Source organism: Hydrogenophaga sp. (assembly GCF_965657535.1).
In the GTDB taxonomy this organism is placed as follows: domain Bacteria; phylum Pseudomonadota; class Gammaproteobacteria; order Burkholderiales; family Burkholderiaceae_C; genus Hydrogenophaga.
This window is the reverse complement of record NZ_CBFHOP010000004.1, coordinates 1-57,541: the sequence shown is the minus strand read 5'-3', so window position 1 is coordinate 57,541 and position 57,541 is coordinate 1. Positions and strand designations below refer to the sequence as shown.

Sequence of the window (57,541 nt, the reverse complement as noted above, 5' to 3'; positions counted from 1 at the left end):
ACTTCTGCGCACCCGCCTCAATGTGGCTTTCAATCATCACACCGAACACGCTGCGCGAGCCGGCCGTGATCTGGCCCGCAATCTCGCGCGCCACATCCAGCTGCTTTTCATGCTGCTTACTGCTGTTGGCGTGGCTGCAGTCCACCATCAGGCGCGCTGGCAACTTGGCCGATTCGAGCTCTTTCACCGCAGCAGCCACGCTGGCTGCGTCGTAATTGGGCGCCTTGCCGCCGCGCAGAATCACATGGCAGTCCGGGTTGCCGTTGGTCTGCACGATGGCGACCTGGCCGTTTTTGTGCACCGACAGAAAGTGGTGACCGCGCGCCGCAGCCTGAATGGCATCGGTGGCAATCTTGATGTTGCCGTCGGTGCCGTTTTTGAATCCGATGGGTGCGGACAGGCCAGAGGCCAGCTCTCGGTGCACCTGGCTTTCGGTGGTGCGCGCACCAATGGCGCCCCAACTGATCAGGTCACCGATGTATTGCGGCGAGATCACATCCAGGAACTCGCTGCCGGCGGGCAAGCCCAGGCGGTTGATTTCAATGAGCAACTGGCGCGCGATGCGCAGACCTTCATCGATGCGGAAGCTTTCGTCCAGATAGGGGTCGTTGATCAGCCCTTTCCAACCCACGGTGGTGCGCGGTTTTTCAAAGTACACGCGCATGACAATCTCCAGCGTGTCGGCGTACTTGTCCCGCAGCGGCTTCAGGCGGCGGGCGTAGTCGATCGCGGCAGCCGGATCGTGGATGGAACAGGGGCCAATCACCACCAGCAAGCGCTGGTCTTTGCCATGCAGAATGTTGTGAATGCGCTGGCGGGTCTGGCTGATCAGGGCCTCCACCGGCGTGCCGCCGATGGGAAAAAAGCGGATCAAATGCTCTGGGGGAGGCAACACCGTGATGTCCTTGATGCGTTCGTCGTCGGTCTGGCTGGTTTTATCGACAGGGCGGGCATGCCAGGCATCGGCGCTGACGGGATTGGCTTGGGCATTCATCAAGGGACTCCTCGGGTTGATACAAACGAAAGGTGAAAAAAAACCGCCGGGCTGGTTGCTCCGGCGGTTTGATCGAGATTCGGTGGTGCGCTTACAGCCTCGCCTCTCGTCCGCCAAGGACTGAGAACCAAAAGTAAAAGGCAAAAGCCAAACGCGTTTTCATAGGCGTTCACTGTAGCACAGACGGCATGACACCCGTCTTACAGCGCCCCTTAGGCGGTACCGCCCACGGTGAGACCCTCAATACGCAAGGTGGGCTGGCCCACGCCCACAGGCACGCTCTGGCCTTCTTTACCGCAGGTGCCCACACCGCTGTCGAGCTTCATGTCGTTGCCGATCATGCTCACGCGGGTGAGGGAATCGGGGCCATTGCCCACCAAGGTGGCGCCTTTGACCGGGTATTGAATCTGGCCGTTTTCCACCCAGTAAGCCTGGCTGGCCGAAAACACAAACTTGCCGCTGGTGATGTCCACCTGACCGCCACCGAAATTGACGGCGTACAGGCCTTTTTTGATGCTGGCCACGATTTCTTCGGGGCTTTTGTCGCCACCGAGCATGTAGGTATTGGTCATGCGCGGCATCGGCACGTGGGCGTAGCTCTCGCGGCGGCCGTTGCCGGTGGGTTTCACCCCCATCAGTCGGGCGTTCATCGAGTCCTGGATGTAACCGCGCAAGATGCCGTCTTCGATCAACACGTTTTTTTGCGAGGGATGGCCTTCGTCGTCCACATTGAGCGAACCCCGGCGGTCCGGTATGGTGCCGTCGTCCAGCACCGTCACGCCCTTGGCCGCCACGCGCTGGCCAATACGCCCCGCGAAGGCGCTGGAGCCCTTGCGGTTGAAGTCGCCTTCCAGTCCATGACCCACGGCTTCGTGCAACAAAATGCCCGGCCAGCCTGAGCCCAGCACCACCACCATTTCGCCCGCCGGTGCCGGGCGTGCGTCCAGGTTGGTCAGCGCCGACATCACCGCCTCGTCCACATACTGCTGCACCATGGCCTCGTCAAAATAGGCCAAGCCAAAGCGCCCCCCCCCGCCCGACGAACCCACTTCACGGCGCCCTTTCTGTTCTGCAATCACCGTCACCGACAAGCGGATCAGCGGGCGCACGTCGGCGGCCATGGTGCCGTCGGCACGGGCCACCAGCACCACATCGTATTCACTGGCCAGCCCGGCCATGACCTGCACCACGCGAGGATCTTTGGCCTTGGCCATGCGCTCCACGGTTTCCAGCAGGGCCACTTTGGCGGTGCTGTCCAGCGTGCTGATCGGGTCCAGCCCCGGGTACAGCGAGCGCGACTTGGCCACTTTGGTGGAAGGCCTGCGCACCTTGCGCCCCTGGCCCTGGGCAGAGATGGAACGCACCGTGTGCGCAGCATCCAGCAACGCGTCCCAGGACAGATCGTCCGAATACGCAAAAGCGGTCTTCTCGCCGCTGACGGCCCGCACACCCACGCCCTGGTCGATGCTGAAGCTGCCGGTCTTGACGATGCCCTCTTCCAGGCTCCAGCCTTCGCTGCGGGTGTACTGGAAATACAGGTCGGCGTCGTCCACGCCGTGCGACATGATTTCACCCAGCGCACGCTGCAGGTGCGCGGTGTTCAGGCCATAGGGATCGAGCAAGAGGCTCTGGGCGCTGGCCAGACGGGCCAAGGTGGGTTCACGTGCAATCATGGCGCCATTGTATGAAGGACCGGCCGGGCGCGCCGGGGGCATGGTCTTGCGCGAAGGCGCCAGAGGGAGGCGACTGCTCAAGACTGCATAAGCCGCTTGGACTTGGCGATCGCCATCAACATGCCCAGCCCAACGCCAAGCGTGATCATGGCTGTACCGCCGTAGCTCACGAAAGGCAGCGGCACACCCACCACAGGCAAGATACCGCTGACCATGCCCATGTTGACGAAGGCGTACACAAAGATGTTGAGCGTGAGCGCACCGGCCAGCAGGCGGGAAAACAACGTGGGCGCCTCCAGCGCAATGATGAGGCCGCGCACCACGAGGAAAATGAACGCCACCATGAGACCCAGGGTACCCATCAGCCCAAATTCCTCTGAAAACGCGGCGTAAATGAAGTCGGTGGTGCGCTCGGGGATGAACTCCAGGTGGGTCTGGGTGCCCTGCATGAAGCCCTTGCCCCACAGCCCACCAGAACCGATGGCAATCATGCCCTGGATGATGTGAAAGCCCTTGCCCAGTGGGTCTTTGGACGGGTCCAGCAGCGTGCAAACCCGCTGGCGCTGGTATTCACGCAAAACCTTCCAGTCCACATCCGGGGCGCACCACTGCGGCTCCATGGCAATCAAAATAATGATGCCTACTGCACCAATGAGCAAGGGCGGCACGATGAGCTTCCAGCTCAAGCCGGCGAAAAAGATCACGAACAGGCCCGATGCCACCACCAGCAGGGTGGTGCCCAGATCGGGCTGTTTCAAAATGAGCGCTGCCGGCGCCGCCAGCAACAAGCCGGCCACCACGAAGTCGAGCGGCTTGAGCTGGCCTTCACGCCGCTGGAACCACCAAGCCAGCATCAGAGGCATGGCAATTTTGAGCAGCTCACTGGGCTGAATGACGATGCCCACATTGAGCCAGCGCTGCGCGCCTTTTTTCTCAATACCAAACAAAAACACCGCCAGCAACAGCGCCACACCCAGCACATACATGGGCACGGCCATCGCCATCAAGCGCTGGGGCGGCACCTGGGCCACCAAAAACATCACACCCAGCGCCAGCAGCATGTTGCGGCTGTGGTTGGCAAAACGGGTGCCGTGGTCAAAGCCCACCGAATACATCGTCATGAGGCCCAGCCCGGCCAGCAGCAACACGGCCAACGCCAACGGAAGATCAAAACCCTGAAAAATGGGTGCAATGCGTTGAAGCAGGTTGGGTTTGTCAAAAGCGGCGGCCATATGGCAATTATCCAGCCCAATGGGGGAAGGCACTTTTCAGCCCACGGGAATCAGGATCTCCACCACGGTCCGGCCCGGTGCGCTGGACACAGCGAGCGTGGCGCCAATGGCACTGGCGCGCTCCCGCATGGAAACCAGCCCCTTGCGGGGAAGCGCGGCGACGTCAAAACCTTGGCCGTTGTCCTCGATCCGAATACGGATGAAGGACGGCACCATGACAGCCTCGATTCGAAGCCAGGAAGCCTGCGCATGCTGCAGCACGTTGGACAGCGCCTCGAACACCATGAATTGGAGCTGGCGCATGGCCAGCCCATCCAGACGCTCCACCGGCTCCAGCCAATCGACGGCCCACTGCAACTCCACGTCAGATGCTGCAAAACGTGGTTCCAGGCGGTAGCGCAGGTTGGCCAGCAGCGCGGTGATGTCACCAGGCGGCAGGTTCATGGCATCGATCGTCAGCTTGAGCTGATCCATCGAGTCTCGAAGGGTTTGGAGCACGTCCTCGTCGCGCGCACGCCCCGATTGCAGCTGCCGAATGGCCGCACTGATGTGGGACCCCACGCCGTCGTGCATGTCGCGCAGGATACGGGTGCGCTCAGCAGCGCGCTCTTGCTCGCGCGCCAGAAATTCCAGCCGCTGGTAGCTGCCGTTGAGCTCCCGTTCCCGCTCGGCCATGCGGCTTGTCAGTGTGCCCATAAGCTCCCGAGCTTCGGCGCTGACGGCACGAAAACGCGCGATAACCACGTAACCCAGCGTCAGGCCGAACAGCACCGACGCGTAGTACAACAGCGAGTTGCTGGGGTAAGCAGGCTCGATGCGAAACACATACAAATCGCGCAAACCTACCAGCACATTGGTCACCACGGCGAGAGAGACCAGACGCTGCTGCAGCCCAGACAAACGGGCCGCGTGCACCACAAACCAGACACCAAAACCCAGAAAACTCGCACCCAGGGTGCCGTACCACAGCGTCAAAACCAAGGAATGACCCCAGCCCAAACCCCAGACGGCCACCACAGGTCCCAGCACCAACAGCAGCAGCAACCAGCGCCGAAAGCCGATCACCAAGGCACTTCGGCGCCATCCGGTGAGTTCCATGCAAAAGAACACCATGAAAACACCCCAAGCCCCCAGCGCCGCCACAGGCGGCACACCCCACCAGGGCCACGGCAGGGGCGGCGACTCGATGTGACCGTTGACCACGCGCAGCGACCAAGCCAGCTCGGCCAATGCGGCGTAGAGGTACAGCGGATCGCGCCGGACCTGCCCGTTCGGCCCCAGCTGCACCTGGGTAGCCCACAGGGCCAGCGCCACCAGCCCCACGACCAGGCTGAAGCCGGTCACCAGCAACGTGCCTGTGCTCTGCCAGAGATGCGCTTTTTTGAACAGCGGATAGACCTCATCCACCGGCCCAGCCACCAGCTTGGACAACCCCCCGTGCCGCCCGACATCGGCCCGAATACGAACCGACAGCACGTTGTGCCTGGACAAAGTCGCTTCCGGGATGTTCAGCAGGCGCGGCATGTGGCCCGCGTCACCCTGGTTGAAACGGCTCAGGTCGCCACCTTGATCCAACAGTTGTCCGTTGAGCCGAATTTCATAGGCATTGCCCATGCGCTGCACGTACAAGCCCCAAGGTTCAACGGGCACCTGCGGCAGGTCAAAGGTCAGCTTGAATGCCGCCTCGCCTTGGGCGCCCTTGTGGTTGCTGTCCCACACATACGGCAGCACCACCAACTTTTCGGTCGATTCGCCCCGCACCGTCACGGTGGCCTGCGCCTGGGTCAGCGTCAGCGTCAGCGGATCGGCCTGCGCCCAGGCAACCCACAGTGCAAGACACAAAAGCGATAAAACCCGCACGCCTGAAACGGCGCCATGGAGGCACAGTCCAGTCCACCGCGTTTGGCGCATCAGTCAGGGGGCAGCAAGCCCATGCGCGTGGCTTCGTAGACGGCCTCGCTTTTCGAATGCACAGCGAGCTTGCTGTACAAACTTTTGATGTGCGTCTGCACCGTGTGCACGCTCACCGACTGCAGGCGGGCGATCTCGTTGTAAGAGAAGCCGCGCGCAATCAGCCCCAAAACCGCCTGTTCACGCGCCGAGAGCACGCGCTTAGCGTCCATCGCCAGTGGTTGCAAGGCGGGCACAGACTCCTTGGTCAAACCATCACGACCGGATTGAAGCGCCAGAAACCTTGAAAGCACCCTTCGCGCGATCATGGGAGAAATGGGTGAGGCTCCGGCCTTCATGTCCAGAATGGTCTGTGCAATGTCATCGGGTGTAGCGTCCTTGTGGATGTAGCCCAAGGCGCCCGCTTCAATGCTAGCCAGCACATTGTCTTCATCCCCGAACATCGAAATCACCAGCGCCTCACACTGTGGATGGCGCAGCCGGGCATGGCGGATCACATCCAGGCCACTGCCATCGGGCAGCCCCAGGTCGGTCAGCAACACGTCCACCGGGTGGGACAAAACATCCAGGAAACCACAGGCAGACTCGACTGAGCCGCAGCACGCGGCCAGCGCCAGCCGATCGGAGCGCAGCACGCTGCTAGCAAAAAACGCCTGCATTTGAGGGTCGTCCTCAACAATCAATACATGCCACACCAGATGGGTCTCCAGACACCAAGCGAGACACGCAACGCGCCCCTCGGCTTCTAAGCATATAGACATTGGAATACACCAAACAGAACGCACCCCCAAAAAACGATAACTCAAGACCTAAATCCCATATTTATGGGATACACCTTCCCGCAGATCGCTCGTTCAATAGTTCCGTTGGTTCGACATTTTGAATGCGAATTGATGTTTACGAAACCAGGAGATTTCTGATGAAAAGAGAATTTGCAAAGTTGTCATTGGCCTTGGCCAGCGCAGCCCTGATGACCGTCGCCGGCTGCGGCGGTGGCAGCGACAAGCTCCCGGCCGATCCCGTCGTCACGCTGTCGGGTATCGCGGCAACCGGTGCTGCCTTCACAGACGCGGTCATCACCGTCATCGACAGCCGAGGCATCACGGTCGGCCAAAGCCAGCCCGTCGGCGCCGACGGCACGTACAGCATCACGCTGGCAGCGGCGGCCGTGGCACCCTTCGTGCTGGTGGCCAGCCGCACCGACGCCAACGGCGACACCCAATCGCTGGTCAGCGTGATTGCATCGGCCAACGTGACGACCGCCAATATCACGCCCATCACCACTTTGATCGCTTCGCGACTGTCCCCCTCAGGCGACCCGGCCAAACTGGCCAGCGAACTGGCCGCCGGAGACGCAGTCATCTCAACGCAGGCGGTGGCCGACACCGTGGCCGAGGTCCAGGCCATCCTGGCCCCCTTGCTCGCGGCCACCAGCACAGCCAGCTTCGATCCACTGACCGGAACGTTCAGCACCAACGGTACCGGCTACGACCGCTTGCTGGATTCGGTCAAGATCACCTTCCTGCCGGCTAGCGCGTCCTCGACCAACATCGAGATCACAGTCAAACAAGTCCTGGCCGACGGCGACCAGCCCACCAGCCTGAGTTTCAGCAGTGACACGGCCAACGTGGCGCCCTTGCCTGCGATCAATTCGACCACCCTCGTCGCAGATGGCACGTCGGCCAAGATCGCTACGTTCCTGAGAGAGCTCTCTGACTGCTATGCACTGCCGGTTGACCAGCGCGTCACAGGCGCGGTGGACTCCGACGAGCCGAACAACCGCACCGGCGATGCCACCGCAGTCACCGGCGCCGCTTGCCTGGCCGTGTTCTCAGGCAACGACCCCACCAGCTTCTTAAGCAGCGGAGGACGCGTGGGCCGCACCGGCGACAACCGCGGCGCCTTTGCCAGCCTGTTCCGTGGCGGCGCCACCAGCGTGGTGTTCAGTCAGGGCACGTACGAATTCACCCGCAGCAACGGTGACATCGTGGCAGGTTACAAGAGCCGTGACGCTGGGGGAAACGAAACCTATGACACCTTTGTATTGAAAGACGATGGGGACGGCAAGCTTCGCCTGATCGGCAACCAATACCGCTTCGGTGGCGGAGTGAAAGCCTACCAGCAGCGTCGAAACTTCATCACGCTGGGCCAACAAGCCTACGACTATTTCAGCACCGGCTACGTGACGGATGTGCCCAACACCCAGCGCAATAGCGGCGGCAACCTGTTCGATCGCGTGGTCGTGACCACACCCACTGGTGCCACACTGCTTCTCAAACCCAGCGGCGCGTCAAGCTTCCTGGGTCTGGTCAAAACAAACGGGCCCACAGAAACCGTCACGGGCACCAGCTTCGTTCGCCTGCGCAGCGAGTATGTGGACGGCGAAGCCAGCCGTCCTCACCCGCGCACGGTGGACCCCTCGCTGTTCTTTGTGGCCGCCGACCGCACCGAGGCGGAACTGGCGGCAACGGCATCGCAGGGCACTTGGAAGATGGAGTACTACACGACGGTGGACATCCCGGGGCTGGACGGTTTGTCCAACGGCGTGGACGAGCGGGTCACCCCTGTCGTGCAGTATTTCAAAAACCGTGCCCGAGCATTGACCGTTGGAGAACTGCGTACCCAGGGGCTGGCCCAGTTGACCCCTGACCTGATCGCCGAAATCCAATCCGGTGCCCGCACAGCGCTGGAATCTGCCCCGGGGCAGATCGTCTTCGACTCAGTAGACGGTGAAACGGCTGACATCTCATCGGGAGCCGGTAACGACGGCTGGTCTGTGGGTACTGGGCAGCTCCCTCCCACATCAATCACGCTGTTCGGTCGCTCGCCGACCAGCCTCAACTTTTCCGATTCGGTGGACGTGCGCTCAACCGTGCGCAAGGTGATGGTGCCTTGCTCGGTTCAAGGGATTGGCGACGACCATTGTTTCGATGGGGGGCCGGGCTTCGCGCTGAATACCCGACTCACAGGGCTGCATCTTTTCGCCCGCGACGCTGCCGGCAGAGATTACGCCAATTTCTACGCCCTCTACCAACTCGACATCGCACCCTGAAGCGCCACCACTGCTTCGGCAAGCCCTGCGGCTGCGGGGCTTTTTTTCGTCCCTATCATGGATGCATGACCCACACCACACACCTCCTGTACCTGCATGGCTTTCGTTCTTCGCCCCAGTCTATGAAGGCCCAAAAGGTGGCCGCCCGGGTGGCTTCGGAGCACCCCGGCGTGGTCTGGTGGTGTCCGCAGCTGCCGCCCTCACCCCTGCAAGCCATGGCGCTGGTGATGCAAGGGATTGCCAACTGGCCGCAGGCCTCGATGGCGGTGGTGGGGTCTTCACTGGGTGGTTTCTATGCCCGCTGGCTCGCACTGCAAACTGGCTGCACGGCCGTGCTGTTGAACCCGGCGGTGCAGCCAGCGCGCGATTTGCGCCGTTACATTGGCGAGCAAACCGCATGGCACGACCCAAACGCGCATTTTTTCTTCCACGCCCATTTTGTGGATGAGCTGATCGCACTGGAAGGCGACATAGCCAGACTGGCACCGCTGCACCCAGCCACGCCAGAGCGCCAATGGGCCATCGTCGCTCAGGGCGACGAGGTGCTGGACTGGCGCGAGATGCTGGCGTTTTGCGCCGGCGGCGCGGTGCGCCTGCTGCCGGGCAGCGACCACGCCATCAGCGACTTTGACGAGCACATCGACGCGATGTTCGGGTTTTTGAACCTCACAAACTGATTCCGCCGGGCCAAAACCGCCCGCATGGGACAATCTCGCGCATGCACATTTTGTTTGATGAAGCCGGCAAACTGCTGACCGGCCGCCTCCTGTCAGAGGCCGAAAGCTCGCTCCAGGTTGAGCTCGATTCCGGTAAGCGCGTGAAGGTGAAGGCAGCCAACGCCTTGCTGCGCTTTGAAAAGCCCGCACCTAGCCAGCTCATGCCGGCCGCCACCGCGCTGGCCGACAGCATGGAGCTGGAACTGGCCTACGAATTTGCTCCGGAAGAAGAGTTCGGCTTTGCCGACCTGGCGCGCGAATATTTCAGCACCAGTGCGGGCACCGAGCAGCAGGTGGCAGCGCTGCTGTGCCTGCACGGCGCGCCCCACTATTTCCGGCGCGCTGGCAAAGGCCGCTACAAAAAAGCCCCGGCCGAGATCCTGGCGCAAGCGCTGGCCGCGATCGAGAAGAAAAAACAGGTCCAGGCGCAAATTGAAGCCTGGGCCACCGAGCTGGCCAGCGGGCAATGCCCCGAGCCGGTGCGCCAGCAGCTCTACAAGATTTTGTTCAAACCGGACAAAAACGCGCCCGAGTACAAGGCGGTGGTGGAAGCTGCCCGCAACAGCCACACCGCGCCGCTGGCGCTGCTGCAAAACGCAGGCGCCATCTCCAGCGCCTACCAGTTTCACTGGCAGCGCTTTTTGTTTGACCAGTTCCCCAAAGGCACGGGCTTTCCGGCACTGCAGGCTCCGGTCATTGCCGACGATCTGCCTCTGGCGCCGGTGCAGGCGTTTTCGATTGACGACTCGCACACCACCGAGATCGACGACGCGCTCTCTATTCAAGGTTTGGGCAGTGGCACCGTCACGCTGGGCATTCACATTGCGGCGCCTGGGCTGGCGGTGCTGCCCGACGGCCCGATCGACCAGGTGGCACGCAATCGCCTGTCCACGGTGTATATGCCGGGCTACAAAATCACCATGCTGCCCGACGACGTGGTGCAGGCCTACACGCTCGAAGCCGGGCGCGATTGCCCGGCGCTGTCGCTGTACGTCACCTTGGACGAAGCCACGCTGGCCATCCAAGACCGCCGCACCGTGCTGGAACGGGTGTCGATTGCCCACAACCTGCGCCACGACAAGCTGGACACCGTGATCACCGAAGACTGGCTGACGGGTAAAGCGCCCGCCAGCGAAGCCATTGCGGAGGCACACATCGAAGCGCTGCAGCCGCAACTGGCCTTCATCTTCAGACTGGCACAACACCTGAAGGCGCAGCGCGAGGTGGTGCGCGGCAAGCCCGAAAACTTCTCTCGGCCCGATTACACCTTCCGCCTGGAAGGCGTGGCAGGCCATGAGCCAGCGGGCGACGAGAGGGTGGTCATCGGCACCCGCTCGCGCGGCGCACCTTTGGACCTGATGGTGGCCGAGGCCATGATTCTGGCCAACAGCAGTTGGGGCCAATGGCTGGCCGAATGCGGCGTGCCAGGCATCTACCGCAGCCAGGCCAGCCTGCAGCCGGGCGTGAAGGTGCGCATGGGCACCAAAGCGCAGCCGCATGCCGGCATTGGCGTGCCCAGCTACGCCTGGAGCACGTCGCCCCTGCGCCGCTACGTGGACATGGTCAACCAGTGGCAGATCATTGCCTGCGTGCGCCATGGCAAAACCGCTGCGCTGGCCGCGCCGTTTAAACCCAAAGACGCCAACCTGTTTTCGGTGATCAGTGCATTTGACGCTGCTTACTCGGCCTACAACGGTTTCCAGAACGGCATGGAGCGCTATTGGACGCTGCAATACTTGAAGCAAAACCAACTCAGCGAAGTCACCGCCACGCTGTTCAAAGACAACCTGGTGCGCGCCGACAACCTGCCGCTGGTGTTGCCCGTGATGGGTGCCGATGGCCTGCCCCGTGGCACCCATGTGCGCGTGCGGCTGGGCGAGGTGGACGACATCACGCTGGATATTCACGGCACGGTGATCGAGCGCCTAGATCTTGTGCTGGCGGACTTGCCTGAAGACAACGGCGACACCGGAGAAGACGACGAGGCGCTGGCAGCCCCGCTGGCGCTGGCGATTGACGTGGACGACGCCAGCGCACCGGGCGAAGCGGCGCCGACCGACAACGCCAGCTAGGCGCGTCCGGCAGCACCCCGGCCAGCAAGGATAATTTCGGCGTGAAAACGGTCCTGATGTTCTTCAAATACCTGAGCACGCTGCAACTCGCGCTGGCTGTGTCGGTGGCGGTGCATGCGGGCTTGCTGACGGTGCGTTTTGTCGACCCGGAAGGCTTCAACCGGGTGTTTCAAGACACGCCGCTGGAGGTCATTCTGGTCAACGCCAAGAGCGACGAGCGCCCTGAAAAGGCCCGAGCCATTGCCCAGGCCTCGCTGGCTGGCGGTGGCGACGCAGCCAAAGGCCGTGCCACGTCACCGCTGCCCCCCAACACGCAGGCCCGCCTGGGCGACACCACCGAAGAAGACGAGCAACAGATTGAAGCGCTCAAGGAACGGCAAAACCAGATCCTGGCACAGGTGCGCAAACAGCTGGCCAACATGCCTGCGCCCGACCTGGAAGCGGTGAGCCCCAACCCGGCCGCGGTCGAACGCGAGCAGAAACGCCAGGCACTGGTGAAGATCCTGGCCGAAATTGAAAAGCGCATCAACGAAGAAAACGAGCGCCCAAAGAAGCGCTACATCAGCCCGGCCACACGGGAAGAGGTGTATGCCATCTATTACGACGAATTGCGCCGCAAGATCGAAGACCGGGGCACCAGCAACTTCCCTGAAGCTGGCGGTCGCAAACTCTATGGCGAGCTCACCATGATCATCACCATCAACCACAGCGGCAACGTGCTGCACACCGAAGTGGTGCAACCGTCGGGCAACGCGACGCTGGACCGCCGGGCCCAGGCCATCGTGCGCGGACTCGACTTTGGCCGCTTCAGCGACAGCATGCGCCGCCGGGCCGACCAGATCGTGGTCGTTTCGCGCTTTCGGTTCACCCGCGACGAGACGCTGAAAACCCAGCTCTCCAGCCCATAAGACCACGCTGCCATGAAATCACTTGGACGTTGGGTGTTGTGGGTGTTGCTGGCCGGCGTGGCACTACAGATCTTCTTTGTGCTGCGCGTGGCGCTCATGGTGGTGGTGGACCCACACAGCACGGCGTTCATGCGCTCAGAGGCCTGGCGCATGGCAGGCGCCAGTGTTGGCAGCAACACAGCGTGGCGTTGGTCGCACGAGTGGGTCGACTACGACCAGATCAGCCCGCACCTCAAGCGCGCGGTCATGGCGTCAGAGGACGCCGGCTTTGCGAACCATGGCGGGGTGGACTGGACCGCGATCGAATCGGCTTGGAAGAAAAACGAACGTCGCCAGGAGCAGGCGGCCCAACGCGCCGAACAGATTGAACGCCGACTGGCCAAAAAACCCGCAGCTGCCGAGGCGGCGGTGAAGGCTATCAAACCCGCCAAAATCATTGGCGGCTCCACCATCACCCAGCAACTGGCCAAAAACCTGCTGCTCTCGGGCGAACGCAACCTGCTGCGCAAAGGCCAGGAGTTGTTGCTCACGCTCACCCTGGAAGCCCTGCTGAGCAAGCAACGCATTTTGGAAATCTACCTCAACAGCGTGGAGTGGGGCGAAGGTGTCTTTGGCGCTGAAGCGGCTGCCCAGCGGTATTTCAAGAAGCCCGCTGCCAAGCTCAGCCCGCAAGAAGCCGCACGCCTGGCCGTGATGCTGCCCAGCCCCAAGTTTTTTGAAACCCGCCAAAACTCGGCCTACCTGGCCCGGCGCACCAGCACCATCGTGGCCCGCATGGGCGACGTTCGCGCACCATGAACACGCCCCACAGCGCTTTACGCCCTGCCATCGGCGGCAGGCGAAGCCTGCGGCCGATCGGGGGCCGTTCTGCGGTTGTGACGGGCAGGGCACGTTCACCGTGCGCTTTTGGCCTTGTTGCAGGGTTTTCATGAACTGGCGTGCCCGCGCCATGGGTCTGTTTCTGCTGGGTCTCGTGCGTCTGCTCACGGGTGCGCAAGCGCGTTGGCACGGCTGCCCACCCAAGGCAGAGCAGCGCATTTACTTTGCCAACCACCAGAGCCATGCCGATCTGGTGCTGATCTGGGCTGCGCTGCCCCAGTCGCTGCGCAGCATCACCCGTCCCATTGCAGCCAAAGACTATTGGACGGCGTCCCTCTTCAAGCGCTGGATCACCACCGAGGTGTTCAACGCGGTGTACGTGGAGCGCGAGCGCAAAGGCGACGAAGACCCGCTGCAACCGCTGATCAACGCACTGGACAGCGGCGATTCCCTGATTTTGTTTCCCGAGGGCACACGGGGCTTTGAAGAAGACCCGCAGCCCTTCAAAAGCGGCATCTACAACCTGGCCCTGCGGTTTCCCGACGTGGTGCTTGTGCCCACCTGGATTCACAACGTGCAGCGCGTCATGCCCAAGGGCGAGGTGGTGCCTGTGCCGGTGCTGTGCTCGGTCACGTTTGGCGAGCCGGTAAAAATGGGGGTTGACGAGCCACGCGCCGATTTTTTGAGCCGCGCCCGAGCCGCCGTGATGGCCCTGAGGGACGTCTGAATGGGCTCCTTCCTGCGCAGCCTCAGCCCCGAGCAACAGGTCAGCCTGTTGTTTGTGCTGGTGTTTGGCTTGCTCTTGCTGGCCAGCGGCGCGGGGGTGTTGCTTTCGCTGCGTGAACGCAAAGCCATTGAGGCGGTGCTGAGCGAAAGCACCCAGCGACTGCAGGACTACCATGCCTTGCTGCGCAGCTCGTGGCTGATGGCGCTGGTGTTCTGGGTCGGCTGGGCGCTGGGTCACGGTGCTGCGATTGTGCTGTTTGGCCTGATTTCGTTTTTTGTGCTGCGCGAATTCATCAGCCTCTCGCCCACCCGCCGCAGCGATCACCGCAGCCTGGTGCTGGCCTTTTTCACTGTGCTGCCGGTGCAATACGCGCTGGTCTGGACCCAGCACTTCAACCTGTTCACCGTGTTCATTCCGGTCTATGTGTTTCTGGCCATTCCGGTGGTGAGTGCGCTGGGCAACGACCCGCAGCGCTTCCTGGAACGCAACGCCAAGCTGCAGTGGGGCATCATGGTGTGCGTATACGGCCTGAGCCATGTGCCCGCGTTGTTGCTGCTCGACTTTCCCCTTTTCGCCGGCCGAGAGGCTTTTCTGGTGTTCTTTCTGGTGCTGGTGGTGCAAACCTGCATGCTGGTGCAGCACCTGATGGCGCGCGGTCTCCACCGTCCGGCGGCGCCAGCCATCAGCGCCAGCTTTCACTGGCGCAGTTGGGCCTGGGGGCTGCTGGCCGGTGGCCTGCTGGGCGCCCTGCTCTCGGGCTTCACACCGTTCAAGCCGCTGCAGGCGCTGGGCATGGCGCTGGTCGCTTGCGTGGCAGGCACACTGGGGCACCTGGTCATGAAGGCCATCAAGCGCGATCGCGGCGTGACCCACTGGGGCTCCGCCGGGCGCTCGGTCACCGGTGCGAGCGGTTTGCTGGACCGCGTGGACGCGCTCTGTTTTGCGGCACCAGTATTTTTCCACTCGGTTCGCTGGACCTTCCTATGAGAATCCTCGGCATTGACCCCGGCTTGCAATGTACCGGCTTCGGCGTGATCGACACCGAAGGCCAGGCATTGCACTACGTCGCCAGCGGCACCATACAAACCAGCCCCAAAGACGGCGCTCTGCTGCCGGAGCGGCTGAAAATTTTGTTTGACGGCATCAGCGAGGTGGTCAAGCGCTACGAGCCCGAGGTGTCGGCCTGCGAGATCGTGTTTGTGAACGTGAACCCCCAGGCCACGCTGCTGCTAGGCCAGGCGCGGGGCTGTTGCCTCACAGCTCTGGTGGCCAATGGGCTGGGTGTGGCCGAATACACCGCGCTGCAGCTGAAAAAGGCGGTGGTGGGCTATGGCCGCGCCGACAAGGCGCAGATGCAGGACATGGTGAAGCGCTTGCTGCAGTTGCCCGGCCTGCCCGGCAAAGACGCCGCCGACGCGTTGGGCCTGTGCATCACCCACGCCCAAGTGGCCCGCTCGGTGGCAGCCATCAACCAGGTCAGTGCGCTGCAGGCCCGCACGCACGCAGCCTACAAAGGCGGTCGGAGTTATTGACGGCACTGCGCCGGCCTTTCAGGCCGTTACCCGCAGGTTGGCACCATATGCAGCGAAGCAAAGCCGGTGCCGCGGTGCTCAGGGTTGGGCACATCGCGCACCGGGCACTGGGTTGTGCCTACAGCAGCCGCTCCAGAATGAGTACGCCGAAGAAGCCCAGCGCGGCGATCACGGTCCACTTCAAAATGATCAGACCCCACTGACGAAAGTACGCTTTGCCGGTGCCGATGTAGAACGCAAAGCACACGCCAGCGGCAATGAGCAAAAAGAAGAGGGCGAAGCGAAACAGCAGCATGGCTGCGCTTACCAGGCCGGTGCGAGCTGCGCAAAACCCGTGGGGGCGTCGCGGTCGCGCTCAAAACTGACGATGTCGTAGGCATCGGGCTGCGCTAGCAGGGCACGCAACAGCTGGTTGTTCATGGCGTGCCCACTGCGAAAGGCGCTGTAGGCCGCGAGCAACGGTTTGCCCACGATGTACAGGTCGCCAATCGCGTCCAGAATCTTGTGCTTCACGAACTCGTCCTGGTAGCGCAAGCCGTCGGCGTTGAGCACCTTCACGTCGTCCATGACGATCGCGTTGTCCAGCCCACCGCCCATGGCCAGGCCGTGCGAGCGCATCATTTCCACATCACGGGTGAAACCAAAGGTCCGGGCCCGCGCGATTTCCCGGGCGTAGGTCCCACTGCCAAAGTCGAACTCGACCCGCTGCCCGGTGGAGCTCACCGCTGGGTGGTCAAACTCGATCTCGAAACTCAGCTTGTAGCCGTGGTACGGGTCGAGCCGCGCCCACTTGAGGTTGCTGCCTTCGCCCTCGCGCACCTCCACCGGGCGTGTCACCCGAATGAACCGCTTGGGTGCCTTTTGCATCACGATGCCCGCGCTTTGCAGCAGGTACACAAATGACGCCGACGAGCCATCCAGAATGGGCACCTCTTCGGCCGTGATGTCCACGTACAGGTTGTCCAGTCCCAGCCCGGCTGCCGCACTCATGAGGTGCTCAATGGTATGCACCTTCACACCGCCGTTGGAAATGGTGGACGCCAGCCGGGTGTCGGTGACCGACGTGGCTGTGACCGCAATCTCCACCGGCTCGGGCAGGTCCACGCGCCGAAATACGATGCCCGTGTCGGGCGGTGCGGGGCGCAACGTCAACTCCACCCGCTGACCGCTGTGCAGGCCCACGCCGACGGCTTTGGTCAAGGATTTTAGGGTCCGTTGTGCGAGCATTTGATGATTTTAATTTTTTGAGCAAGTTCGCGCTTGAGAGGAAAACTATTCCGACGATTGCCCTAACGCACAGGTAGAGGTGCCCCCATTCGGGAACACCGCGAAACCGGCTTTGCCGGGCCGCAGGTGTTGCCCCCTGGGGGGGGGTGACGCCACAGGCGGCGCAGGGGGAAGCTTTTCAATCGGCTTGTTTGCGCAGAAAAGCAGGGATCTCGAAATCTTCCATACCGCCAGAGGACAGCGCATCAATTTTGGCCGCTGCATTGGCGCGGCTGCTGCCCCAGACACGGGGAACATTGACCGGCATGTTGCTGTAGTCGGGCTGCGCGTGGCCCACACCAGGGCCGCCCACGGCGGTGTTGACGGTGGGCACGTTGAACGGCATGTTGTCGGTGCCCGTGCGCAGCACCTGCAGCGGTGGCGCGGTGCGACGCATGCCTTGGCGGCTCAGGCCGGTGGCGACCACGGTCACGCGCATTTCTTCGCCCAGACTGTCGTCGTAGGCTGCGCCGTAAATGACGTGTGCGTCCGGCGAAGCGTAAGCCTTGATGGCGGTCATGGCCTCCTTGGACTCCTTGAGTTTCAAGGAGCCCTTGGAGGCAGTCACCAGCACCAGCACGCCTTTGGCACCCGACAGGTCCACGCCTTCAAGCAGCGGGCAGGCCACGGCTTGCTCGGCGGCGATACGGGCGCGGTCAGGGCCAGCGGCCACGGCGGTGCCCATCATGGCTTTGCCGGGTTCGCCCATCACGGTGCGCACGTCTTCAAAGTCGACGTTCACGTTGCCGTATTCGTTGATGATTTCGGCGATGCCGCCCACGGCGTTTTTCAGCACGTCGTTGGCGTGGGCAAACGCCTCGTCCTGGGTCACGTCATCACCCAGCACGTCCAGCAGCTTCTCGTTCAGCACGACGATCAGCGAGTCCACGTTGGCTTCGAGCTCGGTCAGGCCGGTGTCGGCGTTGGTCATGCGGCGGCCGCCTTCCCAGTCGAACGGTTTGGTGACCACGCCCACGGTGAGGATGCCCATTTCCTTGGCCACACGGGCGATCACGGGCGCGGCGCCGGTGCCGGTGCCACCACCCATGCCAGCGGTGATGAACAGCATGTGGGCACCGTCAATGGCCGAGCGAATTTCGTCGACAGCCAGCTCGGCGGCGTCGCGACCCTTTTCGGGCTTGCTGCCAGCGCCCAGACCGGTGGCACCGAGCTGAATGGTCTTGTGGGCCGCGCTGCGCGACAGAGACTGCGCGTCGGTGTTGGCACAGATGAATTCCACGCCCTGCACGCAGCGCGAAATCATGTGCTCCACGGCGTTTGCGCCGCCGCCGCCCACACCAATGACCTTGATCTGGGTGCCCAGGTTGAAGGCTTCAACTTCAATCATTTCGATGCTCATTTTTCTCTCCTGTTGTGCCCTTGAACCGGTGTTTCAGGGCGTTGTTTCAATGTCAAACCGTTGTTGTCTTGTGTGGTGTGGCCGCTGTGCGGCCACGGCTTCATCCAGGCGGCCCGGTGCAGGCCGTACATCGGTGCACCGGGTAGTGGCCCGCAGCGCCTCGGCGCACGGGGCAAACAGGGGATCGGGACAAGTCGCTCATCGTGTGTGTGTGCAGCATGGTCAGAACGTCCCCACAAACCAGTTTTTCATGCGTTCAAAGGCGCCCTGCATAGAGCCGGCCTTCTGCGCCACCTTGTGCCCACGCACACGAGCCAGTCGCGCTTCTTCCAGCAAGCCCATGACCGTGGCGGCACGGGTCTGGGCCACCATGTCGGACAAGGCGCTGGCGTAGTTCGGTATGCCGCGGCGCACCGGCTTCAAAAAGATGTCTTCGCCCAACTCGACCATGCCGGGCATGACGGCGCTGCCACCCGTGAGCACGATCCCCGAGGACAAGATTTCTTCGTGCCCCGAATCGCGCACCACCTGCTGCACGAGGGCAAAAATCTCTTCCACGCGAGGCTCGATGACGCCGGCCAACGCCTGGCGGCTGAGCATGCGTGGCGCCCGGTCGCCCAGGCCAGGCACTTCCACTTGGGTGTCGGGGTCGGCCAGCAGCTGCTTGGCGCAGCCGTGTTCCACCTTGATGTCTTCAGCGTCTTTGGTGGGCGTGCGCAGCGCCATGGCAATGTCGCTGGTGATGAGGTCGCCCGCGATGGGAATGACTGCGGTGTGCCGGATTGCGCCGCCGGCAAAAATAGCCACATCGGTGGTGCCGGCACCGATATCGACCAAGGCCACGCCGAGTTCTTTCTCGTCGTCGGTCAACACGGCCTGGCTCGACGCCAGCGGGTTGAGCATGAGCTGGTCCACTTCCAGCCCACAGCGGCGCACGCACTTGATGATGTTTTCGGCCGCACTTTGCGCACCGGTGACGATGTGCACCTTGGCTTCCAGGCGAATGCCGCTCATGCCGATCGGCTCTTTCACTTCCTGGCCGTCGATCACGAACTCCTGCGGCTCGACCAGCAACAGGCGCTGGTCGGTGGAGATGTTGATCGCCTTGGCGGTCTCGATCACGCGTGCCACGTCGGCCGCAGTCACTTCGCGGTCCTTGATGGCCACCATGCCGCTGCTGTTGATGCCGCGGATGTGGCTGCCGGTGATGCCAGTGTAGACACGGGCAATACGGCAGTCGGCCATCAGTTCGGCCTCTTTCAGCGCGGCCTGGATGCTCTGCACGGTGGCATCGATGTTGACCACCACGCCCCGCTTCAAGCCGTGGCTGGCCGACACGCCCAGTCCCGCCAGCTTGAGCTGACCGTTGGCCTGCACCTCGGCCACCACCACCATGATCTTGGCGGTGCCAATGTCGAGTCCGACCACCAAATCCTTGTATTCCTTGGCCATGATTGTTTCTTGATTACCTGGTTTTCTGTGTGGGATTGGTCGGGTCTTCGGTGACCGTGGTCACGCCGCGCATGCGCAGCGCATAGCCGTTGGGGTAGCGCAAGTCCACCGACTGCACCGCGCCGGCGTAGCGCTCGGTCAGTTGGCTCAGGGTGGCAGTGAACCGCTGGGTACGGGCCAGCAACTCCTCGGGGCTGCCACGGCCCAGTTCCATGCGGGCACCGTTGTCGAGTTCGGCGCGCCAGCTGCCGCGCTCGGTGAGCTCCAGCCGAGCCAAGCCCAACTCAAGCCTCGCCAGCTCGGCGCTGATTAGCTGGTACAGCGTCCACACACGGGCCGATTGCTCAGGCGGGCCAAACAGTTCGGGCATGCCATCGCTGTCGTCGGGACTGGCTTCAAACACCTCACCCAGGCGGCTCACCAGCTGGCCAGAACCCGAAACGCCCCACCAGGCGACCGCTTCGTGTTCCTGCAGCGTCACGCGCAGGCGGTTGGGAAATTCTCGCTGCACCACCGCGCTGCGCACCCAGGGTACCGACTCAAACATGCGCTTGACCTGCTGCAAGTCCACCGTGAGGAAGCTGGCCGACAGGCTGTTTTTCATTTGCGTGGCGAGCTGCGCACGGAAGGTGACCACGTTCTGGTGTGCCACATCACCCTGCACCGAAATGGCTTTGACCGACCACACCGGGTGGCGCACCGCCCAGGTGCCCAACGCGCCCAGGCACAACACGGCAAACACCACGGCCAGGGCGTGGGTCGCCGCGGTCATGAGTTTGACGTCGATGGGCAGGTCGGACTGGGTCATGGCGGGTGGCTTAGACCGTTGCGGGCGCGCCGTTGTCCAGCGCAGCGCTGGCCAGCACGCTCAGGCACAGGTCTTCGTAAGACAAACCGGTGGCGCGGGCCGACATGGGCACCAGCGAATGGCTGGTCATGCCGGGCGAGGTGTTGATTTCCAGCAAGTAGGGCTTGCGGGTCTGGCCGTCGATCATCACGTCGGCTCGCGCCCAGCCGCGGCAGTCCAGCGTGAGGAAGGCCTTGAGCACCAGCGCCTGGATGGCAGCCTCTTCGCCTTCCGGCAAACCGCAGGGCACCAGGTACTTTGTGTCGTCGGTGAAGTATTTGTGCTGGTAGTCGTAGTTGCCGTCGGGCGCCACGATGCGGATCACCGGCAGGGCGCGGGCTTCCGCGCCCGTGCCCAGCACGGGGCAGGTCACTTCGTCGCCCGCGATGAACTGTTCGCACATCACCATCGGGTCTTGCCCGGATGCCAGCGCGTAGGCAGCGTCGCATTCGTCCAGCGTCAGCACCTTGGTCAGGCCGATCGTGGAGCCTTCGCGCACGGGCTTCACGATCATGGGCGAGCCCAGCGCAGCAAAGGCTGCGCGGGTTTCGTCGGCGCTGTGCACCTGGCGCCAGGCCGGGGTAGACAGGCCTTCGGCCAACCAGATGCGCTTGGTCATGAGCTTGTCCATGGCCACGCTTGATGCCATCACACCCGGGCCGGTGTAGGGAATGCCCAGCAACTCCAGTGCACCCTGCACCGTGCCGTCTTCACCAAATCGGCCGTGCAGTGCAATGAAGCAGCGGGCAAAGCCCTCGCGCTTGAGCGCGCCCAGATCGCGCTCGGCGGGGTCAAAGGCGTGGGCATCCACCCCTTTGGATTGCAGCGCGGCCAGCACGCCAGCCCCCGACATCAGCGAGACCTCGCGTTCGGCCGAGCGCCCGCCCATCAGCACAGCCACTTTGCCCAGTTGCTTCGCGTCCATGTTCACCGTTGCATTCATTGTTTTGACTCCTGCGCCAACTCGAGCACCCGAGCAGCCACCGCGCCGATGGAACCCGCACCCATGCACAGCACCACATCGCCGCCGCGTGCGTTGTCCAGGATGGCCTGCGGCATGTCGCCGATGTCATCTACGAACACCGGCTCCAGCTTGCCCGCCACCCGCAACGCGCGGGTCAGCGAGCGGCCATCGGCCGCCACAATAGGCGCTTCACCCGCGGCATACACCTCGGCCAGCAACACCGCGTCGGCCTGGCCGATCACTTTCACAAAGTCTTCAAAGCAGTCGCGCGTGCGGCTGTAGCGGTGCGGCTGAAACGCCAGCACCAGGCGCCGGCCGGGGAAGGCGCCGCGCGCCGCCGACAGCGTGGCCGCCATTTCCACCGGGTGGTGACCGTAGTCGTCCACCAGCGTGCAGTGGCCACCCGTGGGCAGGGTCGCTTCGCCGTAGCGCTGAAACCGCCGGCCCACACCCTTGAACTCGGCCAGGGCCTGCACCACGGCCGCGTCGTCCACGCCGAGTTCCACCGCAATGCCAATGGCGGCCAGCGCGTTGAGGACGTTGTGGTGCCCTGGCAGGTTGAGCACCACGTCCAGGTCGGGCAACTGGATGCCGTTTTTGCGCTGCACGGTGAAGTGCATTTGAGCGCCGACCGGCCGAACGTTCACGGCGCGCACCTGCGCGTCTTCAGAGAAACCGTAGCTGGTGATGGGGCGCGCAATCTGCGGCAAGATTTCGCGAATGGATGGGTCGTCCACACACACCACGGCTGCGCCGTAAAACGGCATGCGGTGCAAAAACTCGATGAACGCGGCCTTGAGTCGACCAAAGTCATGGCCGTAGGTGTCCATGTGGTCGGCGTCGATGTTGGTCACGACCGACAGCACCGGCAGCAGGTTCAAAAATGAGGCGTCGGACTCGTCGGCTTCCACCACGATGTATTCGCCCGAACCCAGCTGCGCGTTGGCGCCCGCGCTGTTGAGGCGCCCGCCAATCACAAAAGTGGGGTCCAAGTGGGCAGCTGCCAGCACGCTGGCAACCAGACTGGTGGTGGTGGTTTTGCCGTGCGTGCCGGCAATGGCCACACCCTTTTTCATGCGCATCAGCTCGGCCAGCATCACCGCGCGGGGCACCACCGGCACCAGCTTGGCGTGTGCGGCCACCACTTCGGGGTTGTCTTCTTTCACGGCGGTGGAGGTGACGATGGCGTCGGCGCCTTCGATGTACCGGGCATCGTGGCCGGTGAAAACGGTGGCGCCCATGGTCACGAGGCGGCGCGTGGCCGCGTTTTCCCCCAGGTCGCTGCCGGATATGACATAGCCCTGGTTGAGCAACACCTCGGCGATGCCGCTCATGCCACTGCCGCCGATGCCCACAAAATGGATGTGCCGAATGGCGTGCTTCATGCTGTTTTCACTTTCGCGAGTTGCTCGCAGGCGGACACCACGGCCGCCACGGCGTTTGTTTTTTCCATCTGTTTGGCTTTTTCGGCCATGGCCTGCAGCTGTTCACGCTGCAGGCTCTGTAGCTTGTGCGCCAGCATCTGCGGCGTCAGTTCGGTTTGCGGCACCACCCAGGCGCCACCGGCATCGGTCAAAAAGCGGGCGTTGGTGGTCTGGTGATCGTCCACCGCGTGGGGAAACGGCACAAACAGGGCCGCAGCGCCCACGGCGGCAATTTCGGTCACGGTGCTGGCGCCCGCCCGGCACACGATCAGGTCGGCGTCGGCAAAGGCCTGTGCCGTGTCGTCAATGAACGGTGTGAGCTCGGCCAGCACGCCAGCAGCCGCGTAGTTGGCGCGCAGCGCGTCAATCTGCTTTTCTCCGCTCTGGTGCATCACCTGTGGACGCTGGACCGTGGGGATCAAGGCCAGCGCTTGCGGCACGGTGTCGTTCAGGGCCTTGGCACCCAGGCTGCCGCCCACCACCAGCAGGCGCAGCGGGCCACTGCGGCCGGCAAAGCGCTGCGCGGGCGTGGGCTGGCAAAGGAACTCGGCGCGCAGCGGGTTGCCCACCCACTCGGCCTTCTTGAAGACATTAGGGAAGGCGGTGAACACCCGGTCGGCAATGCCAGCCAGCACCTTGTTGGCCATGCCAGCCACCGAATTTTGTTCGTGCAGAACCAGCGGTTTGCCCAGCAGGGTGCCCATCATGCCGCCCGGAAAGGTGATGTAGCCACCCAGGCCCACCAACACGTCGGGCTTCACCCGGCGCACCACCTGCAGCGCCTGCCAGAAGGCCCGCAACAAGCGCAGTGGCAGCAACACCAGCGTTTTCACACCCTTGCCACGCACGCCACCGAAGTCGATCGTTTCCAGCGCGAAACCGCGCGGTGGCACCAGGCGACTTTCCATGCTGCCGGGTGCGCCCAGCCAGTGCACACGCCAGCCGCGCTCGCGCAGGGCTTCGGCCACAGCCAGTCCGGGAAAGATGTGGCCACCGGTTCCGCCGGCCATGATGAGGGCGCAAGGCTGGCGCTGTGTCATGAGCGTCCACCTTTCATGAGCGATGCGTGCCGCATCTGCAGCCGCTGCGCGCCTGCTTGGCGGTTTTGTTGAAACCGCTGTGTCATGAGCGTCCACCTTTCATGAGCGATGCGTGCCGCATCTGCAGCCGCTGCGCGCCTGCTTGGCGGTTTTGTTGAAACCGCTGTGTCATGAGCGTCCACCTTTCATGAGTTGGCGGTTTTCATAATCCACGCGCAACACGATCGCGATCGCGATCAGGTTCAGCAAAATCGCCGACCCGCCGTAGCTCATGAGCGGCAGGGTCAGGCCTTTTGTGGGCAGCGCGCCCAGGTTCACGCCGATGTTGATAAACGCCTGAAAGCCCATCCACAGGCCCACGCCCTGCGCCACCAGGCCGGCAAACACCTGGTCTAGTGCAATGGCCTGGCGGCCGATGTGCATGATGCGGCGGGTGAGCCAGAGAAACAGGCCGATCAGCACCAGCACGCCGACCAGACCAAACTCCTCGCCTATGACGGCGAGTAAAAAGTCGGTATGGGCTTCGGGCAGCCAGTGCAACTTTTCCACGCTGCCGCCCAAACCCACGCCAAATATTTCACCCCGGCCAATGGCAATCAGCGAGTGCGACAACTGGTAGCCCTTGCCCAGCGCGTGCTCCACGCTCCAGGGGTCGAGGTAGGCAAAGATGCGCTCACGGCGCCATTCGCTGGTGAGCACGATCATGGCAAACGCCGCCACCACGAGCACCGCCATCAAGAAAAACATGCGGGCGTTGACCCCGCCCAGAAACAGAATGCCCATGGCAATGACCACGATGACCATGAAGGCACCCATGTCGGGCTCGGCCAGCAACAGCATGCCCACCACCAGCACAGCCAGCGCCATGGGCAACACGGCACGGAAGAAGCGCTCTTTCACCTCCATCTTGCGCACCATGTAGTCGGCGGCGTACAGCAGCACGGCCAGTTTGGCCAGTTCGGACGGCTGGAAGTTCATGATGCCCAGCGAGATCCAGCGCCGCGCGCCGTTGACGCCCTTACCGATGAACGGCACCAGCACCAGCACCAGCAACACCAGGGCCACGGCAAACAGCCAGGGCGCCATCTTTTCCCACGCACGCAGCGGAAACTGGAACGCCACCATGGCAGCGATGACCCCAATGAGCATGGAAATGCCGTGACGCAATACGAAGTGGGTGTGGGCGTAGTTGGCGAAGCGCGGGTTATCGGGCAAGGCAATGGAGGCCGAATACACCATCACCAGGCCCCAGGCCAGCAGCGCCACCACCACCCAGAGCAGGGGCTGGTCAAAGCCCAGTTCGCGCACGGCCACGTTGCGGGTGCCGGCGTAGGTGCGGTTGGACAAGCGCACCGGCAAGCCGTCGCGCGAGGTGTCACCGGCCAGCGCACCAGCGAGGTCGCGCCCAACAAGTTTGGGCAAGGCGGACGCGAAGGCGCCGCGCCATTGCGCCAGGCGGTGGGACAGGGCCGCCATCATGCAAAGCTCTCCAGGTCCATGCCACGCTCAGCAGCAAGCTCTGAGACCGCCGCCACAAACACGCGGGCGCGGTGCACGTAGTTGTCAAACATGTCCAGGCTGGCGCAGGCGGGCGACATGAGCACGGCGTCGCCTGGGCGTGCCTGCTGTGCGGCCAAGGCTACAGCTTCGTTCAGACTGGCGGCGTCCAGCAGCGGCAGCTGCGCCTGTGCCATGGCCTGCGCCACGGTGTGGCGAATCAGCGGTGCATCGCGCCCGATCAGCACCACCGCGCGGGCGTGGCGCACCAGGGCCTGGGTCAGCGGGTTGAAGTCCTGGCCCTTGCCATCACCACCCAGAATGACCACCAGGCGCCGGTCGGCGCCCAAACCTTTGATCGCGGCCAGCGTAGCGCCCACGTTGGTGCCTTTGCTGTCGTCGAAATACTCCACGTCGTCCAGCATGCCGACCGGTTCCACCCGGTGCGGCTCGCCGCGGTATTCACGCAAGCCATGCAGCATGGCGCCCAGCGCAGCGCCGGTGGAAGTGGCCAAGGCCAGCGCAGCCAGTGCGTTGGCGGCGTTGTGGCGGCCACGGATGCGCAGCGCATCCACCGGCATCATGCGCTGGAAATACACCTCGTCCTCGGTGTCTGCAGCGCGCCCACGCTTGCGGGTTTCGTCCAGCGCCAACGCGCGTACCAGCCATTCCATGCCGTTGACGGCCTCAATGCCCCAGTCACCCGGGCGGACGGGCGCGTCCAAGCCAAACGTGGCGTAAGGGCGGGCCGGCTGCTGGCGGTTGCGTCCGCTCACCTTCACGGTCACCAGCGCCGGCTTCATGGCCATGACCTGAAGGTCATCGCGGTTGAGCAGCATGAGCGCCTGGGTGCCAAAAATGGCCGCCTTGGCCTGCGCGTAGGCCGTGAGCGAACCGTGCCAGTCCAGGTGGTCTTCGGTGATGTTGAGCACGGTGGCCGCCGTGGGCACGCGGTCCCAGGCGCCGCCGGCGACGCCGTCGAGCTGGAAGCTGGACAGCTCAAGCACCCAGACGGCGGGCAGGTGCGGCGGCTGCGGCTGCTGCAGCGGGGGCGCCACCAGCTGCGCGGGGCCTTCGTCTTCTGCTGCGTCTGTATCCGCCTCTTCGGCAGCGACGGGCACCGGCTCAGCGGCCACAGCGGCAGGAGCGTCCACCGGTCCGGCCATTGCTTCATCGGCTTGGGCGGCGTCCGCTTCGGCCTGTTGTGCGTCGGCAGCCTCGGCCACCGCTTCGGCGTCCAGCGCTTGGCTGAGCACGTCGAGCAAGGCAGGACCAATGTTGCCGGCGACGGCCACGTTAGCCCCGGCTCGCTGCAACAGCAAGCCGGTGAGAGAAGTGACGGTGGTTTTGCCGTTGGTACCGGTGATGGCCAACACCTTGGGGGTATAGGGTTTGTGCTCGCGCTGAGCCAGATCGCTCAGCGCCTGCGCAAACAGGTCGAGTTCACCGACCACAGCGACGTTTTGCGCTTTCGCCCAGCCGTTCACGGCAGCCAGTTGCGCCGGCGCCAGGCCGGGGCTGCGGGCCACCAGCGTCCAGGCAGCCTGATCAAACAGCGCGTCATCAAAAGCGCCCGATATAAAGCTTGCGGCCGGGCATTCGGCATGCAAGGTCGCCAGCTGCGGGGGCGCGGGCCGGGTGTCGGCCACGGTCACGCGTGCGCCGTGGCGCGTGCACCAACGCGCCATCGCCAGGCCGGAATGACCCAGGCCCAGCACGAGAACGTGGTGGTCGCGCAAGTGATTCATCGGAGCTTCAGCGTGGACAGGCCCACCAGACACAACAGCATGGTGATGATCCAGAAACGAACCACCACCTGGGTCTCTTTCCAGCCCTTTTTCTCAAAGTGGTGGTGCAGTGGCGCCATCTGGAACAGGCGGCGGCCCTGGCCAAAGCGGCGCTTGGTGTATTTGAAATAAGCCACCTGCAGCATCACCGACAAGGCTTCCACCACAAAGATGCCGCCCATGATGGCCAGCACGATCTCTTGGCGCACGATGACGGCGATGGTGCCCAGGGCGCCGCCGAGCGCGAGCGCGCCCACGTCACCCATGAACACCTGCGCAGGGTGCGCGTTGAACCACAAAAACGCCAGCCCGGCGCCGGCCATGGCAGCGCAGAAGATGAGCAATTCGCCCGCGCCCGGAATGTGTGGCAGCAGCAGGTAGCGCGAAAACACCGCGCTGCCGGTGACGTAGGCAAACACGCCCAGGGCCGACCCCACCATCACGACCGGCATGATGGCCAGACCATCAAGCCCGTCGGTGAGGTTCACCGCGTTGCTCGAGCCGACGATCACCAGGTAGGTCATGACCACGAAGCCAAAAACGCCCAGTGGGTAGCTGATTTCCTTGAAGAACGGCACCATCAGCCCCGCTTGCGGTGGCAGGTCCACCGTGAAGCCCGAGGCCACCCATTGAATGAACAGCTCCAACACCCGCAGGTTGCTGGTCTCGGACACGCTGAAAACCAGGTAGAGCGAGGCCACCAGGCCGATGACGGATTGCCAGAAATACTTTTCCCGCGAGCGCATGCCCTCGGGGTCTTTGTGCACCACTTTGCGCCAGTCGTCGACCCAGCCAATGGCACCAAAGCCCAGCGTCACCAGCAGCACGATCCACACGAAGCGGTTGGACAGGTCAAACCACAACAAGGTCGACAGCGCGATGGCAAACAAGATCAGCACACCGCCCATGGTGGGCGTGCCGCCCTTGCTCAGGTGCGTCTGCATCGCGTATTCGCGGATGGGCTGACCAATCTTGAGCGCGGCGAGGCGGCGGATGAAGAACGGGCCAGCGACCAGACCAACGATGAGTGCGGTCATGGCGGCCATGACGGCGCGAAAAGTCAGGTACTGAAAGACGCGCAGAAACCCGAATTCGGGCCCGAGGGTTTGCAGCCACAGGGCCAGGCTAAGCAGCATGGGGCGCCTCCTTTTTTTCTTGTTGTACGGGGGTGACGGCCGGCGCCGCCAGGGCTTGCAGTGCCTGCACAGCGCGTTCCATGCGCATGAAGCGCGAGCCTTTTACGAGCACGCTGCGCACACCGGCATCGGACGCCGCCACGGTGGCACACACATGGGCCACCAGCGCAGACTCGTCGGCCCAGTGCGTGGGAGCGGGCTCACCAGCGGCCTGCAGCGCGGCGGTGGCCTGCTGCATCCAGTCGCCGGCACAGTGCACGGCCTCAATGCCACAGGCCTGCGCGTGGCGCAGCACTTCCAAGTGAAAGGCCAGGCCCTGTTCGCCCACCTCGCCCATGTCGCCCAGCACCAGCAGACGCGGGCCAGGCAGCTCAGCCAGCACGTAGATAGCGGCCACCACCGAGTCGGGGTTGGCGTTGTAGGTGTCGTCGATCAGCGTCACGCTGCGGCCTGCGAACGCGAGCGACAAGGCACGCGAGCGCCCGCCCACCGGCTCAAACGCGTCCAGCCCACGGCCAATGGTGGCGAGCGGTACACCGGCGGCCAGCGCGCAGGCGGCGGCGGCCAGGGCGTTGCGCACGTTGTGCCGCCCGGCAATGCGCAAGCGGCAATCCAGCGCACCAGCGGGTGTGGCCATGCTCAGGGCCCAGGCACCGTCGGCCCAGCCGGTTTGCAGCGCGTGCACATCAGCGCTGGCGTCGGTGTCGCTGAAGGTCACCACGCGGTGGCTGGCCGCCAGCGCACGCCACACCGGCGTGTAGTCGTCGTCGCTGGGGAACACGGCCACACCCGCTGGGGCCAGGGCGCTGATGACGGCACCGTTTTCGCGCGCCACGGCTTCCACGGTGGCCATGAATTCGAGGTGTTCACGCTGGGCGTTGTTGACCAGCGCCACGGAGGGCTGCGCAAGGGCAGCCAGGTAGGCGATTTCACCCGGGTGGTTCATGCCCAGCTCCACCACGGCCAGACGGTGCGCTGCGCGCAGACGCAGCAGCGTGAGCGGCACACCAATGTCGTTGTTCAGGTTGCCTTGCGTGGCCAGCGCCTGCTCGCCAGCCTGGGCACGCAAGATGGACGCGATCATTTGCGTGACCGTGGTTTTGCCGTTGCTGCCAGTCACGGCGATGAGCGGCAGGCTGAACTGTTCGCGCCAAAGACGGGCCAGCTCGCCCAGCGCCAGGCGGGTGTCGGGTACCTCCACACCGGGCAGGCCAGCAGCCGCCAAACCCCAGTGGGCGATGGCGGCCACCGCACCTTGTGCACGGGCCTGGGGCAGAAAGTCGTGCGCGTCAAATCGCTCGCCTTTGAGCGCCACAAACAGGTCGCCAGCCTGGAGGCTGCGCGTGTCGGTGTGCACGCGCAAGATGGGTGCGGCGACCGAGCCCACGGCGTTCGCGCCAGTGAGTTGGTTCAACAAATGGGGCAGGTTGTTCATGCACTGGCTCCCAGCGCAGCGGCACGCTGCCGCAAAGCGGTCTGGGCTTGCACCAGATCAGAAAACGGTTTTTTCACGCCCATGACTTCCTGGTAATCCTCGTGTCCTTTGCCGGCAATCAGCACCACGTCTTGCGGCATCGCGGCTTGCACGGCCCATGCAATGGCCGCCGCGCGGTCGGGCTCCGTATGCACGGCGCCGGGCTGGGCCAGTCCGGCCTGCATCTGCGCCAAAATGGCCAATGGATCTTCGCTGCGCGGGTTGTCGCTGGTGAACACCGCGTGCTGCGCGCCGCGCTCGGCCACCGCCGCCATCACCGGGCGCTTGGTTGCATCGCGGTCGCCGCCACAACCCACCACCGCCCACAGCGCACCGCCGCGCTGCCGGGCCAGGGGTTGCAGCGCCTGCAGCGCTTTCTCCAGGGCGTCGGGCGTGTGGGCGTAATCCACCAGCACCAGCGGTTCGCCGGGGGTGGTACCAGGCACCTGCTCCATGCGCCCGGGCACTGGCGTGAGAGCACCGCAGGCCTGCACCGCTGCGGCCAGCGCCACGCCTTGTGCGCGGGCCACGGCCAGCACACACAGCAGGTTGGACACGTTGTAACCGCCCACCAAGGGCAGACTCAGGGCATGCGATTCAACGACCTCGCCAACCCCGTTGCGCTCGGCCACCACCAGGCGCATGCCTTGGTCGGTGAAGCCGATGTCTTGCGCCACCAAGCGGGCTGCGGTGGCTTGCCCTGCATCCTCTATTGCGATCGGCCAAAGGTCCAGCCCGCGTGCTTGCAGCGTGGCGGCCAGCGGGACGCCACGGGGGTCGTCGAGGTTGACCACCGCGCTCACCAAGCCAGGCCAGTCAAACAAGGCGGCTTTGGCCGCCCAGTAGCTGTCCATGCTGCCGTGAAAGTCGAGGTGGTCCTGGGTGAAATTGGTGAACACGGCGACACGGATGCGGCTGGCGTTCATGCGGCCTTCCACCAGGCCGATGGAGGATGCCTCCACCGCACACGCCTTGGTACCCGCTTCCACCATGCCGCGCAGGCGGGCTTGCAGCAGCACCGGGTCGGGCGTGGTGAGACCAGTGGGCACCAATCCGTGACCGGTGTCCCCCGCCAGGGGTGGCTGGCCAATGCCCAGCGTACCCACCACCGCACACGGCTGGCCTGCGGCCGTCAACAGCTGCCCCACCCACCACGCGGTCGACGTTTTGCCGTTGGTCCCGGTGATGGCGATCAGGTCGAGCTGGCTGCTCGGTTCGCCGTAATACGCGCTGGCGATCGGTCCGGCCAACGCCTTCAGGCCAGGCACCGCCAACACCCGCTCGTCGTTGAACCCAAAAGCGTCTACACCTGCTTGCTCCACCAACACCGCAGCTGCGCCAGCCTGCAAGGCGCCCGCCACAAAGCGGCGCCCATCGGTGGCGGCACCTGGCCAGGCCACGAAACCATCACCGGCGCAAAGGCGACGGCTGTCGCACTGCAAGTCGCCCTGCACGCGGCTGCGCAGCCAGTCGGCCACTGCCTGCGGGTGCTGCATCGTCTGCATCAAAACGATTCCTCCACCACTTCGGACACAATCTGAGGCTTGACGCTCATGTCGGGCTGCGCGCCCATGATGCGCAGCGTCTGCTGCACGGTCTCGCTGAACACGGGCCCAGCCACCAGGCCACCGAAATAGGCGCCGTTGCTGGGCTCGTCCACCATCACCGCCACCACAATACGCGGCGACTCGACCGGCGCCAGACCGACGAAGAAGCTGCGGTATTTCTTGTCCGCATACCCCTTGCCTTCTTGTTTGCGCGCCGTGCCCGATTTGCCACCCACCGAGTAGCCCATGGTCTGGGCCAGTTGGCCGGTGCCGCCAGGGCCCGCGGCCATCTCCAGCATCTTGCGCACCGCGTTGGCGTTCTTTTCGCTGAACACCTGCACGCCGCTGGCGGGGGTGTCGGTCTTGAGCATGCTGACCGGAATCAGCGCGCCGTCGCGCGCAAAGATGGTGTAGGCCTGCGCCAGCTGAAACAGCGACGCAGACAAGCCATAGCCGTAGCTCATGGTCGCCTGCTCGATCGGGCGCCATGTTTTGTAGGGCCGCAAGCGGCCACTCACCGCACCGGGAAACGGCACTTGCGGCTTCTGGCCGAAGCCCGCCTGGGCATAGGTTTCCCACATTTCCCGCGGCGACATCTGCATGGCCAGCTTGACCGTGCCGACGTTGCTGGACTTCTGGATCACCTCATTGACCGTCAAAACACCGTGGGGATGCGCATCGTTAATGGTGGAGCCACCAATGCTGATACGGCCCGGCGCGGTCTGGATCGCGGTGGTGGGTTTGACCAGGCCTTTGTCCAGCGCGAGCGCGGCGATGAAAGGCTTCATCGTGGAGCCGGGTTCAAAACTGTCGGTGAGCGCGCGGTTGCGCAGCTGCTCGCCACTGAGGTTCTGGCGCCGGTTGGGGTTGTAGCTCGGGTAGTTGGCCAGCGCCAGCACCTCGCCGGTCTGCACGTCGAGCACCACCACGCTGCCCGCGCGGGCCTTGTGCTCCTGAATGGCATCGCGCAGCTTTTGATAAGCGAAATACTGCACCTTGCTGTCAATCGACAGCTGCAGGTCGGGACCGTCCACCGGCGGAACCACATCGCGCACGTCCTCCACCACGCGGCCCAGACGGTCTTTGATGACCCGGCGCGAGCCGGCCTTGCCCGACAGTTGCTGGTTGAACGCCAGCTCGACGCCCTCTTGCCCACGGTCTTCCACATTGGTGAAACCCACCACGTGCGCAGCGGCTTCGCCCTCGGGGTATTGGCGCTTGTATTCGCGGCGCTGGTAAATGCCTTTGATACCCAGGGCTGCAATCTCTTTGGCCACCGGCTCGTCCACCTGGCGCTTGACCCACACAAAGGTCTTGTCTTCCTGGCCCAATCGCTTGCGCAAATCGGCCAGCGGCAGATCCAGCAGCTTGGCCAGCTGGCGCAGCTTGGGGTCGGCACGGTCCACGTCCTCTGGAATGGCCCAGATGCTCTGCGCCACCACGCTGGACGCCAGAATCAGCCCATTGCGGTCCAGCACGCGCCCTCGGTTGGCCGGCAGCTCCAGCGTGCGGGCAAACCGCACCTCCCCCTGGCGCTGGAAAAACTCGTTGCCAAACACCTGCACATAGGCAGCACGCGCACCCAAACCGGCAAAAGCCAAGGCCAGGCCGGCCACAATGAACTTGCTGCGCCAGACCGGCGTCTTGCTCGCCAGCAGCGGGCTTGCGCTGTAGTTGATACTGCGGCTCACGGAACCGACTCCCCAGCGCGCGCAGCGGGCGATACAAACACCGACACGTACTGCGTAATCGCCGGATTCACCGGGCGCATCTGCAGCTGCCGGCTGGCCAGCTGCTGCACGCGGGCAGGCGTGGCTTCGCCGCGTTTTTGCACCTGCAACTGCTCATGCTCCGAGTCGAGCTTGCGCGTTTGCGCCTGGGCCCGGTCCAGCGCGGTGTACAGGCGGCGCGATTCGTACTGGGTGTGCACCAGATAAAACGCGCTGGCCAGCACCGCCACCAGCAGCACCAGGTTCAAACGGATCATGTGCGCGCTCCCCCGCAGGCGCCAGCGTGCAGCGCAACAGGCGCTGCGCGATCGGGACCGCTCTGGGCTGTCTTCATGCCGCCACCTCGGAGCGCTCGGCCACCCGCATCACCGCGCTGCGCGAACGCGGATTGGCCTTGACTTCGCTCTCTGAAGGCTTGACGCGGCGCACGCCGCGCAGGCGCATAGGCGCCGGCTCGGCAAACGGGATGCGGCGGTCCACCACCGTGCGCGAATGTCCGGCCATGAACTGCTTGACGATGCGGTCTTCCAGCGAATGGAAACTGATCACCACCAGCTGGCCATGGGGGCGCAGCACCTGCAGGCTGGCCTCTAGCGCTTGTTGCAGCTCCTCAAGCTCGGCATTGATGAAAATCCGAAAAGCCTGAAATGTGCGCGTTGCAGGGTCCTTGCCCGGCTCGCGGGTTTTGACCGCGCCAGCCACGACTTCGGCCAACTCACGGGTGGTTCGAAAAGGGCCCCGTTCCTGTCGGCGACGATCAATCGCCTTTGCAATCTGTTGAGCAAACCGTTCTTCGCCATAGTCACGAATGACCTCCGACAGGGTGGAAATATCGGCCGTTTCCAGCCACTGAGCCACGCTCTGGCCGCGCGTGGTGTCCATGCGCATGTCCAGAGGACCATCGTGACGAAAAGAAAAACCCCGCTCGGGGTCGTCAATCTGAGGGGAACTCACACCCAGATCCATCAACACGCCATCGGCACTCGCGAGCCCCAGCTCACCCAGGTGGCAAAACCCCTGGTGCCGGATGGAAAAACGGCCATCGCTGGCCGCCAGTTCTTGCGCAGCCGCTACGGCCTGCGGGTCCTTATCGAACGCCGTCAGGCGCCCGAGCGGCGACAAGTGCTGCAGGATGAGGCGCGAGTGCCCTCCCCGCCCAAACGTGGCGTCCACATAGTGACCATCCGGGTTGATCGCCAAAGCCTCAACGGCTTCGTTCAACAGAACGGTGTGATGAATCAGATCGCCTTGCACCAAGGTCCTTCAGAAAGAGAAATCTTTGAAGACATCGGGCATGTCGGCCTTCATCGCTTCGGCCTCCTGCGCAGCATAGGCCTGCGCATCCCAAAGCTCGAAATAGGCACCCATACCCAGCAAAATGGCGTCTTTGTTGATACCCGCAGCAGCACGCAACTCCGGCGAAACCAGCACGCGACCCGAACCGTCCATTTCGACGTCCATCGCGTTGCCCAGAAAAATGCGCTTCCACCACTGCGCCTGCATCGGCAAGGCAGCGATGCGGTCACGAAATTTCTCCCACTCGTTGCGGGGGAACACCATGAGGCAACCGTGTGGGTGCTTGGTGATGGTCAGCTGGCTGGCAGCGGTGGCGCTCAAGACGTCACGGTGCCTGGTCGGCACCGAGAGCCGACCTTTGACATCAAGACTGAGAGAAGAAGCACCCTGAAACACCGCAGCAGATCCTAAAAAAACACTTTTCACCACTTAATTGCACTTATTTCCACTTTATCAGGAAAAGGCGACAGCGCAACCTGTTGGCGACATATTTTTTCAATGAAATCAACCACTTAGCAAACATTTTGAAGCAATCGAAAGCTTAAAAATACAGCAAAAGCAAGCACTTACAACATGCACTGCATGTGATGCTTGAAAACCCTGTTACACATGGGGTTGGGGCAGCGTGGATGCGCCCTGTGGAAGCTGTGTGGTGCAGCCAACGGCAGGACCGTTGACGCAGAAGCTTGCTTTGCAGCCGGTGCGCTTGTGCCTCGCAAGCTGCTGGTGCGGTGGTTCGCGCTATCTGTTTCAGAGAGCGCAAACCACCGCACAGACCAAAACACTCACATCACAAGATGTAGCGCGACAGGTCTTCGTTGCGGCTGAGGGCCGCCAGGCGACCGTCCACGTAGGGCGCGTCGATCGTGATCGTCTGGCCCTGCAGGCGCGTCGCGTCAAAACTGACCTCGTCCAGCAAATGCTCCATCACCGTGGCCAGGCGGCGTGCGCCAATGTTTTCGGTGCGTTCATTCACGTCGCAGGCAATCTGGGCCAGCTGCCGAATGCCCTCGGGCGTGAAATGCAGCGTGACGCCCTCGGTGGCCAGCAGCGCCTGGTATTGGCGCACCAAGGAGGCGTGGGTCTGCGTCAGAATCGCTTCAAAGTCGTCCACCGCCAGCGACTGCAGCTCCACACGAATCGGAAAGCGGCCCTGCAACTCAGGGATCAGATCGCTCGGCTTGGCCAGGTGAAACGCGCCGCTGGCGATGAACAGGATGTGATCGGTCTTGATCATGCCGTACTTGGTGGTTACCGTGGTGCCCTCCACCAGCGGCAACAGGTCGCGCTGCACACCCTGGCGCGACACCTCGGCGCTGCCCGAATCGCTGCGCGAGGTGACCTTGTCGATCTCGTCGATGAAGACGATGCCGTTTTGCTCGGCATTTTGCAACGCACGGGTCTTGATCTCTTCTTCGTTGACCAACTTCCCGGCTTCTTCCTCGATCAGAAAAGGCAAGGCCTCACCTATTTTGAGTTTGCGCTTGCGGCGCTTGTCCTGCCCCATCTGGCTGAACATGCCGCGCAACTGCTCGGCCATCTCTTCCATGCCGGCCGGGCCCATGATTTCCATGGCAGGGCGCGCTTCAATCAAATCAATCTCGATCTCACGATCGTTCAGCTCGCCTTCGCGCAGTTTCTTGCGAAACGCCTGGCGGGCGGTGCTCTCGGGCGTGGGTGCCAAGGCCGGCTCGCTGCCTGCAGTGCGCGGCGGTGGAATCAAAATATCCAGAATGCGCTCTTCGGCCGCGTCTTCCGCGCGCACGCGCTGCTTGCGCAGCTCCACCTCGCGGGTTTGCTTGATCGCGATATCGGCGAGGTCCCGGATGATGGAGTCCACGTCCTTGCCGACATACCCAACCTCGGTGAATTTGGTGGCTTCGACCTTGATGAAAGGCGCATCGGCCAGCTTGGCCAAGCGGCGTGCAATTTCCGTCTTGCCCACACCGGTGGGGCCGATCATCAAGATATTTTTGGGGGTGATTTCAGGCCGCAACTTCTCGTCCACCTGCTGGCGGCGCCAGCGGTTACGCAGCGCAATGGCCACAGCACGCTTGGCACCGGTTTGGCCAATGATGAAACGGTCGAGTTCGGAGACGATTTCCTGGGGGGTCATGGAAGACATGCGCGTCAATCGTTAAGCATTGAAGTTTGCCGGCAGCGAGGCGCCGCGCCGCGTTGAACACGCAGCAACGGACACCTGAAAACGTCAGAGCACTTCAATGGTGTGGTTCATGTTGGTGTAGATGCAGATCTCGCCCGCAATCTGGAGCGACTGGCGCACCACGTCTTCGGCGCTCAGTGTGGTGTGCTGCGTCAAGGCCCGTGCCGCCGCCTGCGCGTAGGCGCCGCCAGACCCGATAGCCACCACACCATGCTCGGGCTCCAGCACATCGCCGTTACCGGTGATGATCAAGGCGGCGCTGTGGTCGGCCACGGCGAGCATGGCTTCCAGGCGGCGCAGCACGCGGTCGGTGCGCCAGTCGCGGGTCAGCTCAATGGCCGCCCGCACCAAGTGCCCCTGGTGCTTTTCCAGCTTGGCCTCGAAGCGCTCAAACAGCGTGAAAGCATCGGCAGTGGCACCGGCAAACCCAGCCAGCACCTTGTCGTGGTGCAGCTTGCGCACCTTGCGCGCCGTTCCCTTGACCACGATGTGGCCCAAGGTGACCTGGCCATCGCCGCCAATGGCGACCTGGACACCGTCGGGCGTCTCGCGGCGCACGCAAACGATGGTAGTTCCGTGAAATGATTCCATAAGAGCAGGTAAATGGAGGTGATCGGATGAATCTCAAGCTCGGCACAAGCCCAACCTGAGCGACTCGGTGCGAACCCAGAGCACCGAACAAGCGGCACTCCCAGACTGACAGGGCTTCCACGCCGATGGTGGCAATGCGGGCCGCAGTGTCCTGGTTCAGTCGTTGCGCAGCACCACTTTGGCGTATTCGGTGATGCCGATCACGTGGAAAAACGCAGATACCAGCCGGTGCGCATCCACAAACTGCACCATGCGCCCTTCGGCGTGGTAGGCCGACACCCAGTTCAGCAAGGTACCCGCAGCCGAAAAGTCCACACGAATCAGGTTGCGGCAGGAAATGATGAACACGTCAGCCCCCTTCAAACGGTGCGCCAGTGCGGCCAAGGTGTCTTGAGGGTCGCCACGGATTTCGCCCGAAAGCTCGACCAGTCCGAGGTGGCTGAACTCGGACGCTTGCCCATCCATGACCGAGTCGCCTGGATAAGTAGAAGGCACCTGTTCCAACACGACCTCACCCAGCCGCGATTGGTCGACTTCAGCCGAATAGTCGGTCGACACCGACTGGAAATGACAGCGGGGCCGCTCCCAGCCGGGGGGAGACACTTCGTAGGTGACGCAAAAATCGAGTGCGGTGAGTTCAAACTCGTCCGGCCGGTTCATGACGCGTAAAGCAGCCATGCGCAGCTCCCACCAGAGCTGCTCCACATCGCGCCGCCCCGAAGGTGTGAGCTTCTTGAGCAAGTCGCGCAACTCACTGGTGCCGCAGAAACGCAGCTCCACATCCTGGTCGCCCCACAGCGTAAAAATACCCAACAAGGCCCGGGCCGCCTTGACGTCGATCGACTCGACCGGCGACCAGTCCAAGGCCCACGGCTGGCTGGCGCGGAGCAACACGTTTTGAAGCGTCCCCACCGCGTGCGCGTCGACCACGGGCTCACACACCCAGACCGCACGGTTGGGCCCAGACGACGGTTTGAAGCTCTTGCCGCTCAGACTGGAAACCATCTCGGGCATGTCAGACCACTGCGGCGCCGATCGGTTGAAGCGGTTGACGAAGTCCACCGCGTAGCTCTCGAAGGGCGCCAGCTGCCCCGTGGCGCGGTACAGATCGAACAAGGCCAACCAGTCTTCTTGCTCATGGGTGCGGTTGCCCCCCTCGCCAATCGCTTCCAACAAACCCTGCTCGGCGCCCGTGTCGTCGCCATTGGCAAACCGGATGGCTGCCTCTTCCACTTCCGGATCTTGTGCCACTTCCTGCACATCAAGGGCAAAGAAATGGGAAGCCGAGAAAACCGAATGGGCGCTGTTGAGCTCAGCATGGGCTGTCGGCGCCATCAAACCGGTGCGGGCCCACGGCGATGCAGGCACCGTCGCCGTCTGGTCCATGGGTTCGATTTTCTTGGACACCGGCAAAGACGTTCGAACCGCCGATGGCGCAGCAACAGGTGCACTGGCGACCGTCTCATCAAAGGCCAGCGGACTTGCCTCCGTCTCTTTGTATTGCTGGACGCGCCGTTTTTCCTGTGGGTTTGGCTGGGTGCTGCGATCAGCCATTTCGGCCTTGCGGCTCAGCGGCGTACCGCCCGTCGAATGCGCGCCACTGCTCAGGCTGGAGCCGGTCACCAACGAGTCTGGGCCCTTGGTCTTCCACCATTGCATCGACATCTGGGCTTCGATCTCGTCAATCTTCTTGAGCGTCATGGCACGGTCGTCCGGCTTGGACGGCAGGCTGCTCTGGAAAAACGACGGCCGTACGCCATGCCCCTCTTCGCCGGAAGCTTCCCGGCTGCGTACTTTTCGCAACAAATCGAATTCGCGCTTGCGCACAAAATCGTTGCGCCGCTTGCGCTCGATCATTTCCTTGAGCGCTGCCTTGCTGTACTCGCTCTCACGGTCGGCCGCACGCGCGTCCAGGTCCGACCAGCTGGTGGTCGGATGGCGCACGAACTTCACCACCTTGGACAGGAAGCCGCCGTTGGATTCGTCCTTGGACATGGAGCGTCAGAGCTGGGTAGAAGCGTGAACGGAAGGTTGAATCTCAATCGCCAAACATTTTTTGCTTGAGCTCGCGGCGCTGCTGGGCTTCGAGCGACAGGCTTGCCGTGGGTCGCGCCATCAGACGGCCCACGCCAATGGCTTCGCCGGTTTCTTCGCAGTAACCATAGTCGCCGGCATCGATGCGGGCAATGGCCTGCTCGATCTTCTTCAGCAGCTTGCGCTCGCGGTCGCGGGTGCGCAGCTCCAGGGCGTGCTCTTCTTCAATGGTCGCGCGGTCGGCCGGGTCGGGCACCACCACGGTGTCTTCGCGCAGGTGTTCTGTGGTTTCGCCGGCATTGGCCAGCATATCGGCCTTGAGCTGCGAGAGCTTGCGGCGGAAGTAAGCCAGTTGCAAATCGCTCATGTACTCGCTGTCGGGCATCGCCTGCACGTCTTGGTCGTTGAGCTGCTCGATCGACAGGGTCTTCCAGTTGTTGGCCCGCGTGGGATCTTTCTGGATGGAGGATGGCACGGGAGGGGTCATTACGGCACGTTCGTTCATGGTGGAAAAAGTCGCCTTGGCGGCATCGGGAGCGTGGGTGGGAACCACCGCCGCCTGCGTCATCTGCTCCATCATCACCTTTTTGGCGGCACGCTTGCCAAGTGGCCTTGGTGTGGGCTCAACAATGACCGGCGCAGGCGCGGAGCGGGCTGCTTTGGCAGATGGCTTGGGTGTGGTTTTGATCACTGGCTTTTCAGCCACCTGCGCTACGGCTTTCACCGGTTTGGCAACAGCAGGCTTGGCTGCAGCGGGCTTGGCAGGCAGTTGGGCTGCCACTTTGGCCGCGGTCTTGGCCGCAGGTTTCACGGCAGATTTGGCCACGGTTTTTTTATCAGGTTTGACCGGCGAGGCCGCTGGAGTAGCGGTGCGGCTGGAGGGTTGGGTTGGAGTGGACTTGACAGCCGCCGACAATTTTTTGGCTGCGGTGGCGGACTGTGCAGATTTGACTGCCGGCTGGGTCGCGGCTTTGGCCGGCGTTTTCGCGGCTGGCTTGCTGCCAGCAGAGACCTTGGCTGGCGCGGCGGCCGAGCGCTCTTGGGCCCCCACTTCAGCGGATTTGCCGGGTTTTGCGGTCTTGGTGGCCGGGGCTTTCACAACGGGTCTCCTCTCAGTACCTGACGATGCGGGGTCTTGGGGCCGGTCGATGCGACGAACCGGGGTCCGCTGCGCCTCACGTTGAGCCGGTGAAATCGGCTTATTGGTTGTTATACCCCCGTTGCGGTCAGGCCCCAGAGGGCTACCGCCTGCTCGGTGAGCGGCGGGTCTGGTGGAGCCTTGGGCGACCGACTTGGGCCGCGATTGTAACGAGGGTACGGCCGAAGGCTGCGAAATCGTGCCCGACAGAAAGCCAAGGCGTTGGAGAAGGGAGACAAAGAGCACGATCAGACCTTGTTGATGGAGCCGTCATGCCACGCGGTCTTCAGACCAGCGACTGGTCCAGGCCCTGGACCAGGATGTCGCGCGGCAGGTCGATGCCGATGAACACCATTTTGCTCACGCGGGTCTCGCCTTCGCCCCATGGTGGCCCAAGGTCGCTGCCCATGAGTTGGTGCACGCCCTGGAAAATAACCTTGCGGTCGGTGCCTTCCATGTCCAGCACGCCTTTGTAACGCAGCATGCGCGGACCGTAAACCTGAACGATGGCGCCCAGAAAGTCTTCCAGCTTGGCGGGGTTGAACGGCCGGGTGGCCCGGTAGACGAAGCTTTTTACGTCATCGTCGTGGTGGTGGTGGTGACCGTGACCTTCATGACCGTGCTGGTGCGACGGGTGGTTGCAGTGCTCACCGTGTTCGTGGTCGTGGTCTTCGTGCGCATGGTCGTGCGCGTGACCGTGGTCATCGGCCTTCAGAAAGTCGGGGTCGATATCGAGCTTGGCGTTCAGGTTGAAGCCGCGCAAATCAAACACTTCTTTCAACGACACCTCGCCAAAATGCACCGGGCGCATGGGCGCGCGCGGGTTCATGTGCTTTAGGCGGTGCGTCAGCGCTTCGAGCTCGCCCGCGTCCACCAGATCGGCCTTGCTGATGAAAATTTGGTCAGCAAAGCCCACCTGGCGCCGGGCTTCCTGGCGCTCGTTGAGTTGGCTGGCTGCATGTTTGGCGTCCACCAGCGTCAGGATCGAGTCCAGCAGATACTGCTCGGCCACCTCGTCGTCCATAAAGAAGGTCTGCGCCACCGGGCCGGGGTCGGCCAGGCCGGTGGTCTCGATCACCACGCGCTCGAAATCCAACTCGCCTTTGCGCTTTTTTTCGGCCAGGTCTTGCAGCGTGGCGCGCAAGTCGTCGCGAATGGTGCAGCAGATGCAGCCGTTGCTCATCTGGATGATGTTTTCGGTGGTGTCGGCCACCAGGATCTCGTTGTCGATGTTTTCTTCACCGAACTCGTTTTCAATCACCGCAATTTTCTGGCCGTGGGCCTCGCTCAGCACGCGCTTGAGCAGCGTGGTTTTCCCCGAACCCAGGAAGCCGGTGAGAATGGTGGCGGGAATCAGGGACATGGTGATCGGTGCTCGTTCAACAGGGTGACGGGAAGGCAACAGCCGGGGAGTGTATTCGACCCACCCGCCGTCTGCCTGCGGTGGATCAAATCAGCGGCTTTTCATGACGACCAGGCCCTTCAGGTACTCGCCTTCAGGGAAGTTCACCGTCATGGGGTGGTCGCAAGCACCGCCCAGGCGCTGCAGGATGGCGCCGTCCACACCGGCGTCCAGCCCAGCCGAAGCCACGATTTTGTGAAACAGCTCCACGCCAATGCCCCCTGAGCAGGAAAACGTGAACAGCACGCCACCCGGGTTGAGCAGTTTGAAAGCCAGGCGGTTGATGTCTTTGTAGGCCCGGGCGGCACGCTCGGCGTGCGCGGCGGTGGGGGCGAGCTTGGGCGGGTCGAGCACGATGGCGTCGAACTGGCGCCCCTCGCTAATGAACTGACGCAACGAGGCGTTGACGTCGGCATCCAGAAAGGTGACGCGCGAGGCGCCAAACCCATTGAGTGCCACGTTGGCTGCTGCCTGCTGCAGCGCGGGGCCCGACGAGTCGATCGACGTAACGTGCCCGGCACCGCCGGCCAGGGCCGCCACGGTGAAGCCGCCGGTGTAGCTGAAGCAGTTGAGCACCTGGGCAAAACCCAGCCGCTTGGCGTAGTCGTGACATACCTGGCGGCTGTCGCGCTGGTCCAGGTAGTAGCCGGTTTTGTGGCCGTGGGCAATGTCCAGCCCCAGGCTCCAGCCGTGTTCTTTCAGCGTCAGCGCGGTGTCGCCACTGCCGCGCAGCCAACCGGTGGCTTCGGCCAGGCCTTCGAGCTTGCGCGAACTGGTGTCTGAGCGCTCATACAGGCGGGGGCAGCCGCTGAGTGCGATCAGCGCGTCGGCGAGCTCGTTCTTCCAGCGCTCCACGCCGCAGGCGGTGAACTGAGCCACCAGGGTGTCGCCGTATCGGTCGACGATCAGGCCGGGCAGGCCATCTGACTCGCCATGCACCAGCCGCACGCCGTCGCTGTCGATGCCCAAACGGATGCGCAGTGCGAGGGCTCGGGCCAGCAGGGTACGCAAAAAGGCGGCGTCGATGCGCTGCGTTTCGTCAAAGCTCCAGACCCGCACGCGGATGCGCGAAGTCGGGGAGTAAGCGCCCCAGGCCAGAAACTGCCCTTCATGGCTCTCCACGCGCACGGTTTCGCCCGCATCTGCCCCACCTTTGGCAATGGCGCCGTCGAACACCCAGGGGTGGCGGCGCAGCAAGGAACGGTCTTTGCCGGGCTTGAGTCGTATGGTTTTCATGACCGGTATTGTCGGGCTTGAGCGGCGCGCAAAAAAACAAAAGGCCGAGCAATGCCCGGCCTGTTGGGTTGACGCGAAGAACGCTCAGGGACGCAGGTAAACGAAACCTTCACGGGCCTGCAATTTGGCCACTTCGTGCACACCAGCAGGCACCACCGACGCCTCCATCACCAGCTTGCTGGCGTCGATCTTGCGCGAGACCAAGGTGTTGTTGCAAACGCGGAACTCAACGCCTTTGTTGGCCAAGTCGGCGATGGCACCGGCAAACGGCTGCTCCATCTGGTTGGTGGCGCCCTGCAGCAAAAAGTCGATGCCCAGACCATGGGTCACGACCACGATTTTGGCCTTGGGGTCAGCAGCCAAGTGGTTGCGGATGTTGTTGAGACCGCGTGAGGCCTGAGGAATGCCTTCGCTCATGTGGTAGACGACCTTGATGGCTTCGTCAGCGGCCTGGGCTTGCACCGAAGTGGCCATGACGGCGGCAAACACAAGGGCCTTGAAGGTAGCGAGAATTTTGAACATGGATGTCTCCGGGTGATTGAGAAAATTTAGAAGCGATTGCTTATGGACGGATTGATTGTCAGACAAGCACCCTGAAATGCTACAGGGATTACCCGAAATGTACCGATCCCTGACTCCACGCCCCAGCGGCAAGCGGGGTTGCTCAGCGGCGCCGGGTGGACGGCTTGGCAGGCTCGGCTGTGGCGGGCACAACAGGCGGTGTGCCACGTGCCAACGCTCGCGGGTGGGCAGCGTCGTACACCTGCGCCAGGTGTTGAAAGTCCAGGCGGGTGTAGACCTGCGTGGTGCTGATGCTGGCGTGGCCCAGCAGCTCTTGCACGGCGCGCAGGTCGCCACTGGACTGCAGCACGTGGCTGGCAAACGAGTGGCGCAGCATGTGGGGGTGCACCGGCGTGACCAGGCCAGCCAGCAGCGAACGGCGTTTCAGGCGCACCCGGATGTGCTGTGGCGTGAGACGCTGGCCGCGCGCGCTGATGAACAGCGCCGGGTCAGCCTGCGGCCATGCGTGCCGAACCGCGAGCCAGGCGGCCAGCGCGGCCAGCGCGGCCCGGCCTACTGGCACGCTGCGGCGCTTGGCGCCCTTGCCCAGCACATGGGCCTCGCCGGCTTCCGCGTCGATCCAGCCGCGTGCCTGGGCGCTGGCCACCACGTCCAGTCCCACCAGCTCGCCAATGCGCAGGCCGCAGCCGTACAGCAGCTCGGTGATGCAGTGGTCGCGGGCCTCCAGCATCGGGTCGTCGGCTTCGTGTGTGTAAGAAGCCAGCTGCACCGACTCGTCCACGCCCAGCGCTTTGGGCAGCGGCTTGCCGGCCTTGGGTGCCCGCACGTCTTGCACCGGGTTGTGGTCCATCAGGCCCTGGCGGCCCAGCCACACATACAGGCCACGCCAACCCGACAAAATGAGTGCAATGCCACGGGCGCTGCGTCCGCCGCTGTGCATGTGTGCCACCCAGCGGCGGATGTGCGGGTTGTACACCGAACGCAAGGGCAGCCCGGCCTCGGTGGCGTAGGCCACGAGTTTTTCCAGGTCCAGGGTGTAGAGCGCCACGGTGCGCTCGGCCAGCCGCTTTTCCACCCGCACGTGGGTCAGATAGGCCTGCACCAGGGCTGCGTCGGGTGCCGTTTGCAACGAAGTCGCCGTGTCGGTCATGGTCGAACGGCGCTCAGGCTCAGACCACCGATGCGGGCACCAGAGGGCGCAGGCGGGACATGGCCGCGCTGGTGAGTTCGCCAATGCGCTCCAGGAAATCGGTGCCCATGTCGGACGCAAAACGCTGGGCGTCACCCGAGGCCAGCACCAGCAGGCCAAACGCCTGGGGCGCGGCACCCGCACGCAGCGGGATCAGGGCCAGCGAAGCTGCCGTGCTGGGGTCGTCCAGCCAGCGGGCCGCTTCCAGGCCCGGGTTGGTGCCGCAATAGGGCCGGGTGAGTGAAGAGGCAAACGCCATCACGTCGTCGCTGGCGCCTTGGGCAAAAGGCTCGCCCGCGTGCTCGGGCGACACGCCCCAAACCTTGATGGCCACTTGGGGCACCAGAAACTGGGCGGCAATTTCCCGCGCCGCCACCGCAGGCAACTCGCGGGCCTCACGGGCGCGCAAGAGCTCGCGGGTCCAGCGTTGCAGCTTGTCGGCAATGGCGGTGTTTTCCTGCCCGTGGCGAATCATGTCAGCGGCCTTGAGTTCGAGCCCGCGAATTTTTTCGCGCAACATGCCGGCCTGGCGTTCCTGCAGGCTCACCGCCCGCTGGCCGTGCGGGCTGGTCAGCTGCACCGCCGCCAGCAAACTGGCGTGGCGCTCGAAGAAGTCGGGCGTATTGGCCAGGTAATTGGCAATGTCGTCTTCGGTGATCGGGGAAATAGGTTCGTGGTTCATGTGCGGTGTGTTGGGGTTAGGGCAGGTCGGGCACGTCGATCTCGCCCTCAAAAACGGTGGTGGCCGGGCCAGTCATCAACACCGCGCCATCGTGCGCCGGGCTGTCGTGCCATTCAATGGTGAGCACGCCGCCGTGGGTGTGCACGTCAACGCGGGCGTCCAGCAGCCCCAGCCGAATACCCGCCACCACGGCCGCGCAGGCGCCGGTGCCGCAGGCCAGGGTTTCACCCGCGCCGCGCTCGTACACCCGCAGGCGCACCTGGCTGCGGTTCACGATTTGCAGAAAGCCGGCGTTCACGCGACGCGGAAAGCGCTCGTGCCGTTCAATCAGCGGGCCCTGCAACAGCACCGGTGCGGTGTCCACGTTGTCCACCAGCAGCACGGCGTGCGGATTGCCCATGGACAGTACCGACACCAGCGCTTCGCCACCACCAGGCAGCGCCAGCGGCCAGCGGTCAAAGCCCGCCAGGGGCTGTGCCGTCAGCCCTTGGCCGTTGAAGGGCACCCGGTCCAGGTCAAACACCGGCGCACCCATGTCCACGGTCACGCGGCCATCGGGGTTCATGCGCAGCTCCAGCTCGCCGTGCTGCACCTTGACCCGCAGCGGGTTCTGCGTGCTCAGCGCTTTTTCGTGCACGTAGCGCACGAAGCAGCGCGCACCGTTGCCGCAGTGCTCCACCTCGCCGCCATCAGCGTTGTGGATCACGTATTCAAAGTCGAGCCCTGGCGCTGGCGAGGGCCGCACGCTCAGGATCTGGTCGGCGCCCACGCCAAAGTGCCGGTCGGCCAGCCAGCGGTACTGGGCCGTGCTCAGGCCCAGGCGGCCACGGGTCTCGTCGAGCACGACGAAGTCGTTGCCCGCGCCCTGCATCTTGGTGAATCGGATGTGCATGGCCGGATTATCGCCCTGCCACCACGAAACGCCGCTGGCTCTGCCAGCTGGCAGAACGGGGACAGAAGAGGCATCGGCGCATCCTTCACAATGGGCGCATGGTCAGACCTACCCAGCTCCTACACACGCCCCGCACGCCTGCTGCGCTGCGGCCCGCCGCCACCGTGCTGCTGCTGCGCGACAGCAACGACCCGGCCCAGCCCGGCATTGAAGTGCTCATGACGCGCCGATCCATGACGGCGAGCTTTGCGCCCGGTGCCTACGTGTTCCCGGGCGGTGGCATCGACGCCGCCGACGCGCTGGCGCACGGCCAGTCCACCCGCCGCGCCACACAGAGCGACCTGCACCTGACGCAGGCCATTGCCGCCATACGCGAAAGCTTTGAAGAGCTGGGCGTTTTGCTGGCCCGCCGGCCTGACGGCTCGCACTTGGGCACGGCGGACATCGCCGCGCTCGACCGCAAAATGCCATTTGCCCAGCTGTGCGACGCCAACGCACTCACCCTGGACGGCGCTGAGGTGTTTGTGCTCGCCCACTGGATCACCGACCGCGACCTGCCACGCCGCTTCGACGTGCCCTTTCTGGTGGCCCGCATGCCCGAAGGCCAGGAGCCGGTGGCCGACGAATCAGAACAGTTTGAACCGCTGTGGGTGCGCCCGGCCGACGCGCTGGCGCGCCACGCGGCAGGCAGTTTTTTCATCATTTTCCCGACCATCCGCACGCTGGAGCGGCTGCAGACCTACCCCAGCGTGCAGGCCTTGCTGGGCGCCTGCGCCGTCAATGACGAGCCGCTGTTCACCAGCTGCCCACGTGCGGGCCTGCTGGGCGGCACCGAGTCGCGCCACATGGAACACGAAGCGCCCTTTGGCGAGCTGGCCCTGGTCAGCCCCGACGGCCAGATCGTGCACAGCCTGGACTGGCAGCACCAGCGCCCTGTGGCGCTGCTGAAGAACGTGCAGCGCCTCACCGCGCCCAACCCCGGGTTCATGACCGGCCCGGGCACCAACAGCTACGTGGTGGGCGACCCGGCCACGGGCCACACGGTGATCGACCCCGGGCCGGACGAGCCTGAACACCTCGAACGCCTGTGGCGCGCCGCGGGTGGCGACATTCGCGCCATCGTCTGCACCCATTCCCACCCGGACCACTCGCCCGGCGCGCCGCGCCTGCAAGCGCTGTGCACCGCCGCAGGCCACGAAAAACCGCCCATCCTGGGCCTGCCCAGCGCCATCACGGCGCGGGAACACAGCCGCTTCACCCCCGACCGTACCCTGGCAGACAACGAGCGCCTGGTGCTGCGAGCGCCCGACGGAACCTCGCACACCCTGCGGGTGGTCCACACACCCGGCCACGCCGCCAACCACCTCTGCCTGGTGCTGGAAGAAGACGGCCTGCTGTTCAGCGGCGACCACATCTTGAACGGCAGCACCACCGTGATTGATCCGCCCGACGGCAACATGGGCGCCTACCTCGACTCGCTGGACACCCTGGCCGCGCTGTGTGACACGCACCACATCGACTTCATCTTGCCGGCCCATGGTTATGTGCTGGGCGACCTGCGCCGCAGCGCCGACAACCCGTCTGCCCCCGCTGAGGGCGGCGCCAAAGCCGCCATCACCCACCTGAAAGCACACCGGCTGGCCCGCGAGGCCAAGGTGGGACGCGCCATGACCAGCCTGCCCCACGGCACGCTCGATGACTGGGTGAAACTGGCCTACGACGATGTGCCCGAACGCCTGTGGCCGGTGGCCAAGCGCTCCATGCTGGCCCATGTGGAGCGGCTGCAGAGCCTGGGCGGATTCAACCTCTGAACCCGCGCGAAACCGATGATGGCCAAGACACACCCCGAACGCCCGCGCTGGTGGCTGGGCTGGGGGCTGGCCCTGGCACTCATCGCCCCGGCCGCAGAAGCCAGCATGAACCTGGCACTCGACAGAGGTTGCCTGTCTTGCCATGGCACACCGCCGCGCGGCAACGCGCCCACCATCGCTCAGCTGGCCGCTGGCTACGCAAAATACCGGGGGCAAGATGACCAGATCCAGCGCTTGTCGAACCACCTGCGCGAACACCACCTTTTTGGCGGCGTGGCGGCGCATCAGCGTCTGAGCGCCGAAGACGCCGAATGTTTTGTACGTTGGCTGGTGGAAGGCGGGCACTGAACGCGCCGGCCGCATGGGTTTTGAAGAAAGTGTGAAGCGCGCCGATACGCCGGATTTTGTGCGTCTGGGTTGCCCCAAACGTGACCGTCATTCCTCTGGGCCGGGGGTCGCCCACCCGGCTCGGTGCTACCTACCCGCCAACACGCCTCGCGGAACCACGAGGATTCACGTCCCAGCGAACTGGGGCGCTTCAGGTTGGCCTATTTGGTATTGCTGCGCGTAGAGATTGCCCGTTTCACCCGAACTGAATCGGCTCGTCTCTGTTGCTCTGATCCTCACCTTAGGGCCACCCAGGTTGCCCTGGCTGGCTTGTCGGTGGAGAGGTGTTACCTCCTACGCTGTCCTGTGCAGTCCGGACGTTCCTCCAGTGCTCCCTTTCGGGCCCTCTTTCGAGGCTGCACCAGCGACGGCCTAGCGCGCTTCACCCCGCTATTATCGCTACCTGGCGGCGCCGGGCCGCAAACTGCTTGATAACCACAAGCCCAAGACACCATGATCCGAATCGCCGAACTCAAATTGCCGCTGGCCGACGTGCCGGCCGAACACCGCCGGGCCGCCGATGCACCCAGTGAAACCGACGAAGACCGCACACCGCCGCCGCACCCCATTGCAGCGCTGACCCGGCTCGCCGCCGCCGCGCTGGGCGTTGCGCCAGACGAGGTGGCCACGCTGCACGTGTTCAAGCGCAGCTTTGACGCCCGCAAGGCCGACTTGCTGGCGGTGTACATCGTGGACCTGACGCTGGCCAACGCTGCGCAAGAAACCGCCCTGCTGGCGCAGCACAGCGGCCACCCGCACATACAGGCCACACCCGACATGGCCTGGCACCCACCTGGCCACGCGCCGGCGCACTGGCCCGCCGACGAAGCGGACCGCCCGGTGGTGGTGGGCCTGGGCCCCTGCGGCCTGTTCACCGCGCTGGCGCTGGCGCAGATGGGGCTGAAACCCATCGTGCTGGAGCGCGGCAAACCGGTGCGCCAGCGCACCAAAGACACCTGGGGGCTGTGGCGCAAACACGTGTTGAACCCCGATAGCAATGTGCAATACGGCGAGGGCGGTGCCGGCCTGTTTTCCGACGGCAAGCTCTACAGCCAGATCAAAGACCCGCGTTTTCTGGGCCGCAAGGTCATGCACGAGTTTGTGGAAGCGGGTGCGCCGCCCGAAATTCTGTACATGGCGCACCCGCACATTGGCACCTTCAAGCTGGTGAAGGTGGTGGAAGCCATGCGCGAAAAAATCATTGCCCTGGGCGGTGAAATCCGCTTTCAGCGCCAGGTGTGCGGGCTTCAACTCGCTCCCGCTGACGCTGGGGGCCACCAGGTCACCGGCCTGCAGGTGCGACAGTTGGACACCGGCAACACCATGACGCTGCCCGCACGCCGTGTGGTGCTGGCGCTGGGTCACAGCTCGCGCGACACGTTTGCGCTGCTGCATGACGCCGGCGTGTTCCTGGAAGCCAAGCCGTTTTCGGTGGGCTTTCGTATCGAGCACCCGCAAAGCGTGATCGACCGTGCCCGGTGGGGCCGCCATGCCGGCCACCCGCTGCTGGGCGCGGCCGACTACAAGCTGGTACACCACGCCAAAAACGGGCGCGCGGTTTACAGCTTTTGCATGTGCCCCGGCGGCATGGTGGTGGCCGCCACCTCCGAGCCGGGCCGGGTGGTCACCAACGGCATGAGCCAGTATTCGCGCAACGAACGCAATGCCAACGCGGGCATGGTGGTGGGCATTGAGCCTGCCGACTTTCCTCAGACCTTCCCGCAAGACACCCCGCTGTGGACCGCGGCCTTTGGCGACACCGACGGAGCGCGCTACGCCAGCGAAGCCCAGGCATTGGCCGCGCAGGGCCAGACGCACCCGCTGGCCGGCATCGTGCTGCAGCGCGAGCTGGAAGCACGCGCCTACGCACTGGGTGGCGGCACCTACGAGGCTCCCGGCCAGCTGGTGGGCGATTTTGTGGCGCAACAGCCGTCCACAGCGCTGGGCACGGTGGAGCCGTCTTACCAGCCGGGTGTCAAGCTGGGCGACCTGGCCCCCGCCCTGCCCGCCTACGCCATTGAAGCCATGCGCGAAGCCATTCCGGTGTTTGGCCGCAAGATCAAGGGCTACGACATGAAGGATGCGGTGCTGACCGGGGTTGAAACACGCACCTCGGCGCCGCTGCGCATCACCCGCGGGCCCGACTTCCAGAGCCTGAACACGCGCGGCCTGTACCCAGCGGGCGAAGGCGCGGGTTACGCGGGCGGCATTTTGTCGGCCGGGGTGGACGGTCTGAAAGTGGCCGAGGCCCTGGCGCGCGATGCGCTGGGGCTGCCTGCCTGAGCGACGCCCCGATACCCAACTTTACAAACCGGCCATCAGCGCTTGACACAGCCCCGGCATGCTGGAGGCTCCTCATCTCAGGAGCTTTTTCCATGACAACCATGAACAAACCCGTGTTGCTTCCCGTGATGGCCGGCTTGCTGGCGCTGGCTTCAGTTGGTGCAGTCCATGCCCAAGACGAACAAGGCCGCGTGATCAGCAGTACCGCCGTGGTGCAACCCATAGCGGTGCCCCGCCAGGTGTGCCAGGAACAGGTGGTGACCGTGCCGGGCCAAAAGTCGGGCGCCGGCGCCATCGTGGGCGGTATTGCCGGCGGCGCCATGGGCAATGCCGTGGGCGACGGCAGCGGCCGGGCTCTGGCCACCATGATCGGCCTGATTGGTGGCGCCATGGTGGGTGACCGTATCGAAGGCGGCGGCCAGGCGCGCACCCAGACGGTGCAGCAATGCAGCACGCAAACCTTTTACGAAAACCGCACTGTGGCCTACAACGTGGTGTACGAATACGCCGGCCGCCAATACACCACCCAGATGCCGCAGGACCCTGGCCGCTTTGTGCGCCTGAGCGTGACGCCGGTGGACAACCTGCCCCCGCCGCCCCCTGCCCGCTACGCACCGCAGCCCCAGGTGCATTACCAGCCGGCCGCACCGGTGGTGAGCCGCGTGGTGGTGGGCACGCAGTTTTACCCCGCCTACTCGGTGGCGCCCCAAGTGGTTTATATCAACGGCTACCGGCAGGCGCCTGTGCAGCAGATGCATCCGCGTCACGACCGAAAAGACCGGTACGAGCGCCAGGAACACCGGCGCGACCGGCAGGAAGACCGCTGGGAGCGCAACTGGCGCTGAAGCCCGTTGAAACCCGTTGGCAAAAAAGAAGCGACCCTCGGGTCGCTTCTTTTTTGGGGAGTGCCGCAAGCAGCACAGCAATCAAGACTTCTGCAGTGCGGCAATGCGCTCTTCAATCGGCGGGTGGGTGCTGAACAGCTTGCCCAGCCCACCGGCAATGCCCAGCGCCTGCATGGTCTTGGGCAACTCACCGGGGGTGAGGCCACCCAGGCGGGCCAGCGCGTTGATCATGGGTTGCTTGCGGCCCATGAGGTTGGCAGCGCCCGCGTCGGCGCGGAATTCGCGCTGGCGGCTGAACCAGGCCACGATGATGGCGGCGACGAAGCCCAGCACGATGTCCATGACGATGGTGGTCACCATGTAGCCAATGCCGGGGCCGCTGCTCTGGCTGTCCCCCTTGCGCAGGAAGCTGTCCACGGCGTAGCCAATGACACGGCTCAGGAACACCACAAAGGTGTTCATCACGCCCTGAATGAGGGTCATGGTGACCATGTCGCCGTTGGCAATGTGGGCGACTTCGTGACCGATCACGGCCTCAACCTCTTCCTTGGTCATGTTTTGCAGCAGGCCGGTGGACACGGCCACCAGGGCCGAGTTTTTGAAGGCGCCGGTGGCAAATGCGTTGGGCGCGCCCTCAAAAATGGCCACTTCGGGCATGCCGATACCGGCCTTTTCAGCAAACTTCTGCACCGTCTGCACGATCCAGGCTTCGTCGGCAGTCTGCGGCTGGTTGATCAGCCGGGCACCCGTGCTGAACTTGGCCATGGGCTTGCTGATCAGCAGCGAAATGATGGCGCCACCAAAGCCGATGACCAAGGAGAAGCCGGCCAATGCCGTCATGTTCAGCCCGTTGGCTGTGAGAAAACGGTCCACGCCCAGAATGCGGGTGGTGACCAGCAACACCGCCATGACGGCGAAGTTGGTCAAGACAAACAACAGGATGCGTTTCATGAAATCTCCGAAGAAAGAAAAACTGACCGAATGATAGTGGGGATCAGGGCTGCTTTTTCAAGCGCGCACTGGCCAGTTTTATGACCCGCAAACCCCGCGTCGGTTCACACCTGAGGCAACAAAAAACGCCGCTCCCAGGCGCTCACCTCGGCCAGGTAGCTCTGGTGCTCCAGCCCTTTGACGGCCAGATAAGCCTGCACGAAGCGCGCACCCAGCAAACGGGGCGCATGCGCGCTGTGTGCCATCTGGTCGTGGGCGGTGGAAAACGTGGACGGCAAGCCGCGCGCCTGGTGGTAGCCGTTGCCCTGCACCGGTGCGGTGGGCTGCAGGCGTTCTTGCATGCCGGCGAGCCCGGAGGCCAGCGTGGCGGCCATGGCCAGGTAGGGGTTGGCGTCGGCGCCGGCCAGGCGGTTTTCCACCCGCCGCGCTGCGGGTGCACTCACGGGCACGCGCAAGCCCGCAGTTCGGTTGTCGTAGCCCCACTGCACGTTGGTGGGCGCCTGGCTGCCAGCCACATAGCGGCGGTAGCTGTTGACGGTGGGCGCATAGATCAGCATCAGGTCGGGCGTGTAAGCCTGCAAGCCTCCGATGTAGTGCAAAAACGCCTCGCTGGCCGAGCCGTCGGCCTGGCTGAACACATTGCGCCCCTGCGCGTCCACCACGCTCTGGTGCAAGTGCATGGAGCTGCCCGCCTCACCCGCCAAGGGTTTGGCCATGAAGACCGCGTTGAGCCCGTGCTGCAAGGCGATTTCACGCGCTGCGGTCTTGAACAAAAAAGCCTGGTCGGCAACGGCAACCGGGTCGCCGTGCAGCAGGTTGATCTCGTACTGGCTGGGGCCCACTTCGTGCAGCCAGGTGTCGGTGCGGATGCCCAGCGTGTCGATGGCGGCGTGAAACGCGTCCCAAAACGGTGCCAGCTCGTTCAGAGCGTTCATGCTGAAGGCCGACTGGCCAACCTCAGGCCGCCCACCGCGGCCCTGAGGGGCGGTCAGCGGCTGGGCCGGGTCGGTCATGGCGGCGGTCAGGTAAAACTCGATTTCGGGCGCCACCACCGGCTGCAGCCCAAGCGCCTGGTAGCGCGCCACCACCTGCTTCAGCACCGAGCGGGGCGCAAAGTCACACAGGCTGCCGTCCATTTCCACGCAGTCGTGCACCGCCACATAGCGCGCCACGCTGGCCCAAGGCGCGGGCTTCAGCGTGGCCAGGTCGGGCACCAGGCGCACATCGGGGTCGCTGTCGGGAAAAATCGGGTCGTAGCTGTATTCACCGGTCACACACTGCATGGGAATGGCCTGGCAGATACGCAGTTCGCTGCCCGCCGCGAAGCTGGCCGCCGGCATGAGCTTGCCGCGCGGGTAGCCCGTCACGTCGGCAAACAGGCACTCCACATCGCGCACGCCGCTGGCCTTGAAATGCGCAGCGAGCTGGGCGCTGTCGGCGCTTTGCGAGAGGTTCAGGTGGGCCCACGAGGGCGAAACGGGCAAATTCATGGTGTGTCCTGCGAAACAATCGGTGAGCGCCAGGGCCTTGGCGCAGCGGGGGTCAAGCCACCACGCGTTTGGGGCGAAACACCCCGGCGTCGGCATAGTAGGTGGGGTCTTCGTTGGCCGGGCACCAGCCCGGCACGCCCAGCACCGGCAACGGGGTGAAGGGCTTGGTGGCCAGCTCGGCAGCGCTCAGGCGCCCGGCCAGCCAGCCGTCCCAAGCCGCCAGGTCGTCGCCCAGCGCCAGCGGCACCGGCTCGCGCACCACGTGGGCGGTGATGGACTTGTAGGGCACCACCAGCTTTTCCAGCAAGGCGTGGCCAAACAGCACCAGCCGTGCCTGGGCCCAGAGCGGTCGAAGCTCCACAAAGAGGCGCGTCCAGTCGCGGGCCACCAACGCATCCCACAGGGCATCAGGGGCTTGCAGCAACGCGGCGTTTTCGTCAAACAGCGTCAAACCATCGCGCACCGGGCCCCGCACTTGGCCCACACCGGCAGCGGCAATTTCAGTCGCCTGCAACTGGTTCAGCCGCCGCTTGGTGAGGGGAAAGCGCATCCAGCACAAGCCGTTGAAAAAGTCGTGCAGGCCTTCGCGGGTGGGCACGGTACCGGTGTCGTAAATGTGGGCTTCGTAGGCCACGCCAGCGGGCAACTCGGCCTGGGGAATGAAGCGCGGGCCTTGCACGGCGCGGTGGGTCAGCGCCTGTGGCAGCGGCACACCGGCTTCGCAGGCCTGGCGCACGGCCGCACCGTCAGCGCAGAAGGGCGCGTACCAGGGCTGTGGCCAGTTTGGCGCAGGCCAGTCCGTCGCATCCACGCTGGGCGCGCCCATCCGGCGTCGGATCTCAGGCCACCAGCTTCCAGGGCAGCGCTTCGCCCGAACGCAGGGGCTTGAGCTCGGCTTCGCCGAAGGCAAAGCTTTCGGGTGGCGTCCAGCTTTCGCGCTTGAGGGTGATGGTGCCGGTGTTGCGCGGCAGGTTGTAGAACGCCGGACCGTGGAAGCTGGCGAAGGCTTCGAGCTTGTCCAGTGCGCCCACCGAGTCAAACGCTTCGGCGTACATCTCAATGGCGGCGTGGGCGGTGTAGCAACCGGCGCAGCCGCTGGCGTGCTCTTTCAGGTGGGCCGGGTGCGGGGCGCTGTCGGTGCCCAGAAAGAAGCGGTCGCTGCCGCTGGTGGCAGCGGCCAGCAGGGCCTGACGGTGGGTTTCGCGCTTCAAGACCGGCAGGCAGTAATAGTGCGGGCGAATGCCACCGGTGAAGATGGCGTTGCGGTTGTAGAGCAGGTGGTGGGCGGTGAGTGTGGCGGCGGTGAACGGCCCGGCTTCGCTCACATACTGCGCAGCTTCTTTCGTGGTGATGTGTTCAAACACCACTTTGAGTTCGGGGAAGTCGCGGCGCAGCGGGATCATCTGCTGGTCAATGAACACGGCTTCGCGGTCGAACAGATCGATGTCGGGGCTGGTGACTTCGCCATGCACCAGCAGCAACATGCCGGCGCGCTGCATGGCTTCCAGCGTTTTGTACGTTTTGCGAATGTCGGTCACGCCCGCATCGCTGTTGGTGGTGGCGCCGGCCGGGTACAGCTTGGCCGCCACCACGCCAGCGTCTTTGGCACGGGCCATTTCGTCGGCAGGCAGGTTGTCGGTCAGGTAGAGCGTCATGAGCGGCTCAAAGCTCACGCCCTCGGGCACGGCGGCGCGGATGCGCTCGGCGTAGGCCACGGCCTGGGCGGCGGTGGTCACCGGCGGGCGCAGGTTGGGCATGATGATGGCGCGGCCAAACTGGGCGGCGGTGTGCGGCACCACAGTGCGCAGGGCGTCGCCGTCGCGCACGTGCAGGTGCCAGTCGTCCGGGCGGGTGATGGTGATGTGGTTCAGGGGGGCCTTGGTGCTCATGGCGTTATTTTCGCTCAGCGCGTGGCGGGTGGTGCCGACGCGGCGTCCAGGTGGTTTTGCAGATCAGACCAGAATTTTTCCACCGGGCCTTTGGCTTTGCGGGCCGAAGGGCGCTCGCGGTAGATGCGGATGTCGAGCGTGGTTTCAAATGCGCCACCCGCAGGCACCAGCTTTTTGGCGCGCACGTCTTTGCGCACCGCGCTGGCCGGCAAAAACGCCACGCCGTGCCCTTCCAGGGCCATGGCCTTGAGGCCTTCGGCCATGTCGGTTTCGTAAATGCGGTCCAGGTGCAGGGGCTTGGCGCTTTGTTTGAGGATCTGGTCCACCGCACGGCCCAGGTAGGCGCCCGGGGCATAGGCCAGGTAAGGCAGCGGCTGGCCGACGGTACCTGGCAGCGCATACAGCGGCCCACCGTGTTCGTTGGGCTTCACGTAAGGCGACAGCTGCTCGCGGCCCAGCGGCAGCATTTCATAGCGTTCAGCGTCCAGCTGAATGGGCTGGGCCATGTGGTGGTAGGCGATGAGCAGATCACAACTGCCCTCCACCAGGCGCATCACGGCGTCGTGCACGTTGAGGGCGATCAACCGGCTTTTGATGGGGCCGCAGGCTTCGCGCAGCCCCGAGAGCCAAGACGGAAAAAACGTGAACGCCAGCGTGTGCGGCACGGCGAACTCGATCACGTCTTGCGCGGCTGCGGTGTGGGCGCGCAGCATGGCGCGGGTACTTTGCAGCGCTTGCAGCATTTCCAGCGACTGGTCGTACAGCGTCTGCCCGGCCGGGGTGAGGCGGGTGGGGTACGAAGACCGGTCCACCAGATCGGTGCCGGCCCAGGCTTCCAGCGACTGGATGCGGCGCGAGAACGCAGGCTGGGTGACATGGCGCAGCTGGGCCGAGCGGCTGAAACTGCGGGTTTCAGCCAGGCTGACGAAGTCTTCAAGCCATTTGGTTTCCATGGCCGCGGATTATGCGCGCGGGGGAAATTCGGCGTTTTTTGCCGCTTTGCGCCCACCGGCTTCCGGTACGATGGGGGCAACACTAGGGTTAACCCTAATTTCCAACCGCATGACCCAAAACCCTCCCCCCATTGGCCCGTCACGCATCGCCCACGCCGGGCTGCGCCAGAAAATCATGTCGGCCGAGGCGGCCGCCGCCCTCATCGAAAACGGCGACCACGTCGGCATGAGCGGCTTCACCGGCGCCGGTTACCCCAAAGCCATTCCGCTCGCGCTGGCGCGGCACATTCAGGCCCACCACGATGCGGGCCAGCCGTTTCGCATCGGCGTCTGGACCGGGGCCTCCACCGCACCCGAGCTCGACGGCGCGCTCGCCAAAGTGGGCGGCATGGACATGCGCCTGCCTTACCAGTCAGACCCGACCTGCCGCGCGCGCATCAACGACGGCGAGATGGCCTACATCGACATCCACCTCTCGCACGTGGCGCAGTATGTGTGGTTCGGCTTTCTCGGCAAATTGAACGTGGCGGTGATCGAGGTGGCGGGCATCCTATTGATGCGGCCCTGTGAAGTCTTAAGCTGCATAGCGGACGCGATGGTCCTGGAAGTAGCTCATGACGCGCTCG

49 protein-coding genes, 1 other RNA gene and 1 pseudogene (1 of these 51 cut by a window edge) are annotated in these 57,541 nt (G+C 64.1%); 13 read left to right on the top strand and 38 right to left on the bottom strand.

The window, feature by feature from the left end; all coding sequences use genetic code 11:
- The 5 genes from ACTG4K_RS07855 to ACTG4K_RS07835 form a co-directional block, all read right to left on the bottom strand.
- Positions 1-994 carry the 5' portion of a 3-deoxy-7-phosphoheptulonate synthase gene (locus ACTG4K_RS07855; RefSeq protein ID WP_439113643.1) on the bottom strand. The gene continues 140 nt to the left of window position 1, outside the view, so the window shows 994 of its 1,134 coding nt (coding positions 1-994); the start codon lies at positions 992-994; its stop codon lies off the left edge, out of view.
- A 212-nt stretch (positions 995-1,206) separates the two neighbouring features.
- Complete coding sequence (gene tldD / locus ACTG4K_RS07850; RefSeq protein ID WP_439113642.1) at positions 1,207-2,667, bottom strand: metalloprotease TldD; 1,461 nt, start codon at positions 2,665-2,667, stop codon at positions 1,207-1,209.
- 77 nt (positions 2,668-2,744) lie between these two features.
- A complete protein-coding gene (rodA, locus tag ACTG4K_RS07845) occupies positions 2,745-3,899 on the bottom strand; it encodes a rod shape-determining protein RodA (protein ID WP_439113641.1) in 1,155 nt (384 codons plus the stop codon).
- Between the two features lie 36 nt (positions 3,900-3,935).
- On the bottom strand, positions 3,936-5,741 hold the full coding sequence (locus tag ACTG4K_RS07840) for a sensor histidine kinase (RefSeq protein WP_439113640.1): 1,806 nt from the start codon (positions 5,739-5,741) through the stop codon (positions 3,936-3,938).
- Positions 5,742-5,809: 68 nt separating this feature from the next.
- Positions 5,810-6,469: a LuxR C-terminal-related transcriptional regulator gene (locus ACTG4K_RS07835; protein WP_439114024.1), complete on the bottom strand. Its 660-nt coding sequence runs from the start codon at positions 6,467-6,469 to the stop codon at positions 5,810-5,812.
- A 224-nt stretch (positions 6,470-6,693) separates the two neighbouring features.
- Here ACTG4K_RS07835 and ACTG4K_RS07830 point away from each other — a divergent pair, with 224 nt between their 5' ends.
- The 8 genes from ACTG4K_RS07830 (at position 6,694) to ruvC (ending at position 15,636) form a co-directional block, all read left to right on the top strand.
- On the top strand, positions 6,694-8,862 hold the full coding sequence (locus ACTG4K_RS07830) for an Ig-like domain-containing protein (protein ID WP_439113639.1): 2,169 nt from the start codon (positions 6,694-6,696) through the stop codon (positions 8,860-8,862).
- Positions 8,863-8,927: 65 nt separating this feature from the next.
- Positions 8,928-9,539, top strand: a complete 612-nt coding sequence (locus tag ACTG4K_RS07825) for a YqiA/YcfP family alpha/beta fold hydrolase (RefSeq protein WP_439113638.1) — start codon at positions 8,928-8,930, stop codon at positions 9,537-9,539.
- 41 nt (positions 9,540-9,580) lie between these two features.
- Complete coding sequence (locus tag ACTG4K_RS07820; RefSeq protein WP_439113637.1) at positions 9,581-11,650, top strand: ribonuclease catalytic domain-containing protein; 2,070 nt, start codon at positions 9,581-9,583, stop codon at positions 11,648-11,650.
- A gap of 56 nt (positions 11,651-11,706) precedes the next feature.
- On the top strand, positions 11,707-12,558 hold the full coding sequence (locus ACTG4K_RS07815) for an energy transducer TonB (protein WP_439114023.1): 852 nt from the start codon (positions 11,707-11,709) through the stop codon (positions 12,556-12,558).
- A gap of 12 nt (positions 12,559-12,570) precedes the next feature.
- On the top strand, positions 12,571-13,356 hold the full coding sequence (locus tag ACTG4K_RS07810) for a transglycosylase domain-containing protein (protein WP_439113636.1): 786 nt from the start codon (positions 12,571-12,573) through the stop codon (positions 13,354-13,356).
- 130 nt (positions 13,357-13,486) lie between these two features.
- Entirely contained in the window at positions 13,487-14,104 is a 618-nt protein-coding gene (locus ACTG4K_RS07805; RefSeq protein WP_439113635.1) for a lysophospholipid acyltransferase family protein, read from the top strand.
- On the top strand, positions 14,105-15,091 hold the full coding sequence (locus tag ACTG4K_RS07800) for a phosphatidate cytidylyltransferase (RefSeq protein WP_439113634.1): 987 nt from the start codon (positions 14,105-14,107) through the stop codon (positions 15,089-15,091).
- A complete protein-coding gene (gene ruvC / locus ACTG4K_RS07795; protein WP_439113633.1) occupies positions 15,088-15,636 on the top strand; it encodes a crossover junction endodeoxyribonuclease RuvC in 549 nt (182 codons plus the stop codon). The genes ACTG4K_RS07800 and ruvC overlap by 4 nt, the downstream gene beginning before the upstream one ends.
- A gap of 118 nt (positions 15,637-15,754) precedes the next feature.
- On the opposite strand, the gene ACTG4K_RS07790 is transcribed toward ruvC, so the two are convergent.
- The 27 genes from ACTG4K_RS07790 to dapF form a co-directional block, all read right to left on the bottom strand.
- On the bottom strand, positions 15,755-15,931 hold the full coding sequence (locus ACTG4K_RS07790; RefSeq protein WP_439113632.1) for a hypothetical protein: 177 nt from the start codon (positions 15,929-15,931) through the stop codon (positions 15,755-15,757).
- A gap of 8 nt (positions 15,932-15,939) precedes the next feature.
- Positions 15,940-16,863: a UDP-3-O-acyl-N-acetylglucosamine deacetylase gene (gene lpxC / locus ACTG4K_RS07785; RefSeq protein WP_439113631.1), complete on the bottom strand. Its 924-nt coding sequence runs from the start codon at positions 16,861-16,863 to the stop codon at positions 15,940-15,942.
- A 178-nt stretch (positions 16,864-17,041) separates the two neighbouring features.
- Positions 17,042-18,262: a cell division protein FtsZ gene (gene ftsZ / locus ACTG4K_RS07780; protein ID WP_439113630.1), complete on the bottom strand. Its 1,221-nt coding sequence runs from the start codon at positions 18,260-18,262 to the stop codon at positions 17,042-17,044.
- A 222-nt stretch (positions 18,263-18,484) separates the two neighbouring features.
- Positions 18,485-19,714, bottom strand: a complete 1,230-nt coding sequence (gene ftsA / locus ACTG4K_RS07775) for a cell division protein FtsA (RefSeq protein ID WP_439113629.1) — start codon at positions 19,712-19,714, stop codon at positions 18,485-18,487.
- Positions 19,715-19,727: 13 nt separating this feature from the next.
- Positions 19,728-20,522 carry a cell division protein FtsQ/DivIB gene (locus ACTG4K_RS07770; RefSeq protein ID WP_439113628.1) on the bottom strand — a complete coding sequence of 265 codons (795 nt, stop codon included), beginning with the start codon at positions 20,520-20,522 and terminating at the stop codon, positions 19,728-19,730.
- A gap of 10 nt (positions 20,523-20,532) precedes the next feature.
- Positions 20,533-21,486, bottom strand: a complete 954-nt coding sequence (locus ACTG4K_RS07765; protein WP_439113627.1) for a D-alanine--D-alanine ligase — start codon at positions 21,484-21,486, stop codon at positions 20,533-20,535.
- A gap of 14 nt (positions 21,487-21,500) precedes the next feature.
- On the bottom strand, positions 21,501-22,910 hold the full coding sequence (gene murC / locus ACTG4K_RS07760; protein ID WP_439113626.1) for a UDP-N-acetylmuramate--L-alanine ligase: 1,410 nt from the start codon (positions 22,908-22,910) through the stop codon (positions 21,501-21,503).
- The gene (gene murG / locus ACTG4K_RS07755) at positions 22,907-23,989 is read right to left on the bottom strand and encodes an undecaprenyldiphospho-muramoylpentapeptide beta-N-acetylglucosaminyltransferase (RefSeq protein ID WP_439113625.1); all 1,083 of its coding nucleotides are present in this window, start codon (positions 23,987-23,989) and stop codon (positions 22,907-22,909) included. The genes murC and murG overlap by 4 nt, the downstream gene beginning before the upstream one ends.
- Before the next feature lie 168 nt (positions 23,990-24,157).
- On the bottom strand, positions 24,158-25,465 hold the full coding sequence (gene ftsW / locus ACTG4K_RS07750; protein WP_439114022.1) for a putative lipid II flippase FtsW: 1,308 nt from the start codon (positions 25,463-25,465) through the stop codon (positions 24,158-24,160).
- Positions 25,465-27,234, bottom strand: coding sequence for a UDP-N-acetylmuramoyl-L-alanine--D-glutamate ligase (murD, locus tag ACTG4K_RS07745; RefSeq protein WP_439113624.1), 1,770 nt, complete (start codon positions 27,232-27,234; stop codon positions 25,465-25,467). The genes ftsW and murD overlap by 1 nt, the downstream gene beginning before the upstream one ends.
- Complete coding sequence (gene mraY / locus ACTG4K_RS07740; RefSeq protein ID WP_439113623.1) at positions 27,231-28,409, bottom strand: phospho-N-acetylmuramoyl-pentapeptide-transferase; 1,179 nt, start codon at positions 28,407-28,409, stop codon at positions 27,231-27,233. The genes murD and mraY overlap by 4 nt, the downstream gene beginning before the upstream one ends.
- Positions 28,399-29,844 carry a UDP-N-acetylmuramoyl-tripeptide--D-alanyl-D-alanine ligase gene (locus ACTG4K_RS07735; RefSeq protein WP_439113622.1) on the bottom strand — a complete coding sequence of 482 codons (1,446 nt, stop codon included), beginning with the start codon at positions 29,842-29,844 and terminating at the stop codon, positions 28,399-28,401. The genes mraY and ACTG4K_RS07735 overlap by 11 nt, the downstream gene beginning before the upstream one ends.
- A complete protein-coding gene (locus ACTG4K_RS07730; RefSeq protein ID WP_439113621.1) occupies positions 29,841-31,388 on the bottom strand; it encodes a UDP-N-acetylmuramoyl-L-alanyl-D-glutamate--2,6-diaminopimelate ligase in 1,548 nt (515 codons plus the stop codon). The genes ACTG4K_RS07735 and ACTG4K_RS07730 overlap by 4 nt, the downstream gene beginning before the upstream one ends.
- Positions 31,388-33,121 carry a peptidoglycan D,D-transpeptidase FtsI family protein gene (locus tag ACTG4K_RS07725; protein ID WP_439113620.1) on the bottom strand — a complete coding sequence of 578 codons (1,734 nt, stop codon included), beginning with the start codon at positions 33,119-33,121 and terminating at the stop codon, positions 31,388-31,390. Before ACTG4K_RS07725 ends, ACTG4K_RS07730 begins: the two co-directional genes overlap by 1 nt.
- Positions 33,118-33,417, bottom strand: coding sequence for a cell division protein FtsL (gene ftsL / locus ACTG4K_RS07720; protein ID WP_439113619.1), 300 nt, complete (start codon positions 33,415-33,417; stop codon positions 33,118-33,120). The genes ACTG4K_RS07725 and ftsL overlap by 4 nt, the downstream gene beginning before the upstream one ends.
- A gap of 73 nt (positions 33,418-33,490) precedes the next feature.
- Positions 33,491-34,414 carry a 16S rRNA (cytosine(1402)-N(4))-methyltransferase RsmH gene (gene rsmH / locus ACTG4K_RS07715; RefSeq protein WP_439113618.1) on the bottom strand — a complete coding sequence of 308 codons (924 nt, stop codon included), beginning with the start codon at positions 34,412-34,414 and terminating at the stop codon, positions 33,491-33,493.
- A gap of 9 nt (positions 34,415-34,423) precedes the next feature.
- On the bottom strand, positions 34,424-34,852 hold the full coding sequence (gene mraZ / locus ACTG4K_RS07710) for a division/cell wall cluster transcriptional repressor MraZ (protein ID WP_439113617.1): 429 nt from the start codon (positions 34,850-34,852) through the stop codon (positions 34,424-34,426).
- Positions 34,853-35,246: 394 nt separating this feature from the next.
- Complete coding sequence (gene hslU, locus ACTG4K_RS07705) at positions 35,247-36,581, bottom strand: ATP-dependent protease ATPase subunit HslU (protein ID WP_439113616.1); 1,335 nt, start codon at positions 36,579-36,581, stop codon at positions 35,247-35,249.
- An 84-nt stretch (positions 36,582-36,665) separates the two neighbouring features.
- The gene (hslV, locus tag ACTG4K_RS07700) at positions 36,666-37,211 is read right to left on the bottom strand and encodes an ATP-dependent protease subunit HslV (protein ID WP_439113615.1); all 546 of its coding nucleotides are present in this window, start codon (positions 37,209-37,211) and stop codon (positions 36,666-36,668) included.
- Positions 37,212-37,367: 156 nt separating this feature from the next.
- Positions 37,368-39,206, bottom strand: a complete 1,839-nt coding sequence (locus ACTG4K_RS07695) for an STAS domain-containing protein (protein WP_439113614.1) — start codon at positions 39,204-39,206, stop codon at positions 37,368-37,370.
- Between the two features lie 43 nt (positions 39,207-39,249).
- The gene (dksA, locus tag ACTG4K_RS07690; RefSeq protein ID WP_439113613.1) at positions 39,250-40,344 is read right to left on the bottom strand and encodes an RNA polymerase-binding protein DksA; all 1,095 of its coding nucleotides are present in this window, start codon (positions 40,342-40,344) and stop codon (positions 39,250-39,252) included.
- A 325-nt stretch (positions 40,345-40,669) separates the two neighbouring features.
- Positions 40,670-41,746 (bottom strand): CobW family GTP-binding protein, encoded by a 1,077-nt coding sequence (locus ACTG4K_RS07685; protein ID WP_439113612.1) that lies wholly within the window; start codon positions 41,744-41,746, stop codon positions 40,670-40,672.
- Between the two features lie 90 nt (positions 41,747-41,836).
- On the bottom strand, positions 41,837-43,021 hold the full coding sequence (locus ACTG4K_RS07680) for a class I SAM-dependent rRNA methyltransferase (protein ID WP_439113611.1): 1,185 nt from the start codon (positions 43,019-43,021) through the stop codon (positions 41,837-41,839).
- A gap of 84 nt (positions 43,022-43,105) precedes the next feature.
- Positions 43,106-43,495 carry a DsrE family protein gene (locus tag ACTG4K_RS07675; protein WP_439114021.1) on the bottom strand — a complete coding sequence of 130 codons (390 nt, stop codon included), beginning with the start codon at positions 43,493-43,495 and terminating at the stop codon, positions 43,106-43,108.
- A 190-nt stretch (positions 43,496-43,685) separates the two neighbouring features.
- Entirely contained in the window at positions 43,686-44,693 is a 1,008-nt protein-coding gene (locus ACTG4K_RS07670; protein ID WP_439113610.1) for a tyrosine recombinase XerC, read from the bottom strand.
- Positions 44,694-44,712: 19 nt separating this feature from the next.
- Positions 44,713-45,414, bottom strand: a complete 702-nt coding sequence (locus tag ACTG4K_RS07665) for a DUF484 family protein (protein ID WP_439113609.1) — start codon at positions 45,412-45,414, stop codon at positions 44,713-44,715.
- 16 nt (positions 45,415-45,430) lie between these two features.
- A complete protein-coding gene (gene dapF / locus ACTG4K_RS07660) occupies positions 45,431-46,306 on the bottom strand; it encodes a diaminopimelate epimerase (protein ID WP_439113608.1) in 876 nt (291 codons plus the stop codon).
- Between the two features lie 98 nt (positions 46,307-46,404).
- Between dapF and ACTG4K_RS07655 the strand changes: the two genes are divergently transcribed.
- Both ACTG4K_RS07655 and ACTG4K_RS07650 read left to right on the top strand, forming a co-directional pair.
- Positions 46,405-48,117 (top strand): MBL fold metallo-hydrolase, encoded by a 1,713-nt coding sequence (locus ACTG4K_RS07655; protein ID WP_439113607.1) that lies wholly within the window; start codon positions 46,405-46,407, stop codon positions 48,115-48,117.
- Positions 48,118-48,132: 15 nt separating this feature from the next.
- A complete protein-coding gene (locus ACTG4K_RS07650) occupies positions 48,133-48,465 on the top strand; it encodes a c-type cytochrome (RefSeq protein WP_439113606.1) in 333 nt (110 codons plus the stop codon).
- A gap of 29 nt (positions 48,466-48,494) precedes the next feature.
- Here ACTG4K_RS07650 and rnpB read toward each other — a convergent pair.
- An RNA gene (gene rnpB, locus ACTG4K_RS07645) (RNase P RNA component class A) lies at positions 48,495-48,888 on the bottom strand.
- A gap of 69 nt (positions 48,889-48,957) precedes the next feature.
- Here rnpB and ACTG4K_RS07640 point away from each other — a divergent pair.
- Together ACTG4K_RS07640 and ACTG4K_RS07635 are read left to right on the top strand one after the other, a co-directional pair.
- Entirely contained in the window at positions 48,958-50,787 is a 1,830-nt protein-coding gene (locus ACTG4K_RS07640) for an NAD(P)/FAD-dependent oxidoreductase (RefSeq protein ID WP_439113605.1), read from the top strand.
- Positions 50,788-50,879: 92 nt separating this feature from the next.
- Positions 50,880-51,632 carry a glycine zipper 2TM domain-containing protein gene (locus ACTG4K_RS07635; protein ID WP_439113604.1) on the top strand — a complete coding sequence of 251 codons (753 nt, stop codon included), beginning with the start codon at positions 50,880-50,882 and terminating at the stop codon, positions 51,630-51,632.
- Between the two features lie 81 nt (positions 51,633-51,713).
- Here the strand turns inward: ACTG4K_RS07635 and htpX are convergent, their stop codons facing one another.
- The 5 genes from htpX to ACTG4K_RS07610 all read right to left on the bottom strand — a co-directional run bounded on the left by htpX (position 51,714) and on the right by ACTG4K_RS07610 (position 56,915).
- On the bottom strand, positions 51,714-52,583 hold the full coding sequence (htpX, locus tag ACTG4K_RS07630) for a protease HtpX (protein ID WP_439113603.1): 870 nt from the start codon (positions 52,581-52,583) through the stop codon (positions 51,714-51,716).
- A gap of 104 nt (positions 52,584-52,687) precedes the next feature.
- Positions 52,688-54,073, bottom strand: coding sequence for a glutamine synthetase family protein (locus ACTG4K_RS07625; protein WP_439113602.1), 1,386 nt, complete (start codon positions 54,071-54,073; stop codon positions 52,688-52,690).
- 52 nt (positions 54,074-54,125) lie between these two features.
- Complete coding sequence (locus ACTG4K_RS07620; RefSeq protein WP_439113601.1) at positions 54,126-54,899, bottom strand: DUF3025 domain-containing protein; 774 nt, start codon at positions 54,897-54,899, stop codon at positions 54,126-54,128.
- Positions 54,900-54,912: 13 nt separating this feature from the next.
- On the bottom strand, positions 54,913-55,962 hold the full coding sequence (gene pyrC, locus ACTG4K_RS07615; RefSeq protein WP_439113600.1) for a dihydroorotase: 1,050 nt from the start codon (positions 55,960-55,962) through the stop codon (positions 54,913-54,915).
- Between the two features lie 14 nt (positions 55,963-55,976).
- Positions 55,977-56,915, bottom strand: a complete 939-nt coding sequence (locus ACTG4K_RS07610) for a LysR substrate-binding domain-containing protein (protein WP_439113599.1) — start codon at positions 56,913-56,915, stop codon at positions 55,977-55,979.
- A gap of 109 nt (positions 56,916-57,024) precedes the next feature.
- On the opposite strand from ACTG4K_RS07610, the pseudogene ACTG4K_RS07605 reads away from it, so the two are divergent.
- Positions 57,025-57,541: pseudogene (locus ACTG4K_RS07605) on the top strand (hypothetical protein); the annotation flags it as partial.

Bases quoted from the DNA above. Each gene is read 5' to 3' on its own strand.
- dapF (WP_439113608.1), bottom strand. From the start codon at position 46,306: ATGCACATCCGATTCACCAAGATGCAGGGCGCGGGCAACGACTTCGTC.
- mraY (WP_439113623.1), bottom strand. From the start codon at position 28,409: ATGCTGCTTAGCCTGGCCCTGTGGCTGCAAACCCTCGGGCCCGAATTC.
- ftsW (WP_439114022.1), bottom strand. From the start codon at position 25,465: ATGGCGGCCCTGTCCCACCGCCTGGCGCAATGGCGCGGCGCCTTCGCG.
- ACTG4K_RS07695 (WP_439113614.1), bottom strand. From the start codon at position 39,206: ATGTCCAAGGACGAATCCAACGGCGGCTTCCTGTCCAAGGTGGTGAAG.
- ACTG4K_RS07665 (WP_439113609.1), bottom strand. From the start codon at position 45,414: ATGAACCACGAACCTATTTCCCCGATCACCGAAGACGACATTGCCAAT.
- ACTG4K_RS07610 (WP_439113599.1), bottom strand. From the start codon at position 56,915: ATGGAAACCAAATGGCTTGAAGACTTCGTCAGCCTGGCTGAAACCCGC.
- ACTG4K_RS07805 (WP_439113635.1), top strand. From the start codon at position 13,487: ATGAACTGGCGTGCCCGCGCCATGGGTCTGTTTCTGCTGGGTCTCGTG.
- murD (WP_439113624.1), bottom strand. From the start codon at position 27,234: ATGAATCACTTGCGCGACCACCACGTTCTCGTGCTGGGCCTGGGTCAT.
- ACTG4K_RS07790 (WP_439113632.1), bottom strand. From the start codon at position 15,931: ATGCTGCTGTTTCGCTTCGCCCTCTTCTTTTTGCTCATTGCCGCTGGC.
- pyrC (WP_439113600.1), bottom strand. From the start codon at position 55,962: ATGAGCACCAAGGCCCCCCTGAACCACATCACCATCACCCGCCCGGAC.
- ftsL (WP_439113619.1), bottom strand. From the start codon at position 33,417: ATGATCCGTTTGAACCTGGTGCTGCTGGTGGCGGTGCTGGCCAGCGCG.
- ftsA (WP_439113629.1), bottom strand. From the start codon at position 19,714: ATGGCCAAGGAATACAAGGATTTGGTGGTCGGACTCGACATTGGCACC.
- rodA (WP_439113641.1), bottom strand. From the start codon at position 3,899: ATGGCCGCCGCTTTTGACAAACCCAACCTGCTTCAACGCATTGCACCC.
- ACTG4K_RS07675 (WP_439114021.1), bottom strand. From the start codon at position 43,495: ATGGCCACTTCGGTGCAAGCCCAGGCCGCTGACGAAGCCATCAAGGTC.
- ACTG4K_RS07765 (WP_439113627.1), bottom strand. From the start codon at position 21,486: ATGGACGCGAAGCAACTGGGCAAAGTGGCTGTGCTGATGGGCGGGCGC.
- tldD (WP_439113642.1), bottom strand. From the start codon at position 2,667: ATGATTGCACGTGAACCCACCTTGGCCCGTCTGGCCAGCGCCCAGAGC.
- ACTG4K_RS07800 (WP_439113634.1), top strand. From the start codon at position 14,105: ATGGGCTCCTTCCTGCGCAGCCTCAGCCCCGAGCAACAGGTCAGCCTG.
- hslU (WP_439113616.1), bottom strand. From the start codon at position 36,581: ATGTCTTCCATGACCCCCCAGGAAATCGTCTCCGAACTCGACCGTTTC.
- ACTG4K_RS07825 (WP_439113638.1), top strand. From the start codon at position 8,928: ATGACCCACACCACACACCTCCTGTACCTGCATGGCTTTCGTTCTTCG.
- ACTG4K_RS07730 (WP_439113621.1), bottom strand. From the start codon at position 31,388: ATGCAGACGATGCAGCACCCGCAGGCAGTGGCCGACTGGCTGCGCAGC.
- ACTG4K_RS07685 (WP_439113612.1), bottom strand. From the start codon at position 41,746: ATGTCCCTGATTCCCGCCACCATTCTCACCGGCTTCCTGGGTTCGGGG.
- ACTG4K_RS07625 (WP_439113602.1), bottom strand. From the start codon at position 54,073: ATGAATTTGCCCGTTTCGCCCTCGTGGGCCCACCTGAACCTCTCGCAA.
- ACTG4K_RS07810 (WP_439113636.1), top strand. From the start codon at position 12,571: ATGAAATCACTTGGACGTTGGGTGTTGTGGGTGTTGCTGGCCGGCGTG.
- ACTG4K_RS07640 (WP_439113605.1), top strand. From the start codon at position 48,958: ATGATCCGAATCGCCGAACTCAAATTGCCGCTGGCCGACGTGCCGGCC.
- ftsZ (WP_439113630.1), bottom strand. From the start codon at position 18,262: ATGAGCATCGAAATGATTGAAGTTGAAGCCTTCAACCTGGGCACCCAG.
- ACTG4K_RS07830 (WP_439113639.1), top strand. From the start codon at position 6,694: ATGCGAATTGATGTTTACGAAACCAGGAGATTTCTGATGAAAAGAGAA.
- ruvC (WP_439113633.1), top strand. From the start codon at position 15,088: ATGAGAATCCTCGGCATTGACCCCGGCTTGCAATGTACCGGCTTCGGC.
- murG (WP_439113625.1), bottom strand. From the start codon at position 23,989: ATGACACAGCGCCAGCCTTGCGCCCTCATCATGGCCGGCGGAACCGGT.
- ACTG4K_RS07820 (WP_439113637.1), top strand. From the start codon at position 9,581: ATGCACATTTTGTTTGATGAAGCCGGCAAACTGCTGACCGGCCGCCTC.
- murC (WP_439113626.1), bottom strand. From the start codon at position 22,910: ATGAAGCACGCCATTCGGCACATCCATTTTGTGGGCATCGGCGGCAGT.
- hslV (WP_439113615.1), bottom strand. From the start codon at position 37,211: ATGGAATCATTTCACGGAACTACCATCGTTTGCGTGCGCCGCGAGACG.
- htpX (WP_439113603.1), bottom strand. From the start codon at position 52,583: ATGAAACGCATCCTGTTGTTTGTCTTGACCAACTTCGCCGTCATGGCG.
- ACTG4K_RS07815 (WP_439114023.1), top strand. From the start codon at position 11,707: ATGTTCTTCAAATACCTGAGCACGCTGCAACTCGCGCTGGCTGTGTCG.
- ACTG4K_RS07620 (WP_439113601.1), bottom strand. From the start codon at position 54,899: ATGGGCGCGCCCAGCGTGGATGCGACGGACTGGCCTGCGCCAAACTGG.
- ACTG4K_RS07650 (WP_439113606.1), top strand. From the start codon at position 48,133: ATGATGGCCAAGACACACCCCGAACGCCCGCGCTGGTGGCTGGGCTGG.
- ACTG4K_RS07835 (WP_439114024.1), bottom strand. From the start codon at position 6,469: ATGCAGGCGTTTTTTGCTAGCAGCGTGCTGCGCTCCGATCGGCTGGCG.
- lpxC (WP_439113631.1), bottom strand. From the start codon at position 16,863: ATGCTCGCACAACGGACCCTAAAATCCTTGACCAAAGCCGTCGGCGTG.
- ACTG4K_RS07635 (WP_439113604.1), top strand. From the start codon at position 50,880: ATGACAACCATGAACAAACCCGTGTTGCTTCCCGTGATGGCCGGCTTG.
- ACTG4K_RS07655 (WP_439113607.1), top strand. From the start codon at position 46,405: ATGGTCAGACCTACCCAGCTCCTACACACGCCCCGCACGCCTGCTGCG.
- ACTG4K_RS07770 (WP_439113628.1), bottom strand. From the start codon at position 20,522: ATGACCCAGTCCGACCTGCCCATCGACGTCAAACTCATGACCGCGGCG.
- ACTG4K_RS07735 (WP_439113622.1), bottom strand. From the start codon at position 29,844: ATGAACAACCTGCCCCATTTGTTGAACCAACTCACTGGCGCGAACGCC.
- ACTG4K_RS07670 (WP_439113610.1), bottom strand. From the start codon at position 44,693: ATGACCGACACGGCGACTTCGTTGCAAACGGCACCCGACGCAGCCCTG.
- ACTG4K_RS07680 (WP_439113611.1), bottom strand. From the start codon at position 43,021: ATGAAAACCATACGACTCAAGCCCGGCAAAGACCGTTCCTTGCTGCGC.